At 73.1% G+C, this 54,896-nt stretch carries 48 protein-coding genes (1 of these 48 running past the window's edge); 21 read left to right on the forward strand and 27 right to left on the reverse strand.

The genetic code is table 11. The features are described 5' to 3' along the window. Positions 1 to 44 carry the 3' portion of a 50S ribosomal protein bL37 gene (locus tag NOCJ54_RS30705; RefSeq protein ID WP_370249596.1) on the forward strand. 31 nt of this gene lie to the left of the window's left edge, so only the last 44 of its 75 coding nucleotides appear in the window; the start codon falls outside the window, past its left edge; its stop codon occupies positions 42 to 44. A 317-nt stretch (positions 45 to 361) separates the two neighbouring features. Here the strand turns inward: NOCJ54_RS30705 and rsrA are convergent, their stop codons facing one another. The 4 genes from rsrA to NOCJ54_RS25345 are packed head-to-tail and all read right to left on the reverse strand — an operon-like array spanning position 362 to position 2,849. Further along, on the reverse strand, positions 362 to 646 hold the full coding sequence (rsrA, locus tag NOCJ54_RS0111700) for a mycothiol system anti-sigma-R factor (protein ID WP_028655654.1): 285 nt from the start codon (positions 644 to 646) through the stop codon (positions 362 to 364). Continuing rightward, positions 646 to 1,356: a sigma-70 family RNA polymerase sigma factor gene (locus NOCJ54_RS0111705; RefSeq protein WP_036517647.1), complete on the reverse strand. Its 711-nt coding sequence runs from the start codon at positions 1,354 to 1,356 to the stop codon at positions 646 to 648. Before NOCJ54_RS0111705 ends, rsrA begins: the two co-directional genes overlap by 1 nt. 15 nt (positions 1,357 to 1,371) lie before the next feature. Continuing rightward, positions 1,372 to 2,031: an alpha/beta hydrolase family protein gene (locus NOCJ54_RS0111710; protein ID WP_028655656.1), complete on the reverse strand. Its 660-nt coding sequence runs from the start codon at positions 2,029 to 2,031 to the stop codon at positions 1,372 to 1,374. After that, entirely contained in the window at positions 2,028 to 2,849 is an 822-nt protein-coding gene (locus tag NOCJ54_RS25345; protein WP_051485763.1) for an SOS response-associated peptidase, read from the reverse strand. Before NOCJ54_RS25345 ends, NOCJ54_RS0111710 begins: the two co-directional genes overlap by 4 nt. Positions 2,850 to 2,899: 50 nt before the next feature. Here NOCJ54_RS25345 and NOCJ54_RS25350 point away from each other — a divergent pair, with 50 nt between their 5' ends. Genes NOCJ54_RS25350 through rsgA form a run of 3 tightly spaced genes read left to right on the forward strand, consistent with a single transcriptional unit; the run spans position 2,900 to position 5,796 of the window. After that, positions 2,900 to 3,412 (forward strand): DoxX family membrane protein, encoded by a 513-nt coding sequence (locus NOCJ54_RS25350; protein WP_036517649.1) that lies wholly within the window; start codon positions 2,900 to 2,902, stop codon positions 3,410 to 3,412. Between the two features lie 25 nt (positions 3,413 to 3,437). Further along, positions 3,438 to 4,745, forward strand: a complete 1,308-nt coding sequence (gene aroA / locus NOCJ54_RS0111725) for a 3-phosphoshikimate 1-carboxyvinyltransferase (RefSeq protein ID WP_028655657.1) — start codon at positions 3,438 to 3,440, stop codon at positions 4,743 to 4,745. A gap of 28 nt (positions 4,746 to 4,773) precedes the next feature. After that, positions 4,774 to 5,796 (forward strand): ribosome small subunit-dependent GTPase A, encoded by a 1,023-nt coding sequence (gene rsgA, locus NOCJ54_RS0111730; protein ID WP_028655658.1) that lies wholly within the window; start codon positions 4,774 to 4,776, stop codon positions 5,794 to 5,796. 312 nt (positions 5,797 to 6,108) lie between these two features. Here the strand turns inward: rsgA and NOCJ54_RS0111735 are convergent, their stop codons facing one another. Beyond that, on the reverse strand, positions 6,109 to 6,564 hold the full coding sequence (locus tag NOCJ54_RS0111735) for a DUF2231 domain-containing protein (RefSeq protein ID WP_028655659.1): 456 nt from the start codon (positions 6,562 to 6,564) through the stop codon (positions 6,109 to 6,111). Positions 6,565 to 6,624: 60 nt separating this feature from the next. Here NOCJ54_RS0111735 and NOCJ54_RS25355 point away from each other — a divergent pair, with 60 nt between their 5' ends. Together NOCJ54_RS25355 and NOCJ54_RS0111745 are read left to right on the forward strand one after the other, a co-directional pair. Next, positions 6,625 to 7,533: an inositol monophosphatase family protein gene (locus tag NOCJ54_RS25355; RefSeq protein ID WP_051485764.1), complete on the forward strand. Its 909-nt coding sequence runs from the start codon at positions 6,625 to 6,627 to the stop codon at positions 7,531 to 7,533. A gap of 10 nt (positions 7,534 to 7,543) precedes the next feature. Then, positions 7,544 to 7,975, forward strand: coding sequence for a CBS domain-containing protein (locus tag NOCJ54_RS0111745; protein ID WP_028655660.1), 432 nt, complete (start codon positions 7,544 to 7,546; stop codon positions 7,973 to 7,975). On the opposite strand, the gene NOCJ54_RS0111750 is transcribed toward NOCJ54_RS0111745, so the two are convergent. From NOCJ54_RS0111750 to NOCJ54_RS25380, 13 genes are all read right to left on the reverse strand, one after another. Further along, positions 7,957 to 8,943 (reverse strand): alpha/beta fold hydrolase, encoded by a 987-nt coding sequence (locus NOCJ54_RS0111750; RefSeq protein ID WP_051485765.1) that lies wholly within the window; start codon positions 8,941 to 8,943, stop codon positions 7,957 to 7,959. The genes NOCJ54_RS0111745 and NOCJ54_RS0111750 overlap by 19 nt on opposite strands. Next, complete coding sequence (locus tag NOCJ54_RS25360; protein ID WP_051485766.1) at positions 8,940 to 10,424, reverse strand: WS/DGAT/MGAT family O-acyltransferase; 1,485 nt, start codon at positions 10,422 to 10,424, stop codon at positions 8,940 to 8,942. The genes NOCJ54_RS0111750 and NOCJ54_RS25360 overlap by 4 nt, the downstream gene beginning before the upstream one ends. Further along, entirely contained in the window at positions 10,421 to 12,100 is a 1,680-nt protein-coding gene (locus tag NOCJ54_RS0111760; protein ID WP_028655662.1) for an AMP-binding protein, read from the reverse strand. Before NOCJ54_RS0111760 ends, NOCJ54_RS25360 begins: the two co-directional genes overlap by 4 nt. A gap of 5 nt (positions 12,101 to 12,105) precedes the next feature. Continuing rightward, positions 12,106 to 12,888, reverse strand: coding sequence for a lysophospholipid acyltransferase family protein (locus tag NOCJ54_RS0111765; RefSeq protein WP_028655663.1), 783 nt, complete (start codon positions 12,886 to 12,888; stop codon positions 12,106 to 12,108). Next, positions 12,885 to 13,751 (reverse strand): esterase/lipase family protein, encoded by an 867-nt coding sequence (locus NOCJ54_RS25365; protein WP_051485767.1) that lies wholly within the window; start codon positions 13,749 to 13,751, stop codon positions 12,885 to 12,887. Before NOCJ54_RS25365 ends, NOCJ54_RS0111765 begins: the two co-directional genes overlap by 4 nt. 150 nt (positions 13,752 to 13,901) lie before the next feature. Then, the gene (locus tag NOCJ54_RS0111775; RefSeq protein WP_157514878.1) at positions 13,902 to 14,873 is read right to left on the reverse strand and encodes a hypothetical protein; all 972 of its coding nucleotides are present in this window, start codon (positions 14,871 to 14,873) and stop codon (positions 13,902 to 13,904) included. 52 nt (positions 14,874 to 14,925) lie between these two features. Then, the gene (locus NOCJ54_RS0111780; RefSeq protein ID WP_157514879.1) at positions 14,926 to 17,457 is read right to left on the reverse strand and encodes a transglutaminase domain-containing protein; all 2,532 of its coding nucleotides are present in this window, start codon (positions 17,455 to 17,457) and stop codon (positions 14,926 to 14,928) included. Next, positions 17,454 to 18,737: a DUF58 domain-containing protein gene (locus tag NOCJ54_RS25370; RefSeq protein ID WP_051485768.1), complete on the reverse strand. Its 1,284-nt coding sequence runs from the start codon at positions 18,735 to 18,737 to the stop codon at positions 17,454 to 17,456. Before NOCJ54_RS25370 ends, NOCJ54_RS0111780 begins: the two co-directional genes overlap by 4 nt. Positions 18,738 to 18,741: 4 nt before the next feature. After that, positions 18,742 to 19,713 (reverse strand): AAA family ATPase, encoded by a 972-nt coding sequence (locus tag NOCJ54_RS0111790; protein WP_028655666.1) that lies wholly within the window; start codon positions 19,711 to 19,713, stop codon positions 18,742 to 18,744. A 30-nt stretch (positions 19,714 to 19,743) separates the two neighbouring features. Further along, a complete protein-coding gene (locus NOCJ54_RS0111795; protein ID WP_157514880.1) occupies positions 19,744 to 25,878 on the reverse strand; it encodes an Ig-like domain-containing protein in 6,135 nt (2,044 codons plus the stop codon). Next, positions 25,875 to 27,353, reverse strand: coding sequence for a serine/threonine-protein kinase (locus NOCJ54_RS25375; RefSeq protein WP_051485769.1), 1,479 nt, complete (start codon positions 27,351 to 27,353; stop codon positions 25,875 to 25,877). The genes NOCJ54_RS0111795 and NOCJ54_RS25375 overlap by 4 nt, the downstream gene beginning before the upstream one ends. 4 nt (positions 27,354 to 27,357) lie before the next feature. Then, complete coding sequence (locus NOCJ54_RS0111805) at positions 27,358 to 28,752, reverse strand: FHA domain-containing protein (RefSeq protein WP_028655668.1); 1,395 nt, start codon at positions 28,750 to 28,752, stop codon at positions 27,358 to 27,360. Beyond that, on the reverse strand, positions 28,749 to 29,597 hold the full coding sequence (locus tag NOCJ54_RS25380; RefSeq protein ID WP_198020192.1) for a PP2C family protein-serine/threonine phosphatase: 849 nt from the start codon (positions 29,595 to 29,597) through the stop codon (positions 28,749 to 28,751). The genes NOCJ54_RS0111805 and NOCJ54_RS25380 overlap by 4 nt, the downstream gene beginning before the upstream one ends. 138 nt (positions 29,598 to 29,735) lie before the next feature. On the opposite strand from NOCJ54_RS25380, the gene NOCJ54_RS25385 reads away from it, so the two are divergent. Then, positions 29,736 to 30,107, forward strand: a complete 372-nt coding sequence (locus tag NOCJ54_RS25385) for an FKBP-type peptidyl-prolyl cis-trans isomerase (RefSeq protein WP_084255089.1) — start codon at positions 29,736 to 29,738, stop codon at positions 30,105 to 30,107. Between the two features lie 172 nt (positions 30,108 to 30,279). Here NOCJ54_RS25385 and NOCJ54_RS0111830 read toward each other — a convergent pair whose 3' ends face one another. The 3 genes from NOCJ54_RS0111830 to NOCJ54_RS25390 form a co-directional block, all read right to left on the reverse strand. Continuing rightward, positions 30,280 to 30,513 carry an RNA-binding S4 domain-containing protein gene (locus tag NOCJ54_RS0111830; RefSeq protein WP_036517690.1) on the reverse strand — a complete coding sequence of 78 codons (234 nt, stop codon included), beginning with the start codon at positions 30,511 to 30,513 and terminating at the stop codon, positions 30,280 to 30,282. A gap of 118 nt (positions 30,514 to 30,631) precedes the next feature. Then, entirely contained in the window at positions 30,632 to 31,891 is a 1,260-nt protein-coding gene (locus NOCJ54_RS0111835; RefSeq protein ID WP_028655670.1) for a DUF445 domain-containing protein, read from the reverse strand. A gap of 172 nt (positions 31,892 to 32,063) precedes the next feature. Continuing rightward, positions 32,064 to 33,488 carry an MFS transporter gene (locus NOCJ54_RS25390; RefSeq protein ID WP_232221758.1) on the reverse strand — a complete coding sequence of 475 codons (1,425 nt, stop codon included), beginning with the start codon at positions 33,486 to 33,488 and terminating at the stop codon, positions 32,064 to 32,066. A gap of 77 nt (positions 33,489 to 33,565) precedes the next feature. Here NOCJ54_RS25390 and NOCJ54_RS30520 point away from each other — a divergent pair, with 77 nt between their 5' ends. Continuing rightward, positions 33,566 to 34,165: a TetR/AcrR family transcriptional regulator gene (locus tag NOCJ54_RS30520; protein WP_051485771.1), complete on the forward strand. Its 600-nt coding sequence runs from the start codon at positions 33,566 to 33,568 to the stop codon at positions 34,163 to 34,165. A gap of 320 nt (positions 34,166 to 34,485) precedes the next feature. Here NOCJ54_RS30520 and NOCJ54_RS0111850 read toward each other — a convergent pair whose 3' ends face one another. After that, the gene (locus NOCJ54_RS0111850; protein WP_028655671.1) at positions 34,486 to 35,238 is read right to left on the reverse strand and encodes an SDR family oxidoreductase; all 753 of its coding nucleotides are present in this window, start codon (positions 35,236 to 35,238) and stop codon (positions 34,486 to 34,488) included. A gap of 71 nt (positions 35,239 to 35,309) precedes the next feature. After that, positions 35,310 to 37,322 (reverse strand): DEAD/DEAH box helicase, encoded by a 2,013-nt coding sequence (locus tag NOCJ54_RS0111855; RefSeq protein ID WP_232221759.1) that lies wholly within the window; start codon positions 37,320 to 37,322, stop codon positions 35,310 to 35,312. A 438-nt stretch (positions 37,323 to 37,760) separates the two neighbouring features. Between NOCJ54_RS0111855 and NOCJ54_RS0111860 the strand changes: the two genes are divergently transcribed. Continuing rightward, positions 37,761 to 38,345 carry a hypothetical protein gene (locus NOCJ54_RS0111860; RefSeq protein ID WP_028655673.1) on the forward strand — a complete coding sequence of 195 codons (585 nt, stop codon included), beginning with the start codon at positions 37,761 to 37,763 and terminating at the stop codon, positions 38,343 to 38,345. A gap of 172 nt (positions 38,346 to 38,517) precedes the next feature. On the opposite strand, the gene NOCJ54_RS0111865 is transcribed toward NOCJ54_RS0111860, so the two are convergent. Next, a complete protein-coding gene (locus NOCJ54_RS0111865; protein ID WP_036517653.1) occupies positions 38,518 to 39,663 on the reverse strand; it encodes an acyl-CoA dehydrogenase family protein in 1,146 nt (381 codons plus the stop codon). 156 nt (positions 39,664 to 39,819) lie between these two features. On the opposite strand from NOCJ54_RS0111865, the gene NOCJ54_RS0111870 reads away from it, so the two are divergent. From NOCJ54_RS0111870 to NOCJ54_RS0111890, 5 genes are all read left to right on the forward strand, one after another. Beyond that, positions 39,820 to 40,575: a winged helix-turn-helix transcriptional regulator gene (locus tag NOCJ54_RS0111870; protein WP_028655675.1), complete on the forward strand. Its 756-nt coding sequence runs from the start codon at positions 39,820 to 39,822 to the stop codon at positions 40,573 to 40,575. A 21-nt stretch (positions 40,576 to 40,596) separates the two neighbouring features. Further along, positions 40,597 to 41,469, forward strand: coding sequence for an SDR family oxidoreductase (locus NOCJ54_RS0111875; protein ID WP_028655676.1), 873 nt, complete (start codon positions 40,597 to 40,599; stop codon positions 41,467 to 41,469). A 471-nt stretch (positions 41,470 to 41,940) separates the two neighbouring features. Continuing rightward, positions 41,941 to 42,525 (forward strand): PadR family transcriptional regulator, encoded by a 585-nt coding sequence (locus tag NOCJ54_RS0111880; protein WP_028655677.1) that lies wholly within the window; start codon positions 41,941 to 41,943, stop codon positions 42,523 to 42,525. Beyond that, the gene (locus NOCJ54_RS0111885; RefSeq protein WP_028655678.1) at positions 42,525 to 44,531 is read left to right on the forward strand and encodes an NADPH-dependent 2,4-dienoyl-CoA reductase; all 2,007 of its coding nucleotides are present in this window, start codon (positions 42,525 to 42,527) and stop codon (positions 44,529 to 44,531) included. Before NOCJ54_RS0111880 ends, NOCJ54_RS0111885 begins: the two co-directional genes overlap by 1 nt. Next, positions 44,528 to 44,926 (forward strand): nuclear transport factor 2 family protein, encoded by a 399-nt coding sequence (locus NOCJ54_RS0111890; protein ID WP_232221760.1) that lies wholly within the window; start codon positions 44,528 to 44,530, stop codon positions 44,924 to 44,926. The genes NOCJ54_RS0111885 and NOCJ54_RS0111890 overlap by 4 nt, the downstream gene beginning before the upstream one ends. A 198-nt stretch (positions 44,927 to 45,124) precedes the next feature. Here the strand turns inward: NOCJ54_RS0111890 and NOCJ54_RS0111895 are convergent, their stop codons facing one another. Continuing rightward, positions 45,125 to 45,604: an SRPBCC family protein gene (locus tag NOCJ54_RS0111895; protein WP_028655680.1), complete on the reverse strand. Its 480-nt coding sequence runs from the start codon at positions 45,602 to 45,604 to the stop codon at positions 45,125 to 45,127. Positions 45,605 to 46,183: 579 nt separating this feature from the next. Between NOCJ54_RS0111895 and NOCJ54_RS0111900 the strand changes: the two genes are divergently transcribed. The 5 genes from NOCJ54_RS0111900 to NOCJ54_RS0111920 all read left to right on the forward strand — a co-directional run bounded on the left by NOCJ54_RS0111900 (position 46,184) and on the right by NOCJ54_RS0111920 (position 50,690). Then, positions 46,184 to 46,996 (forward strand): ABC transporter ATP-binding protein, encoded by an 813-nt coding sequence (locus tag NOCJ54_RS0111900; protein ID WP_036517654.1) that lies wholly within the window; start codon positions 46,184 to 46,186, stop codon positions 46,994 to 46,996. A gap of 10 nt (positions 46,997 to 47,006) precedes the next feature. Next, positions 47,007 to 47,762 (forward strand): ABC transporter permease, encoded by a 756-nt coding sequence (locus NOCJ54_RS25400; protein ID WP_084255093.1) that lies wholly within the window; start codon positions 47,007 to 47,009, stop codon positions 47,760 to 47,762. Further along, positions 47,759 to 48,466 (forward strand): ABC transporter permease, encoded by a 708-nt coding sequence (locus NOCJ54_RS25405; protein ID WP_051485772.1) that lies wholly within the window; start codon positions 47,759 to 47,761, stop codon positions 48,464 to 48,466. The genes NOCJ54_RS25400 and NOCJ54_RS25405 overlap by 4 nt, the downstream gene beginning before the upstream one ends. Before the next feature lie 2 nt (positions 48,467 to 48,468). After that, the gene (locus NOCJ54_RS0111915) at positions 48,469 to 49,383 is read left to right on the forward strand and encodes an ABC transporter substrate-binding protein (RefSeq protein WP_036517656.1); all 915 of its coding nucleotides are present in this window, start codon (positions 48,469 to 48,471) and stop codon (positions 49,381 to 49,383) included. A 686-nt stretch (positions 49,384 to 50,069) separates the two neighbouring features. After that, positions 50,070 to 50,690 (forward strand): flavodoxin family protein, encoded by a 621-nt coding sequence (locus NOCJ54_RS0111920; RefSeq protein WP_028655683.1) that lies wholly within the window; start codon positions 50,070 to 50,072, stop codon positions 50,688 to 50,690. A 17-nt stretch (positions 50,691 to 50,707) separates the two neighbouring features. On the opposite strand, the gene NOCJ54_RS0111925 is transcribed toward NOCJ54_RS0111920, so the two are convergent. Both NOCJ54_RS0111925 and NOCJ54_RS0111930 read right to left on the reverse strand, forming a co-directional pair. Further along, positions 50,708 to 51,250, reverse strand: coding sequence for a DUF4334 domain-containing protein (locus tag NOCJ54_RS0111925; RefSeq protein ID WP_028655684.1), 543 nt, complete (start codon positions 51,248 to 51,250; stop codon positions 50,708 to 50,710). Positions 51,251 to 51,274: 24 nt separating this feature from the next. Beyond that, positions 51,275 to 51,676, reverse strand: a complete 402-nt coding sequence (locus NOCJ54_RS0111930; RefSeq protein WP_028655685.1) for a homing endonuclease associated repeat-containing protein — start codon at positions 51,674 to 51,676, stop codon at positions 51,275 to 51,277. Between the two features lie 59 nt (positions 51,677 to 51,735). Between NOCJ54_RS0111930 and NOCJ54_RS0111935 the strand changes: the two genes are divergently transcribed. Both NOCJ54_RS0111935 and NOCJ54_RS0111940 read left to right on the forward strand, forming a co-directional pair. Further along, positions 51,736 to 53,061, forward strand: a complete 1,326-nt coding sequence (locus NOCJ54_RS0111935; protein ID WP_028655686.1) for a cryptochrome/photolyase family protein — start codon at positions 51,736 to 51,738, stop codon at positions 53,059 to 53,061. Between the two features lie 2 nt (positions 53,062 to 53,063). Next, complete coding sequence (locus tag NOCJ54_RS0111940; protein WP_028655687.1) at positions 53,064 to 54,473, forward strand: phytoene desaturase family protein; 1,410 nt, start codon at positions 53,064 to 53,066, stop codon at positions 54,471 to 54,473. Positions 54,474 to 54,896: the final 423 nt, after the last annotated feature.

Raw genomic sequence — 54,896 nt, forward strand, 5'->3', positions numbered from 1 at the left:
GCCGCAAGAAGGGCGCGAACCACGGCAAGCGCCCGAACAGCTGAGCCCGCTCAGCGCGTTCGCTCGAATCCCCCGGACCTCATGTCCGGGGGTTCGTCTTTTTTCGACGAGGTGCGGGTTATGGCGGCGCAAGGTGCGGATCCTGGCGGCGCGAAGTGCGGGTCGTGGCGGCGCGAAGTGCGGGTCGTGGCGGCGCGAAGTGTCAGCTGTGGCGGTACGACGTGTCAGTCGTGGCGGCGCACCTCGTACGACCACAAGGCGCACCTCGCACAACCACACGGCACACCTCGAACGACCACAACCCGCACCTCGCACAACCACAACCCGCACCTCGTCGTACGAGCGCAGGGCAGCGGGAGGGTCAGCCCTCGCTGATCTGGAGCTGGATCTGCTGGATCTGGACGCGGACCTTGGCGCGCAGCTCGGCGGGGGCGGTCTCGCCGCACGAGCGGGCGACGACGGCCTTGACCGTGCGCTGGAGGTCGTAGCGCTCCAGGCACGGGCTGCAGGACTCGATGTGGGCGCGGACGACCGCGCAGTCACCGGCCTCGAGCTCGTTGTCGATGAGCCGGACGATGCGCTCGAGGAAGTCCGCGCAGTCCGCGTTGCTCGGGTCGTCGTGGAGGTGCCCCTCGTGCGTGGACATCACTTGCCTCCCTGGAGGGGTGCGTCTCCCCCGGTCCGGACGTAGTCGGAGAGCATGTCGCGCAGCTGGCGACGACCGCGGTGCAGGCGGGACATGACGGTCCCGATCGGCGTGTCCATGATCTCGGCGATCTCCTTGTAGGCGAAGCCCTCGACGTCGGCGAGGTAGACCGCCAGCCGGAACTCCTCCGGGAGCCGCTGGAGCGCGTCCTTGACCTGGCTGTCGGGAAGGTGCTCGAGCGCCTCCATCTCGGCGGACTTCAGGCCGCTCGAGGTGTGCGCCTCCGCGCGCGCCAGCTGCCAGTCCTCGACGTCGCCGGTGTCGCCGGCGAGGGACTGCTGCGGCTGCCGCTGCTTCTTGCGGTAGTTGTTGATGAAGGTGTTGGTGAGGATCCGGTACAGCCAGGCCTTGAGGTTCGTGCCGGGCTTGAACTGGTGGAACGCCGAGAACGCCTTGGCGAAGGTCTCCTGGACGAGGTCCTCGGCGTCGGCGGGGTTGCGGGTCATCCGCATCGCGGCGCCGTAGAGCTGGTCGAGGAACGGCAGGGCGTCCCGCTCGAAGCGGGCGGCGCGCTCCTCGGGCGTCTCGTTGGCGACGTCGACCACCTCGGCGTCGTCGAGGGCGTCGAGGGGCGAGAGGTCGGAGGTCTCTGTCATCGCCCCCCAGCCTACGCGGCCGACGATCCGGGGCCTCTCGAGCGTGGCGGTCATGCAGGCAGGAACGCCTCAGCCCGCGACGTCATTCCCCACGACCTCGCGGACGATCCACTCCAGGGTCGACTCGACCACGATCGCCATCGCGTCGGCCTCCGTCAGCGCCGCCCGCTTGGGTACGGCGAGGCCGTGGTCGGCCTCCGGGACGACGGCCAGGTCCGTGCGCCCGGGCAGGGGGTCGGGGAACTCCTCGGGCCGGCCCATCGGGTCCCGCTCCCCCTGGACGACGAGGGTGGGGACGCCGGCGCCGGCGAGCTCGGCGAGGCGGGATTTCTCCGGCTTGCCGGGCGGGTGCAGCGGGAACGAGATGGCCAGGCACCCCTGGGCGCCGAGCTCCTTCGCAGTCCGTGCGGCCGACCGGGCCCCGGCGGACCGGCCGCCGACGACGAGCGGGGTGCGCACCCGCAGCGCGTCGGCGGCGGCGCGCAGGCCCACGTCCAGCGTCGCGGGCGCCGAGGCGACCTTCTTGCCCGCGCGGCGCCACGGCTGCTCGAACAGCGCGACGTTGATGCCCTGGCCGGGCAGCGCGGCGGCGAGCGCGGCGAGGTCGCGCGCCTCGATGCCGCCGCCGGCGCCGTGGCTGAGCAGCAGTGTCGCCACCGGGCGGCGGGCCCGGCGCATCACGAGCCGGCCCTCGCCGTACGCCGTCGGGACGGGGCGCTCCTCGCTCACAGCAGCGTCCCCTGCGCGTCGTCGTCGGGGCCCGCTCCGGCGGTGCCGTCTCCGGCAGCACCGTCGCTGGCGAGCGGGACCGGCTCCACCAGCTGCGGGCCGTTGTTGGCGACGTTGCCGACGGCGGTGGAGACGGGGTAGGCCGTCAGGCCGCCCTGCTGGGCCGGGGTGAGCAGCCCGGACAGGTCGTCGATGGTGTGCCGGGGGTCGAGCCAGGCCGCGCGGCTGTCGCGGTCGACGAGCAGCGGCATCCGGTCGTGGATGCGGCCGAGCTCGTCGGTGGCGGCGGTGGTCAACACCGTGCAGGTCCAGCGGAACGCGTCGGGCGCGTCGGGCGGCACGGCCTGGTTGCGCCAGATCTCGTAGAGGCCGGCCATGGCCAGGATCGAGCCGTCCTCGGGGGTGATGAAGAAGGGCTGCTTGCGCGGCTTGCCGCCGCGCACCTTGCCGTCCTCGAGCTCGTACCACTCGAAGTAGCCGTCGGCGGGGATGATGCAGCGGCGCGACGCGAACGCCTTGCGGAAGGCGGGCTTCTCGGCGACCGTCTCCATCCGGGCGTTGATCATCCGGCTGCCGATCTTCTCGTCCTTCGCCCACGACGGCACCAGGCCCCAGCGCAGGGTCCGCAGCTGCCGGACGGGGTCGCCCTCCTGCTCACCGGCCTCGTTGCGCGGGCGGCGCTCCAGCACGGCGTACACCTCGTCGGTCGGGGCGACGTTCCACGACGGCGGGAGCGCCTGCTCGAGGCGCGGGTCGAGGACCTCGAACTCCTCGACGATGTCCTCGGGGCTCCGGCTCGAGGCGTACCGACCGCACATGTCCGTCAATCTAGCGGTCTGGTCGGACAGGCCCCGGGTAACGCAGGGACATGGCTCTGAGCAGACTCCTCGCCCGTCCCCTCCTGGCGTCGTACTTCCTCGCCAACGGGGTGCAGGACCTCAAGGACGCCCCCGAGCGTGCCCAGCAGGTCGCCCCGTTGACCGACGCCCTCGCGCCCGCCGTCGAGAACGCCACCCCCGGCTCGGTGCACGTGCCGCAGGACGCCACCACGTGGGTCCGGATCAGCGGCGCCCTGCAGCTGGCCGCCGGTGCCGCGCTCGCGACCGGCAAGATGCCGCGGCTGTCCGCCGCGGTGCTCGCCGCGACCCTGGTGCCGTCGACGGCTGGCCACCACCGGTTCTGGGAGGCAAGCGACCCGGCGCAGCGCAAGGAGCAGATGGTGCACTTCGCCAAGAACGCGTCGCTGGCCGGCGGGCTGCTGATCGCGGCCCTCGACACGGCCGGCAAGCCGGGCCTCGCGTGGCGCGCCTCGCACGCCGTGCACGACGCCCGCCGCGAGGCCGCCCTGCTCGGCACGAAGGCGAAGGCAGCGGTGGGCTGACCGGCTCACTAGACTTCCGCGGGAGATGAGCACTCCTGCCCCTGCCGACCACTGGCCCGCACCCACGGCCTCCGCCCCCGTCGACGTCACGGTCGCACTGCCGGGCAGCAAGTCCCTCACCAACCGCGCGCTGGTGCTGGCGGCGATCGCGGACGGTCCTTCCGTCGTACGACGCGCGCTGCGCTCGCGCGACACCCTGCTCATGGCGCAGGCACTCACGGCGCTGGGCGCCACGGTCGACACCACCGGTGACGACTGGTCGGTGACCCCGTTGACCGGCGCCGTGCCGGGCGGACGGGCCGCGGTGGACTGCGGCCTCGCCGGCACCGTGATGCGCTTCGTGCCCCCGGTCGCCGGCCTGGTCGACGGCCAGGTGCACTTCGACGGCGACCCGCACATGCGCAAGCGCCCGGTGCGCGGCATCCTCGCCGCCCTCGCCGGGCTGGGCGTGCAGGTCGACGACACCGCCGAGGGTGAGCCCGGCGCACTGCCGTTCACGGTCGCCGGCTCCGGCTCGGTGCCGGGCGGCACGGTGGTCATCGACGCCTCCGCGTCGTCGCAGTTCGTCTCCGCCCTGCTCCTCGCCGGTGCGCGCTTCGACGGCGGTGTCGACGTGCGCCACGAGGGTGCGCCGATCCCGTCGCTGCCGCACATCGAGATGACCATCGCCATGCTGCGCGACCACGGCGTCACCGTCGACGACGGCCGGGCCGACCGGTGGACCGTCGCGCCCGGCCCGGTCAGCGCCCGCGACGAGGCGATCGAGCCCGACCTCTCCAACGCCGCTCCCTTCCTCGCCCTCGCGGCGGTCTCCGGCGGCTCGGTCACCGTCCGCGACTGGCCCGACGCGACCACCCAGGCCGGCGACGCGCTGCGCGACCTGCTCGCCCGGATGGGCTGCACCGTCGAGCGCACCGCCGACGGGCTCCGGGTCACCGGCCCCGAGGGCGGGCACCGCGGCCTGCAGGGGCTCGACGCCGACCTGCACGACGTCGGTGAGCTCGCCCCGGCCGTCGCCGCACTCTGCGCCCTCGCGCAGACCCCGTCGCGGCTCACCGGCATCGCGCACATCCGCGGCCACGAGACCGACCGCCTCGCCGCGCTCGCCACCGAGCTCGGCGCCCTCGGCGCCGACGTCGACGAGCACCCCGACGGGCTCACCATCCGCCCCGCTCCCCTGTCCGCCGGCGTCTTCCACACCTACGCCGACCACCGGATGGCCCACGCCGGCGTGATCATCGGCGCCGCCGTGCCCGGCGTCCTCGTCGAGGACGTCGCCACGACCAGCAAGACCTTCCCCGACTTCGCGACCTTCTGGTCCGGGCTGTTCTGAGACCGGGCCAGGGACGGAGCGAGGGCTGATGGGGCGCTACGACGAGCACGACGTCGAGCACTACGAGCGTCCCCGCCGTCGTACCCGCCCGCGGACGAAGGACCGGCCCACCCACGACGACGCGGTCGACGGCTTCGTCGTCACCGTGGACCGCGGGCGCTACACGCTGCTCGTCGGAGAGGGCGACGACGCACACGTGGTGACGGCGATGAAGGCCCGCCCGCTCGGCCGCAAGGGCGTCGTCGTCGGCGACCGCGTGCGCGTCGTCGGTGACGTCTCGGGCGCCGAGGGCTCGCTCGCGCGGATCGTCGAGGTCACGCCGCGCTCGACCGTGCTCCGCCGGACCGCGGACGACGACGACCCGGTCGAGCGCGTGCTGGTCGCGAACGCCACCCAGCTCGTCGTGGTCACCGCGCTCGCGGACCCCGAGCCGCGACCGCGGCTGATCGACCGCGCCCTGGTGGCGGCGTACGACGCCGGGCTGGCGCCGCTGCTCTGCCTCACCAAGTCCGACCTGGCCGACCCCGAGGTCCTGCTGTCGACGTACCGCTCCCTCGGCGTGCCCTGGGTGGTCACCCGCCGCGGGCCGGAGCGGGCGATCCTCGGCCTCGACGAGGTCAAGGAGCGCCTCGCGGGTCAGGTGAGCGTGCTGGTCGGGCACAGCGGCGTCGGGAAGTCGACCCTCGTCAACGCGCTCGTGCCGGACGCGCGGCGCGAGACCGGCGACGTCAACGCCGTGACCGGCCGCGGCCGCCACACCTCGACCTCCGCGGTGCTGCTGCCGCTGCCGGCCGGGTGGGGCGAGGGCGGCTGGATCATCGACACCCCGGGCATCCGCTCCTTCGGCCTCGCGCACGTGCAGCCCGAGCACCTGATCGAGGCCTTCCCGGACCTCGACGAGATGACCGAGGACTGCCCCCGCGGCTGCACCCACGGCGAGGACGAGCCCGAGTGCGGGCTCGACGAGGCGATCGCCAGCGGCGAGGCCGACCCCGAGCGCGTGGTCTCCTTCCGCCGCCTCCTCGCCGCCCGCTCCGTCACCGACTACTGACCCCTCGCCACCCCGTCGAGACGTCACTTCCGGCCTGTTGAGTGGTCACTTCCGGCGGGTTGAGTGGTCACTTCTGGCCTGTCGGGTGGTCGGTCGTGGCCGGTCGACTGGTCAGTTCTCGCGCACGCGCCGCGTCTGACCACTCAACCCGCCGTAGGTGACCACTCGACCCGCCGCAGATGACCACTCAACCCGCCACAAGTGACCACTCAACCCGCCACAAGTGACCACTCAACCCGCCACAAGTGACGCCTCGACCCGCCACAAGTGACGTCTCGACATCTTGTGGGAGTCGGGAGGGGGTGGGGAGGGCTACATGCCCCAGACGGCGTCGGCGCCGGAGTGGCCGGTGACGACGACGATGACGAGGACGGCGAGGGCGTCGATGGCGAGCAGGGCGCCGAGGACCCAGCGCAGCCAGGCGGTCGTGGACGCCGAGACGTGCAGCAGCGCGTTGACGAGCGCGATCACGGCGAAGGCGATGGTCCACCACAGCAGGTAGGTACCGAGGTCCTCGTGGGTGGTCAGCTTCTCGGCGAACTCCCCGGACGCGGTGTCGAAGCGCTCGGAGTCGCGGAAGTCGGAGCCGGAGAGGTAGGCGGTGACCACGGAGCCGACCGCGACGACGGCACCGACGGCCATCGGCCAGCGCAGCCGGTCGCGCCAGGACGGCACCAGGTAGGCCAGCGCGAGCAGTGCTGCGACCGGCGTGAGGATGACCGCAGCGTGCACGACGAGCGGGTGGAGCGGGATGCCGTCGATCTCCATGGTTGAATCCTGCACGACCGCGCGGGGCGCCGCCACACCCCACGCCGCTAGGGTGCCCCTGTGGCCGCACCCGACTACACCGACGACCTTCGCCTGGCGCACCTGCTCGCCGACGACGCGGACTCGCTGGCCCAGGCCCGTTTCCGCGCGCTCGACCTGCACGTGATGAGCAAGCCGGACCTGACCCCGGTGACCGACGCCGACCAGGCCGTGGAGGAGTCGATCCGGCGCACCCTGTCGAAGGCCCGCAGCCGCGACGCCGTCACCGGCGAGGAGCAGGGCACGTCCGGGCACTCGCAGCGCCGCTGGATCGTGGACCCGATCGACGGCACCAAGAACTTCGTGCGCGGCGTCCCGGTGTGGGCGACGCTGATCTCCCTCGTGGTCGACGACGAGGTCGTGCTCGGCGTGGTCTCCGCGCCGGCGCTGCAGCGTCGCTGGTGGGCGTCGAAGGACCAAGGCGCGTGGACCGGCAAGTCGCTGATGAAGGCGACCCAGTGCCAGGTCTCCGACGTACGACGCCTCGAGGACGCGTCGTTCTCGTACTCCTCCCTCAGCGGCTGGGAGGACCGCGGCATCGGCGAGGACGTGCTCGCGCTGATGCGGCGGGTGTGGCGCACCCGCGCCTACGGCGACTTCTGGTCCTACATGCTGCTCGCCGAGGGCGCCGTCGACCTGGCCGCCGAGCCGGAGCTCGAGGTCTACGACATGGCCGCGCTCGACATCATCGTGCGCGAGGCCGGCGGGCGGTTCACCTCCCTCGACGGCCGCGACGGCCCGTGGGGCGGCAACGCGCTGGCCAGCAACGGCCACCTGCACGAGGCGGCGCTGTCGTTCATCGGCAGCACCAGCGGGGGCGACGACGACCCGGACTGGCCGCGCACCGGCCCGGGCACGGTGTCCGACCTGCGTGCGCGCCGGCAGCGCGCCGCGGAAGAGACCGGTGACGGGGACCCCGCCGCCGAGTAACCTGCGTCACATGCGCATCAGTGACGTGCTCAAGGCCAAGGCCATCAAGGACGTGGTGACCATCCGCCCGGACGCCGGGGTGCGCGAGCTCCTCGCGACGCTGGCGGAGCACAACATCGGGGCGGTGCTCGTCAGCGCGGACGGTACGACGCTCGACGGGATCGTGTCCGAGCGCGACGTCGTCCGCACGCTGCACCACGACGGCACCGTCATCAACAACGTGGTGTCGGCGATCATGTCCACCGAGGTGCGCACCTGCTCCCCCGAGGACGACCTCGACCAGGTGATGCACGTGATGACCGAGGGGCGCTTCCGCCACATCCCCGTCAGCGAGGACGACCGCGTCATCGGCATCATCAGCATCGGCGACGTGGTCAAGCACAAGATCGACCAGCTGCAGTTCGAGCGGGACCAGCTCGACTCCTACGTGCACCAGGCCTGATCGCCGGCGCGCTCGACGACCTCGGCCACCGCGCGGAGGAAGACCGGGCGCCAGCGCTCCACGTCGAAGACGACCGAGGCGTGCCCGCCGGGCGCCTCGTGCACGACGGCCCCCGGGATCGCTGCGGCCATCGCCCGCTGGCGCGACGGGCTGATCGCGCGGTCGCGGGCGGTGACGACGACCGCCGTCGGGACGTCCACCTCCCCCAGCCACGGCCGGGCGTCGAAGGTGCCGAGCACGCCGAGCACCTCGGGCATCGCCCACACGCTGGTGCTGCGGAACTCCGCCCATGCCCACGTGGACAGCTCGGCGCCGGCGAGCGCGACGTCGGCGAGCCCGCTGCGCACCTCTGCGACCCGCGAGCGGTAGTGCGGCCGGAGCCGGTCGTTGGCCAGGCCGAGCGCCGGGTAGAACAGCGCGTCGCCGAGGTTGCCCCGCCAGCAGGCGGCCGTGGAGGCGAGCACCAGCCCCGCGGTGCGCTCGGGGTGGCGGCGCCAGAACGTCTGGGCCAGCGCCCCGCCGAGCGAGTAGCCGACGGCGACGGCCCGGTCGACGCCGAGCTGCTCGAGCACCGCCGCGGTGTCGTCGGCGCACTCCTCGAGCGAGAACCGGTCGGACACGATGCCGCGCCCGTGCCAGCGCTGGTCGAGCATGACGACGCGGTTCTCGGCGCGCAGCTCGTCGAGGGTGCTGAACCAGTTGAGGTACGCCGTGGTGGCGAGGCCGTGGAAGAGCAGCAGCGTCGGCGCGCCCTCGCGCGGGGCGCCGGTGTCGACGACGTACACCTCGCCACGACCGGGCAGGTCGACGTACCTCCCCTCGGGGAGCTCGGGCAGGTCCGGGAACTGCTGGGTGGCACGGATGCCGACGCGCAGGCCGGCGACGGCGACCCGGCCGCTGGTGCGGGCGGCGACGTACGACCCCTTGAGGACGTGGCGGCCCGCGGCGCGGGCCAGCTGGGTGGTCACGAGATGTTCCTCTGCTCGGGGGCGTCGGGCCGCGCGGGGGTGGCGGGCCGGTCGGCCGCCTCGAGGTCGAGCTCGGCCAGCGCGTCGGGGAAGTACGACGCCAGGACGTGCACGTCGGGCAGCAGGTCGGGGCAGGCGAGCAGCGAGAAGTTCATCCGGTCCACGTAGGACCACACCGTCACGTTGAGCCCGATGCCGTCGACCAGCGGGCCGACGCTGAACAGGTCCGCGAGCCGCGCTCCCCCGACGGCGACGGGCTCCCGCGGGCCGGGCACGTTGGAGACGATCGCCGAGAACGCCGGCGGGTGCCACGACGCGGCCCGTGCGCGGGAGTAGGCACGCACCGCGGCCGCGAACGGCCGGGGCGGGGTGAACTGCGACCAGTCGACGAGGATCGACGCGCCGAGCCGGGCGTGGATCTCCTTGGCGTGGGCGGTCGTCTCGGCGATCCGCCGCAGCCGCTCGGCCGGGTCGTCCACGTCGGTGGCGAGGGTGGTGAACAGGTTCGAGACCCGGTTGCCGCCGAGCCGCGGAACGCTGCCCCGCTCGTCGGTGCTGACCGGGACCCCCGCCAGCAGCGAGGACGCGGGGCGCTCGTCGTGCACGGCGAGCCAGCGGCGCAGCGCGCCGGAGGTGATCGCCAGGACGACGTCGTTGAGGGTGACCCCGGCGTGCTGGGCGCGCACCCGCTTCAGCTCGGCCAGCGGCAGGGTGACCGTCGCGAACGAGCGCATCGGGGTGAGCGAGCCGTTGAAGGAGACCCGTGGGGCGTGCAGCACCGGCAGCGGCGCGGCGGCTCCGGCCCGGCGGGCGCGGACCACGGCCCGGATGCCGCGCAGGGTGCGCCGCAGCAGGCCCGGCAGCTCGAACGCCTGGCGGGCGGCGTCGGCCCACGCGTGCTTGAGCAGGTTCTTGCGGCTCGGCATCCGGTCGCGGGTGGCGTACTCCTCCTGCACCGGCTCGGGCGTGGCCGCGGTGCGCACGTCGGTGACGTTCGCCAGCAGCGCGTTCGCGGCGGCGCCGTCGGCGAGCGCGTGGTGCATCTTGCCGACCACGGCGACACGGCCCCCTTCGAGGCCCTCGCAGTAGTGCAGCTCCCACAGCGGGCGGTCGCGGTGCAGCGGCGTGCTCGTGATGATCCCGACCAGCTTCTCGAGCTCGCGCATGCTGCCGTCGCCACCGATCCGGTGCCGGCGGACGTGGTGGGCGATGTCGACGCGTCGCTGGGTCACCCACACCGGGTGATTGATGCCGAAGGGCACCTCGACGACCCGCCGCCGCAGGGGTGGGAGCCGCTTGAGGCGGGCCAGGATGCCGGCCTGGAAGGCGTCGTACGACAGTGCCTCGTCGGCCTCGAGGATCGCGATCTTCAGGGTGTGCATGTGCACCGACGGGGTCTCCATGTAGAGGAAGCCCGCGTCGAAGCCGGTCATCCGCTCGATGGCCGGGCGCACCCGCCGCCCGCCGCCCGTCGCGGTCACGACGCCGCCACTCCCGGCAGGTCGCGCGCGACGACCTTGCCCGAGGCGTTGCGCGGCAGCTCGTCGAGGAAGACGACGTCGCGCGGCACCTTGTAGCCGGCGAGCTGGCTGCGCACGTGCGCCTTGAGGTCGTCGGCGTCCGGCTGGCCACCGGCAGCACCGGCAGCACCGGCAGCACCGGCAGCACCGGCAGCGCTGTCGAGGACGACGTACGCCGCCAGCCGCTGCCCGAACGCCTCGTCGTCGACGCCGACCACGACGACCTCGCGGACGGCCGGGTGCGCGCCGAGCACCTTCTCGACCTCGATCGGGTAGACGTTCTCGCCGCCCGACACGATCATGTCGTCGTCGCGGCCGACGACGTAGAGCCGGCCCTCGGCGTCGAGCCGCCCGACGTCGCCGCTGACCATGTAGCCGTCGATGAACTCCTTCTCCGCGCCGGCGGTGTAGCCGTCGAAGGGCGAGGCGCCGCGGACCAGGATCCGGCCGACCACGTCGGGGCCGACGTCGCGGCCGGCGTCGTCGACGACCCGCACCAGCGTGCCGCGCACCGGGCGGCCGGCGGTGTCCGCGGCGTGGCGCAGGTCGGTGGGCCGGGCGACGCTGATCTGGCCGGCCTCGGTGGCGTTGTAGCTGTTGTGGACCAGGTCCCCGAAGCGGTCCATGAAGGCCAGCACCGACTGCGGCCGCATCCGCGAGCCGCTGGCGCTGACGAAGCGCAGCGAGCGCAGGGAGTAGCGGTCGAGGACCTCTGCGGGGAGGTCCATGATCCGCTCCAGCATCACGGGTACGACGCTGAGGCCGGTCGCGCGGTGCTCGTCGACGAGCTGCAGCGTGGCCTCGGGGTCGAACTTCCGCCGCGTGACCACGGTGTTCGTCATCGTGGCTGCGACGACGAGCTGGCCGAAGCCCCAGGCGTGGAACATCGGGGCGACCACGACGGCGGTCTCCTCGCCACGCCACGGGATCTTCTCCAGCATGCCGGCGAGCTCGTCGGCGCCCCCGCCGCTGCGGCGGGCGCCCTTCGGGGTGCCGGTGGTGCCGGAGGTGAGCAGCACGACCCGGCCGCTGCCGGCCGGTCGTGGCGGGACCTGGCCGGCGTGCGCGGCGATGAGGCCCTCGGTGCTGAGCACGCCCTCGGCGACCGGCTCGTCGGTCCAGGAGAGCACCTCGACGAGCCCGCCGATGCGGGCACGGGCGTCCGCGACGACGCCGGCGAACTCCTCGTCGTAGACGATGACCCGGGCGCCCTCCCGCTCCATGACGTCGGCGAGCTGCGGGCCGGAGAAGCCGGTGTTCAGGAGCAGCGCGCTGCCGCCGAGGCGGGAGTTCGCCAGCAGGGAGTCGACGAACCCGCGGTGGTTGCGGCACAGCACGGCCAGGGTGTCGATGCCCCCCTCGGGGCCGGCGGCGACGGCCAGCAGGCCCGCGGCGAGCGCGTCGGCGCGGTCCTGCAGCTCCTGCCAGGTCAGCGACCCGCGCTCGTCGACGAGCGCGGTGCCGCGCGGGCGGCGCACGGCGGCGATGGAGAACGCGGTGGTGGCGTTGGTGCCCTGGCGGCGCAGCACCTGGACGAGGCGGACGTACTTCGCCGGACTCATCAGCACGAGCATCCGCGAGCTGACGAGCATCCTGAGGACCCACAGCTGGGTGCGCAGCTTCTGCAGGAGGCTCATCGCGATCACCCCAGCACCGGGAAGCGTCGCTCACCGGCCAGCTCGTTCAGCGCGTCCTGCATCCGCCAGCGGACGACCTCGTCGACCTCGGCGAGGTCGGGGTCGGGCCCGAACTCCGCCTCGACGTCGATCGGGTCGAGCACGCGGGTGGTGATCTTGGACGGCAGCGGGAAGTTCAGCGGCGCCGGGACCAGGCCGAACGGGAAGCCGAAGCCGATCGGGAACAGGTCGGTGCGCATCAGCCCGCGCAGCGGCGAGTGCCGCCCGATCCACTGCCCGCGGGAGAGGAAGAGCTGGGTCTCCTGGCCACCGATGGACACGACCGGCACCACCGGGACGCCTGCGCGCAGGGCCGTGCGCAGGTAGCCCGTGCGCCCGTTGAAGTCGACGACGTTGGCCCTGAGGGTGGGCCGGAAGGTGTCGTAGTCGCCACCGGGGAAGACGATGGTGACGCCGCCCGAGGTCAGGATCTCGTGGGCCGCCTCGCGGGTGGCGTTGACGAAGCCGAACTTGCGCATCACCGGGCCGGCCGCGGCAGTGAACAGCATGTCGTGCGCGAGGCAGAACAGCGGCCGCTCGGCGCCGAACTCCTCGGCGAAGGCGACGGCGATGATCGGCACGTCCATCGGCATCAGGCCGCCGGAGTGGTTGCCGACGAGGAGCGCGCCGCCCTCGGGGACCTTCTCCATGCCGGTGACGGTGGAGCGGAAGTAGCCGCGCATGGCCAGCTTGAGCGCCGGCAGCACGGCCGCGACGTACGACGGATCGCGCGCCTCGAGCGCGCTCACGACGCCGCTCCGGTCCGGTCGGCGGGGTGCTCGGCGGGCTGGTGGCCCGGCAGGAGGTTGCGCCAGGCGAAGGGCTCCCACGCCGCGGGGTCCTGGCGGAGCCGGTCGACGACGACGGAGAGGACCAGCGGGTTGGCGACCATGCCGACGTGGCTGCTGACCACCTCGACGTTCTCGGCCGGCGCGCGGCCGTCCGACCCGTCGTGCTCGTCGACGGTGCACCCGCGCCACGGCACGATTCCGTCGCTCTTCGACCACACCGCGGTCAGCGGCACCGGGACGGGGCCGCGCAGCTGGTCGACGATCTCGCGGGCGTTGTCGACGATGCCGTGCCGCACCCGCGAGCGTTCGAACATGGCGGTCGCGCGGGTGCGCTCCCCCTCGGCGCGCCACGGCGAGCCGAGGCAGACGACCTGGCGGACCTGGTCGGGGTGCTCGTGGGCGAGCCAGCGGGCCAGCAGGCCGCCGAAGCTCCAGCCCACGACGCTGACCGGCTCGTCGTAGCGGGCGGCGACCTCGGCGAAGCGCTGCGGCAGACCGGTCATGATCCGCTCGGTGAGCCCGTGGTTGCTGCCCAGGCCCCACCCGTGCACCTTCCACCCGCGCTGGCGCAGGTGGCCGCGGAGCCGGCCGGTGAGCCCGTCGTGCGCGGAGAAGCCGGGCAGCACCAGCACCGGGCGCCCGGCCCCGAGGTCGCGGTCGGCCAGGGAGACGGTCTGCGCGACGGACTGCGCGGCGTCGAGCACCCGCGAGGCGCCGTACTCCACGGTCCAGCGCGGCAGCTCCAGCAGCATCAGCGCCCGTGCCGGGCCGTGGCCGGTGTGGCCGGCGCCGTCCCCGGACGAGCCTTCGAAGTCGTACACCCGCAGTCCCCCATGTAGAACACGTTCTAGTTCTGCACGAGTATGGCGGCTGACCTGCGGCGACGGCAAGCCGTCGGGGTGCACGTCACACCGTGGCCGCCCCGGCGGCCGCGGGCTGGGCCTGACTCAGGCGCTGGCTCAGGCGCTGGCTCAGGCGCAGGGCCAGGAGGTCGACTTCGTCGTCTTCTTCGCACCCGACTTCAGCACGATGTTCGCCTTGATCGTGCCCGCGGTCTTCTTCGGGATCCGGCCGACGAAGACCGACGTCTGCTTCAGCTTCGCGCCCGTGAGCGTGAACCGCTTCTTGCCGTCGACGGTGAAGGTGATCTTGCGGGCCTTGGTCCGCGCGGCCGCCGTCAGCCCGACCTTGACCCGGTTCTTCGAGCAGTCGCGGTGGCCGGGCTTGACGAAGGACTTGCCGTTCCCGCTGCGCGCCCGCAGCGTGCCGATCGGGTAGAGCGCCACCGTGCCGACGATGGAGGCCGACGCCGTGCGGGTGCTGGTGGTCCGTGCCGGGACGCTCATGCTCGGCTTCACCCGGCTGCCCAGGGTGTACTCGCCCTTGGGCACCAGCCTGGTGACGGGCTTGCCGGGCGCCACCCACGCGCTGGTCGCCGTGGTCGGGCCCTGCACGCCGATGTTCGCCTCGGCACTGCCCTGCTTGGCACCGCGGCTGCGCACCACCATCCAGGACTTCTTGGGCGCGCTCATCCGCACCGTGTAGATCTCGGCCTTGCCGACGAACGAGTTGACCCAGCAGATCCGCGACGGGTTCGCGGTGGCCGAGAGCCGCACGGACAGGCTGACCTTCAGCTTGCGGGTGCCCCAGCCACTCGCGTTGTAGGTGCCCTCCGAGGACCGGTAGGCCTTGACGGTGCTGCCGGCGGCCTTGCCGCTCTGGGAGAGCCGGACCGCGCGGGTGCGCCCGTCGGCAGGCAGGTTCTTGGTCCTGGCCGCAGCGCGCCAGGCGGGCTCGCCGCAGCCGATGTCGTTGGCCCGGACCCAGGTGCCGATCACCAGGCTCGCGTCGCCCGCGGAGGCCTGGGCCGCCGTGGGCTGCAGCCCCAGCACGAGCCCCAGCACGACCGCCGAGCCAGCACCGATCCAGCGACGAAACCTCATGAAGTACTCCCCCGAGAGTCGCGGGCCCGGGCCCGCCACGGTCCTTGTCCGGTCAATTGCCGCGCTTGAGGCTAGCAGCCCGGCGCCGCTCGACCCGCTGGCGCAGGGCGGTGCGCGCCTTCGCCACGGGCGGCAGGCCGGCCACGGCCCGGCCCACGGCGCGACCCGCGCGGGACAGCCGGGAACGCAGGTGCTCGACGGCCGGTCGCCACGGCACCGAGGCCAGCGAGAAGCGGGCGACGACCCGGCGCCACCACGGCGTCTCCTTGCGGATCCGCTTCAGCGCGGTGTCCACGTCGGACCAGTACGCCTGCGCCTCCTCCGGCGTCGGCTCGTCGGTGCCGTAGACGTGGCGGTCGGCGGTGTGGGCCAGCGTCACGACCGGTACGACGTCGTACCGGTCCGCGGCGGCGTAGGCACTCTCGCGGCGGGTGGCCCCCGGCGCCGGTCGCACGCCGAGGTCGCGCATCCGGTCGGAGAGCTCGCGCCAGGCGCCGGTCAGCCGCACCGTCGCGTCCGGCGCGCGGCGACGTCGCCGGCGGCGCAGGAACTTGTAGAGCAGCACGCCCCACAGGGGCAGGGTCAGCAGCGCTAGCTTCGCGATGTCGAGGACGATCCCGAGGATCGTGCCGAGCACCTCGAGCAAGTCGATGTTGGACCGCTCGCCGTCGCCTTGCTGGAGGTTGTCGCTGGCCTCCTTGGGCTCGCCCGGGATTCGCGGCGGCTGCAGGACCTGCGGCTGCGGCTCCTCGTTGGGCTCGTCGTTGGGTTTGCGCAGCTTCTGGTCCTCGGGCGGGGTCGGGTCGAAGGGCACCCAGCCGACGTCCTCGAACTTCACCTCGGTCCACGCGGTGACGTGCTCGCCCCGCACGACGCCCTGGCCCGGCGGCACCTTGAACCCGATGACGACCCGGATGGGCAGGCCCATCTGCTGGCCGATCAGCGCCATCGCGGCGGCGTACTGCTCGGCGTTGCCGACGGGCGTGGCGGTGCGGGTGAGCACCGCGAGCCGGCTGAAGCCGTGCCCGGACGGCGTGAAGTCGTCGAGGCCGTCGGAGTAGTAGCCGCGCTCGCGGAAGGCGTCGCGCAGGAACATCGCGACCTCGCCGTCGGAGCCGCCGTCGAAGCCCATGGCGACCGCCCACCGCTCGACGCGCTCGACGAGCTCCTCGGGCACGACCTTCGGCGCCGGCATCGCCACGGAGCTGTCCGCCCGCAACAGCCGGATCTCCTCGTCGGAGAGCGCCGGCGGCAGCTCCGCGTCGATCTGGAAGGCGGTGCCCTCGCGCACGCCGCCGATCTGGGCGACGGTGCCGGTCTCCCGGTTGATCACCAGCTCGCCGGCCGCGTCACCGTCGACCTCGCCGCCCATCAGCGGCGTCATCGACAGGGTCTCGCCGACGCTGGGCACCCACACCCCGGTGTAGCCCCCGATGGTGATCGTGCCGCGGTGGGTCGCCCGGAGGTTGGCCTCCGGGTCGTTTCGCAGCCGTCGGAAGGTCCCGGAGTCATGGACCGCGCCGGGACCGCCCGACACGTTCCAGACGATGCCGTCGTAGTAGTCCATCGTCGCGAGCCGCACCAGCGTGCCGCTCTCGAGGCCGTCGACGGTGAACAGCGTCGTGCCGGAGCGCACCGGCGGCTTCTTGTAGTAGCGGAACTTGGCCAGCGGGCTCGGGTAGTCGCGCGGGTCGAACGGCGGGTCCACGTGGTCGCGCAGCACGACGCGCTGCTCGCCGGCGTCCGACATGGCGGTCAGCCCGACCGCCGCCCCACCGGCGACCGCGACGACGGCGAGGGTGCCCGCGATGCGTCGGCCCCAGCGCGCCTTGACGTGCCGCTGGGCCCGCCAGCGCAGCCAGACCACGCCGATCGCCGCGCCCGCCAGGCCGCGGGTGAGGCTGGCCTCGGCGGTGATGTCACCGAAGGCGCAGGCGACGACCAGCACGACCGCGAGCACGAGTCCGGCGAGGCCGGAGCGGCGCGTGCGCCAGAGCAGGATCGCAGCCACCAGCCCGCCGAGCAGGCCGAGCAGGAGCGGGGCGATGAGCACCGTGCCGGTCTCCGCGAGGGGCACCGGCAGGGTCAGCGACTCGCGCCAGGTGTGCACGGTGCCGACGACGAGGTCGCGCAGCGAGTCGGCCGTCGGCAGCACCCCGTTGCGCGCGCGGTCGGGCACCACCACGGCCGAACCGATCGCGAGGTAGGCCGCCGCCGTGGTGAGCAGGGTCAGCCAGGCGCCGAGCCGCAGCCGCGCGCTCAGCCACGCGATCGCGACGCCGACGGTGAGGCCGGCGACCACGGCGACCAGCCAGCGCTCGCCGACGTAGGCCGCACCCAGCGGCCAGGCGCAGAGCACCCCGAGGCCGATGAGCAGCACGGCGTCGACGAGCGCCAGCCACCACGACGGCAGGGTGCCGGGCCGGCCCTTGCGCTGCGGCACCACCACGACGGGTCCGCTGGCGCTCGCCTCGGCGGCGCGCACCGGCGGACCGGGCGGCGGGCTGCCGGGCGGAGGGCCCGGGGGCCGGGACGGCGGGGGCGGCGGCGGGGGCGGCGGGCCCGGCGGGTGCACGGCGCTCATGCCGAGACCCTCCGTACGGCGACGCCGAGCTCCTCGAGGCGCCCGACCGTGGCGACCGCGAGGTCGCCGAGCCAGCGCACCGACGGCTCCTCGCCGAGGATGCAGCGCACGGCGATGACCCGGGTGTCGACCGGGAGGTACTGCCGGGCGCGGCGCAGCTCGGTGATGCTCACCCCGGAGCCGATGCACAGCACCATCACGCTGGCGGCCAGCTCGTCGACGCTCAGGTAGCGGGCGACGTCGACGAGGTGCTTTGCCTTCCAGTCGTACGTCAGCCCCGACAGGCCGTCCAGGAAGCGCTGGGCCGAGGACGACGGCAGGGACCCGTGGGACGCGGCCGCGCTCAGCTGCTGGCCGTCGGCGAGGGCCTGCGTGCCGAGCGAGCCGGCGATGGAGATCGCGAGCTCGAACTCGTCGTCGGAGACGTAGTCCTCCAGCCGCGAGCTCACCATGGTCAGCAGGTGGGAGCGCCGGGTCTCCTCGAACTGGCGCACCATGAGGGTGCCCGTCTTGGCGCTCGACTTCCAGTGGATGTGGCGGCGGTCGTCGCCGGCGACGTAGCCGCGCAGGGCGTGGAAGGAGACGTCGTTGTCGGAGACCTTCGGGACCGTCCGGCCCTCCAGGTCACGGACCAGGCCGGCGGCCGAGCCCTCGACGCGCAGCGTCTTGGGGTGCACGTAGAGGGTGTCCATCTCGCTCAGCCGGCGCTCGCGCCGCAGCAGCCCGAGCGGATCGGCGCGCACGGCGGTGACCGGGCCGACGTCGAGGACGGCGCGGTGCGCGGTCGGGATGGCGAAGAGCTCCTCGTGGACGGCCCCGGGCGCGAGCGAGGGGAGCTCGAAGGCGGCGCGGCCCGCGCCGACCGGGAACTCCACGACCAGCTGCCGCGAGCGGCGGCCGGTCGGGTTGCTCAGGGTGAGGTAGCCGTTGGCCCGCTCCCCCACGATCACCCGGTCCCGGGCGAGGTCGAGGCGCGCCGCCAGCGGCTGGCGACCGATGACGAAGAGCACCGCGATGAGCAGCAGCAGGGCCAGGAAGGCCCCCGCCACGAGGAGCTCGCGCCAGTGCAGCATCGGCGCCGCGACCAGGAGCGCCACCGCGAGCACGCCAACCACCCAGCCGGCCTCGGTGACGGTCTCGGTGAGGGGGCGCACCGCCGTCCGGAGGCGCTGGGTCCGCCGCGCGAGGTCGTCGCGCAGCTGCCCGGTGACCGCCTGGCGGCGCCGGGAGAGGACGGCGGGCAGGCGCCGGAGCGCCGATGCCCTGCTGCGGAGGCTCATCGGGTCAACGTCCTGCGGGCTCCAGCGGCACCGACACGCGCTCGAGCACGCGGCGCACGACGTCCTCGGTCGTCGTGCCCCGGAAGTCCTCCTCCGGGTCGAGGACCATGCGGTGCGCGAGGACGGGGACGGCGAGGGTCTTGATGTCGTCGGGCACGACGTAGTTGCGGCCGTACGACGCCGCCCACGCCCGCGCGGCGCGGACCAGCGCCTGCGCGGCACGCACGCTGGTGCCGAGGACGACCTCGGGCGCCTCGCGGGTGCCCTCGGTGATCAGCGAGACGTACTCGAGGACGGCGGGCTCGACGTGCACCTGCTGCGCCAGCCGGATCAGGTGCAGCACGTTGTCGCCGCTGATGATCGGGTTGAGGACGGCCGCCTTCTTCCCCTTCGGCGCGTGGGTGAGGATCTGCACCGTGCTCTCGTGGTCGGGGTAGCCGAGCGAGGTCTTGATCAGGAACCGGTCGAGCTGCGCCTCGGGCAGCCTGTAGGTGCCGGCCTGCTCGATCGGGTTCTGCGTCGCGATGACGATGAACGGCTGGCCCACCTGGTGGGTGATGCCGTCGACCGTCACCTGGCTCTCCTCCATGACCTCCAGCAGCGCCGACTGGGTCTTCGGCGAGGCGCGGTTGATCTCGTCGGCCAGCACGACGTTGGAGAAGATCGGGCCCTTGTGGAACTCGAACTGCTGGGTGCGCTGGTCGAAGATCGTCACGCCGGTCACGTCGCTGGGCAGCAGGTCCGGGGTGAACTGGATGCGGTGGTGCTCGCCCTGGATCGTCTGCGCGATCGCCCTCGCCAGCGAGGTCTTGCCCGTGCCCGGGTAGTCCTCGAGGAGCAGGTGCCCCTCCGCCAGCAGGGTGACGAACGCGAGCCGGACGACCTCGGTCTTGCCGACGATCGCCTGCTCGACGTTGGCGACGAGCTGGGCGAAGGTCTGCGAGAACCACTCGGTCTGTTCGGAGCTGAGCGACATGGACTGCCTTTCGTGGACGTGCTGGGGGAGCTAGTTGCGGGAGATGGAGACGTTGGAAAGGCCGGGCGACCCGACGGTCAGCGTGCCGGGCGGGGTGAACGAGCAGCTGGACCCGCCGACCCGGAACGTCTTGTTGTGGCCGCTGACGACCTGGTTGAAGTCGCAGTTCTCGGCGGTGTAGCCCAGCGCCCCGGGGTCGACCGTGATCGGCGCGCCGGCGGCCGGGAACCCCTCGACCTTCACCTCGGCGCCGCAGGCCCCGATGATGCAAGGGGCCTTCCAGCGCAGCGTCATCTCCCGCATCTTCGAGGACGCCGTGAACGAGACCACGTCGCTGAACCTCCGGTCCTGGCTGGCGGACGAGACCGTCTGTGCCCAGACCGTCACGCTGTCCCCACCCTGGTTGACCTGGTCGTCGTAGTAGCGGTCGCCGTCGGTCCACGGACCGTCCGGTCCGGTGAGGCTGTAGCGCACTCCTTCCACGCTGCGCCCGTTCGCGCCACCTTCGTCGATGCGCAGGTCGATGGTGTAGTACCAGTTGCTCACGTTCCTCGCCGTCGGCGGGAACGGCTTGCCCCACGTCGCGATGCCGTTGACCGTGGCGTCCTGGCCCTGGACGTTGCGGTCGCCGTTGCGCGTCACCGCCCACACCCGCACCGAGTGCGAGGTGCTGTTCGCCGAGAACCGCACGTTCACGCCGCCGGCGCCGGGCGCCGACCCGACCGTCATCGTGGGTCCGCCGGACAGCGGCTCGACCACGTAGTGGGAGATCGGCAGGCCGCCGTCGTCGGCCGGGGCCTCCCACCCGATCTTCGCCGTGCGGTCCTCCGGCGACGACCCGATCTCACGCAGGTTCCGCACCGGCGCGGCCTTGGTCCACGGGCGCCCCGAGGCGCTCGGGCTGGGCTGGCTGGTGCCGGCGTCGTTCTTCGCCGCGACGGTGAACGTGACGGTGTGCCCCTTGCGGATGCCGTCCTTGCCGTCGAAGGTGCGCGACGTCGTGGAGCCGTCGACCTCGTAGGTCGACTGGCTGCAGCCCTGGCAGCGCAGGACGTACCTCGACACCGGGTTGCCGTTGCTCTGCGACTCCGACCACGCGCTCCACTCGATGCGCACCCACGGCTCGCTGTTGAAGGGCGAGTCCTCGCTGGCGGTCAGCTTGGGGGCCTGGCCCGAGCGCAGCGGGGCCCCGAAGGGCACGACCGGCTTCGACGGTGCCGAGAACTCACGCTTCGGCTCCACCGCGTTGACCGCGCGGATCTCGAAGGCGTACGGCGTGCCGTTGGTCAGCCCCGGGATGATGTAGGAGCTGGCGCTGCCGGACGCCGTCCAGGTGCGGGTGCTGCCCGCCTCCTTGATCTCGTACGACGTGATCGGGGAGCCCTCGTTCTTCGGCGGGGTCCAGGTCAGCTTGAGCTGGCGGTCCATCTTGTCGCCGGTCGGCGCTCGCTCGGTGACGATCGTCGGCGGCGTCATCAGCTCGGGCGCCTTGTTCGGCACGATCTCGTCGGACTCCGGGCTCGCCTTGCTCCAGCCCTCGCTGTTGCGGGCCTTGACGGTGAACCGGTACGCCTGGCCCGGCGTGAGGCCGTCGAGGCGGCAGGTGGTGACGGTGCAGGTCTTGCGGTAGCCGTTCGACCCGCTCACCTCGTACTCGGTGATGGCGGCGCCGTTGGCGTCGGGCTCGCGCCACGACAGGACCGCCGACGAGGCCTCGACCGAGGACAGCACCGGCCGGTCGGGGGCGTCCGGCTCGGAGATCACGGTGACGTTGATCCTGGCCACGACGTCGCGGGCCCGGTCGCCGGAGGCGTCGGAGACGGTGACGCTGATCTGCGAGGTGCCCGACGAGGTCGGGGTGAACCACACGGTCGACCCCTCGGTCCGCACGTCGGCCAGCCGGCCGTCACCCTCGACCCGCGGGTTGCTCGCCTCGATCGGCTTGTCCGGGTAGGGGTTCACGGCCGATGCCGAGAGGTCGACGGCGGTGGCCTCGCCCTCCTCGGCGTTGACCGAGATGTCCGGGATCTGCAGCGTCGGCAGGTTGCTGCCGACGATGCGCGCGGTGATCGTCGCGCTGACCTGCCCGCCGTTGCCGTCGTCGGCGGTGACCCCGATGTCGAGCGACTCGCCGTCCTCGGCGCCGCGACCGGCCTCGATCGACAGGATGCTGTCGTCGATGTCGGTCGAGAGGCCGTCGGGCGTGGAGGTGACCGACCAGGTCATCGACTCCAGGTCGTCCTCGTTGGCGTCGCGGGTGAGCCCCTCGAGGTCCACCTCGGCGGGGTCGCCCTCGGCGGTGACGTCGACCGCGGCGTCGCGCATCGTCGGCGCGACGTTGCCCGAGGGCTTCACGTCGATCGGCACGGTCAGCAACGACTCGAGGGCGGCGTCCTCGGCCGTCGTCCTTCCGTCGGTCACCTTGACGGTCACCGACGCGGGCCCGACGTGCCCCTTGGCCGGGCGGAAGGCGAGCGAGGTCTCCTCCCCCTCGACCGGCGTCACCGACCCGTTGACCGCCGTCGGGTTGCTGTCGGGCGTGATGTGCACCTCGCGTCCGGCGCGGGTGACGACGAGGTCGCGCAGGTCGAAGACGGTGCGCTGGTCGGCGGGCACCTCGACGGGCACGAGGTCCTCGTTGGTGGTCAGCTGCGGCGGCACGTTGTCGGTGCCGGTCACGAAGACCACGCCGTAGGTGGAGGTCGACTCGTCGTCGGCGTCGTCGAGCGTGTAGAGCACGATCTGGTCCTCGGCGGCGAGCTTCACGCGGACGACGCTCTCGTCGTCGACGTCGCAGTCGCCGCCGCTGCCGGCGTCGCAGTCGGTCACCCTCAGGTCGACCTTCGCACCGTCGAAGTCGAGGTCGTTGTCGGTCACCGACACCTCGACCCAGTCGCCCGGCTCCTTGCCGATGATGTCCCCCAGGTCGGCGACGTCGTCGTGCGCGATCGGCGGGTAGAACGGCGCCTGGGTGCTCGCGGAGACCTTGAGCACGGCGCTGTCGGTCGCGCCCGCGGCGTCCTCGATCGTGTAGCCGATGTTGGTCGGGACCGAGGCCCCGGAGTCCGGCGCCTTGCCGACCTCGACCTCGACGAAGCCGTTCTCGTGCTCGGCCGGGGTCGAGTCGTTGAGCTCGCGGATGCGCAGCGGGTCGTCGTCGGGGTCGACGTCGTTGGTCAGCACGTTGTAGGAGATCGTCCGGTTCGGCTGGACCAGGACGCTGTCGTCGAGGGCGACCGGCGGCTGGTTCTGCGGCTCCTCCGGCACGACGCCGACGCGGACCTCGGCGACGCCCGTGCCGCCGTACTTGTCCTGCACCTGGATCTGGAAGAAGTCGGTGCCGCGCTTGCCCTCGAAGGCCTCGTAGCGGATCCAGTCGACGCCGGTGTCGACCACGCGGCCCAGCGACGGCGCGGTGAGGATGCTGCGGAAGGAGACCGCGTCGCCGTCGGGGTCGGCACCGACCAGGTCGATCGGGATCACCTTGGGGCGCCCACCGATGACACGGTCGATGATCGGCTGCGGCACCGGCTTGTTGTTGTTCTTCGCCGAGTCCGGGACCACGTAGATGCTGACCTCGGCCGAGGCCTTGAGCCCGTCGTTGTCGCGCACGCCGTAGATGACCGAGTAGGTGCCCGGCTCCTCCGGGGCGCGCATCCGCAGCGCGTCGCCGGCCACCCAGACGTCGACGTCGCCCTTCTCGAGGTCGGACTGGAACAGCCGCGGCTTGCCACCGTCGGGGTCGGAGTCGTTGGCGAGCACGGGGATCGACGTCACCGCGCCGGCGCGGACCGTCACCTGGTCCTTGTTCGCGATCGGGTGGCGGTTGGCGTCGCTGGAGCTGCGCTGGGCGATCACGAGCGTGCCGGTCGCCGAGCTGCGCCCGTCGGAGACGACGTACTCGACCGTCACGGGCTTGCCGACCAGGTCGGTGACCGCGCTGACGACGGCGAGCCGCTTCTCGACGACGGACACCTTGACGCCGGGCACCGACGGTCGGCCGATCCGGGTGACGACGAGGACGTCGCCGTCCGGGTCGAGGTCGTTGAGCAGCAGGTCGACCTGCGCCGTGGCGCCGCCGGTGACGGTCACCTTGTCGCGCACGGCGACCGGGGGCCGGTTGTCCTTCGGCGGCGACTCGATGTCGAGGCGGATGAAGGCCGACTTCGTCGCGGTCGAGTTGTAGGCGGAGTACTCCAGGTAGTAGGTCTTCGCCGTCGCCGCCTGGAACGTGAAGGTGCCGGAGTCGAGGTCCTTGCTGATCTGGGTGCCGGCGTCGTCACCGACGACCTTGACGTCCTTGAGGGCCAGCTCGCCGCCCTCGGGGTTGCGGTCGTTGGCCAGCGGCTGGACGACCACCTGGGTGTCCGCGACGCCGGAGGCCAGGTCGGCGACCAGCTCCGGCGGGGCGCCCTCGGCCACCACCTTCACCGGCAGGCTGCCGCGGTAGACGTCGATGCCGTCCTCGATGACGTACTTGACCTCGCCGGTGGAGCCGGCAGCCCCGTCGTCGGTGTAGGTGAGCGTGCCATCGGGGCGGAACTCGACCTCGCCGCCGCGGGCGGTGGCCTCGGTGAGGGTGAGGTCGTCGCCGTCCATGTCGTAGAAGTCGGCGAGCAGGTACATGCTCGCGGTCGCGCCCCGGGCCACGGTGAGCTCCGGCTTGCGGTCCTCCATGAGGCCCGGCTTCTCGTTCTGGTTGGAGTCGCGGATCTGCAGGGTGACCCGCGCCCGCACCTGCTGGTTCACCCGGCCGTCGGTCACGTAGTAGTAGAACTGCGACTCGCCGCTCGCGTCGGAGGGTACGGCGACCTGCAGCTGCGTGCCGCCGCCGACGATCTTGACCTCCAGCTCGGGGCCGGCGAGGTGCTCGGTCTTGACGATCCGGATGATGTCGCCGTCGGGGTCGTGGTCGTTCATCGCGACGACCGGCAGCACCGTGGAGCGCCCGGGCCGGGCACCCAGCTCGTCGTCGACCGGCTCCGGCGGCCGGTTCTCCTGGTCGGGCGTCTCCTCGGTCGTCTTCTTGATCTTCGACCGGTTCTCGTTCTGCGGGTCGACCTGCGGCCAGTTGTCGATCTTGGCCTTGCCGGGCTGCTGGACCAGCCACGCGTCGCCGGTGCGCACGTCGTTGAGGACCACGACGTTGCGGTTGACGCGGAAGCGCAGCTCCGCGCCCTCCTGCATGTCGCTGATCGGGTCGGTGTCGTCGTCCTCGTCGTTCGGGCAGTCGCGCAGGTAGTTCGGCGGCGAGACCGACGACCAGGCGGCGTAGACGCACCCGGTGGAGGGCAGCACGACGGGCGCGGCCGGGGAGCCGGACGGCTGGAGGTCACCCACCCGGTCGAGGTCGCCCCCGTCGAGCGGGGTGCGGAACAGGCCCTCCCGCGTGGCGACGTAGACCTCGTCGCCCTCGGCCGAGGGCTCCTGCAGCTCGACCTCGGTCGGGTCTGCAGCCTCGACGGCGACGGCCTCCGCGCCCGGACGGGTGAGCTCGACGGTGGTGCGGTTGAACAGCACCGGGGTGTCGTCGACGACCGTCAGCTCGAGCATGAGCGGGTTCGTGCCGACGTCCTCGCCGAGGTCGATCGCCTCGCCCTTGCTGGCGTTGCCGTCGCTGCCGACGTCGAACGGGGTGGCCCTGCCCTCGCGGTCGAGCACCCAGGCCCGGCCGTCGGGCGAGACGGTGGCGGTGACCGCACCGGTCATGACCGGCTTCGCGGTCTTCTCGGAGAAGGCGTTGAAGCGGCTGGCGGACTGCACCCACGCCTTGCCCTTGACGTGGTCGACCACGGCGAAGGTCTTGCCGCCGTGCGCGACGACCGCGTCGGCCGGCAGCTCGGTGGGCTCGAGCGTGGTGGCCCGGGTGACGTCGACCGGCTTGACCGTGCGCTCACCGGCGGCGTCGTCGACGTAGACCGACGTGGCCCGCTGGAAGATGTCGAAGTCCGTGCTGGCCGCCTCGACGCCGAGGTCGAGCTCCTCGATCTGCGGGTTGAGGCGGGCGGTGAGGCCGAGCTGGTGGTTGGTGACCCACACCCCGCCGTCGTTCAGCTCGACCTCGGTGAACGGCTTGCCGTCGTACTTGAAGGCGAGCACGACCAGCGTGCCCACGACGAGCGCGAGCACCGTGCCGGAGGCCGTCCGGCGCCACCGGCGCCTCATCGGCCCACCGCGCAGACCGGTCGGGACAGCGGCGACCCGCTGGACTCGGGCCGGACGACCGACACCTGCAGGCACACGGTGGAGCCCGTCGGCACGGTCACGCTGTAGCTGGTGTCCTGGAAGATCTGGGCCTTCGAGTCCTCGTGGCCGTCACCCGAGAGCACCACCTTGTACTCGTCCTCCTCCTGGGGGTCCTGCGGCACCCAGCGGAAGGTCCAGCGGGTGCCCTTGCCGGTGACCGAGACCTGCGGCGTGGCCGGGGTCTCCGCGCCCTTGACCGGGTCGGCGGGCTTCTCCCCGCGCAGCGTGCCCGTGTCGGGCTCCTCCGGCTCGCCGCCGGCGAGCAGCGCGTAGCCCACCCCGCCGAGCACCGCGAGCGCGAGGACGCCGGCGACGACCTTGGCGAGCGGGCCCCGGCTCGGCTCGTCGGTACGGCGCGGGGGCGTGTCGCCATACGTGCTGCTGCCCGTGGCGGCGCGGGCGCCGGGGATCCGGGTCTGCTCGTCGACGGCCGGCTGCACCGGCGCGGGGCGGGCGCTCACGGCGGCCGGGATGATCACCGAGACCGGGCGGACCAGGGTGCGCGCGTCGTTGGGGTGCTCCTCGGCCAGCGCCGTCGGCGAGGCATCCATGACCTCGAGGCGGGTCGGCGACTGGCGCAGCTCGATCTGCACGTCCTGCAGCTGGCGGCCGAGCACCATCGCGGAGACGGGTCGCTTGTCGACCTCGACCGACATCGCGCGGCGCAGGATCGACACCAGCGAGGCGGGCACCTCCGGGCGGCGCAGCGGGCTGAGCTGGCCGCGCTCGATGCGGTGCATCAGGCTGGCGTTGTCGTTGGGGGCGTCGCGGCGCTCGACCGGCGGGTGGCCGATGAGCAGCGAGTAGAGCGTGGCGGCGAGGGAGTAGACGTCGCTGCGGACGTCGTGGCTGTCGGAGTAGAGCGCCTCCGGCGGCGACCACGGGATGGAGAGGCCCTGCCCGGAGGCACCGCCCTCCCCCACGACCGACGCGATGCCGAAGTCGGTCAGCAGCGGCACCCCGAAGGTGCTGGTGAGGATGTTGTGCGGCTTGATGTCGCGGTGCAGGATCCCGGCCCGGTGGGCGGTCTCGACCGCGCTCGAGATCTTCACGCCGATGTCGAGCACCTCGGCGACCCCGAGCGGCTGGGTGCGGTAGCGCTGGGCGACGTGCGGCGGCGGGCAGTACTCCATGACCAGGAACGGACGCCCGTCCGAGCTCACGCCGGCCTGGTAGATCGGCACGATCGAGGGGTGGTTGGACAGCTGGGCCATCACGTTGGCCTCGGCGTGGAAGAGGGCGAGCGCCGCCGCGTCACCGCCGCTGCGCAGCACCTTGATCGCCACCTGCCGCGTCGGCAGCTCCTGCTGGTAGCGGTACACGTCGGCGAAGCCGCCCGCACCGACGAGGTCGATGAACGAGAACCCGGGGATGTGTGGCGGCTGCATGCTCATCCCCTCACCTCTCCCGGGACGGGACGACGGTCGCGGTCAGCCCCTTGGACAGGGTCAGCACGTCGCCGACGGTCACCTCGGTGGCGACGCCGTGGTCGAGCGCGAACGGGGCGCGGCCCTTGCGCGCGAGCAGGGTGCCGTTGGTCGACAGGTCGGTCACCGTGATCCGGACGCCGTCCGAGGCGACCTCGAGGTGGGTGCCCGAGACGTAGGGGTCGTCGACGGTGACCAGCGCCGGCAGGTTCGCGCTGCCGCCGACCTGCTGCACGCGCGGGCTGCGCCCGATCAGCACGCGGCGGCGGATGCTCACCACCCGACCGGTCGAAAGCTCGAGCGCGAGCGCGGAGCGCGACGGCGCGGACTGGGTGCCGCCACCCGGCAGGCCACCCGGCAGGCCACCCGGCAGAGCGCCGGGGCCGGTCGGGACGGACGGCGTGCGGCCCTCCGGCGCGGCGTCGTCGGGGCCCGGGCCGGTGGCGGCCGGGGCCGGCGGGACGGGCACGCCGGGGACCGGGGGTACGCCGGGCACGCCGGCCTGGCCGGCGCGCAGGGCCTGCAGCTGGGCCGGGGTGATCGTGTGGCCGTCGTGGTCGGCGTCGCTGGCCGGCGCCATCGCGTCGGGAACCGGCCGGCTGGCGGGAGGCGGGGTGACGCCGGGCGGCGGCGGACCGGGCCGGGGCGGTCCCACCGGCGGGGCCATCGGCGACGGCGTCGGCGCGGCCGGGGTCGGCGGGGTCGTCGGGGTCGGCGGGGTCGGCGGGCCCGTCGGGCTCGGCGGCGGGGCGACCGGGCCCGGGGCGACCGGGCCCGGGGCGACGACGGGGGCCGGTGCGGGCTCCGGGGTGGCGGGGGTGGCCGGGGTGGCCGGGGTCGCCGGGGGCGTGCGCAGGACGGTGTGCTCGGGGGCGGGTGCGAACGCCGGCTCCGGCTCCGGCTGCTGCGGGGACGTCGAGCGGGGCGCGGACGCCAGCGCGGCTCCCGCCGTACCGGTCGGGTCCCAGCGCACGCCGGCGCTGAGCACGACGCCGCCGGTGAGCGGCAGCAGCGGCCCGGCCAGGGTCGACCCGACCGGCGCGACCTCCACGACGTCGCCGTCGGCGAGGGGCAGGGTGAGCTCGGTCCACCGGGTCGCGTCGCGGCCGTCGGCGGAGATGCTGCCGATCCGCACGGACAGGGCGCCGCGGACCAGGATCCGCGCGGCGTCGCCCGAGACCCGGACGACGGCGAAGTCGGAGGCGTGGTCGAGGGAGCCGTGCGAGATCGCCTCGACCACGCCGGCCGGGTCGAGGCCGGTGTCGACGAGGCCGGCGAGGTCGGCGAGCCGGTCCCGCCCGGCGACGACCACGCCGTCGGGGGTGACCAGCGTCGAGAGCTGCCCGACGACGTACGCCGCGCTCACTGCTCCACCGCCGGGAACGGCTGGGTGCGCTCGGTGGCGCGCTCGACCTCGCCCTGCACGTCGACGACCACGACGGTCACGTTGTCGTGCCCGCCGGCGGCGACCGCGGCGTCGACGAGCGCCATCACCGTCTCCTCGGGCGCCTGCTCGGTCGAGAGCAGGTGCACCAGCGCCGTGTCGGAGAGCTCGGAGGTGAGGCCGTCGGAGCAGAGCAGGAGGCGCGAGCCGGGCTCGGCCGGGACCAGCGCGAAGTCGGCCTCGGAGCTGGTCAGCGCGCCGATCGCGCGGGTGATCACGTGCCGCTCGGGGTGGCCGATCGCCTCGTCGCGGGTGATCTGGCCGGCGTCGATGAGCTCCTGCACGACCGAGTGGTCCGTCGAGATCTGCTCGAGCCGGCCCTGGTGGAAGGAGTAGGCGCGCGAGTCGCCGAGGTTGGCCACCAGCCAGTAGCCGAGGTCGTCCTGGAGCACGTAGGTCGCCGCGACCAGGGTCGAGCCGGGCGCGGAGGTGAACTCGGCGGCCAGCGCGGCGACGTGCACCTGCGCGGTCGCGATCGCCCGCTCGACGTCGTCGGCCTCGACCCGGTCGAGGCCGGCCAGCGGCTGGAAGGCCTCGACGACGAGGCGGCTGGCGACGTCGCCCCGGGCGTAGCCGCCCATGCCGTCGGCGACGAGGAAGACCGGGGGCGCAACCAGGGAGGAGTCCTCGTTGTGGGAGCGCAGGAGGCCGGGGTGGCTGGCCGCGGCGTGGACCAGGCGGGTCGCGCAGCCGGGGACCTGCCACGACTCGACGCCCGTCGTGTTGATCCGCACCTGTACCCCCGAGAGCATCCTTGTCGGCCCCACCCTCCCTTCTACCAAGTGGGACGCACCGGTCGGCAGCGTATCGCGGACCCCCTCACGCGCGGGCCTCGACGGCGCCACATCCGGGCACGGTGGGTGGCGGCGCCTGCCCCTCTGCCGGGCACGCCGTAGGCTGGCGTGATGAGCCAGAAGCCCGAGATCGACTTCGTCGACCCCACCCCGCCCACCGACCTCGTGGTCACCGACATCACCGTCGGCGACGGTGACGAGGCCACCGCCGGCAGCACCGTCTCGGTGCACTACGTGGGCGTCGCCCACTCCACCGGCGAGGAGTTCGACGCGTCGTACAACCGCGGCGCCCCGCTCGACTTCCGCCTCGGCGTCGGCCAGGTCATCCAGGGCTGGGACACCGGCGTGCAGGGCATGAAGGTCGGCGGCCGCCGCCAGCTCGTCATCCCGCCGCACCTGGGCTACGGCGACCGCGGCGCCGGCAACGTCATCAAGCCGGGCGAGACCCTGGTCTTCGTCGTCGACCTGCTCGCCGTCCGCTGACGCCCTCTCCCTGCTGACCGGGTCCTGCCGCCATGCGCAGGCAGGACCTACCGAAGACAACTGCGCGCGCGGCAGCGCGGCGCCCGCGCCGCAGGCGCGTCGACGGCAAGTGCGGGCCCGAGCGTGCGAGGGCCTGCGCGCCGCTGTCGACAGGCGACGCGCTCGCGCCTGCTCACCAGGGCAGGTTGTCCGGGGCGTCGGAGTCCGACACCCGGGCAGCCTGCCCAGCCAGCTCGACGACGTCCCCGAGCACGAGCTGGCGGCCCCGGCGGGTCTCGACCTCGCCGTTGACCCGCACCAGCCCGTCCGCGATGACCGGCTTGGCGTCGGCCCCGGACTCGACCAGGTTCGCCAGCTTCAGGAACTGGCCGAGCCGGATCGACTGGTCACGGATCGGGACGTCCATCGGCTCGGGCACGCTCCAACCCTAGGCGCTGGGGTAGTCCCTGACGAAAAGCACCGGACACGCCGTGCGGACGGTGCTTTTCGTCAGGGACTACCGCTGCCGGACCGCTGCCGGGCGACTAGACCAGCAGCGAGACGGCGTGGATCAGCACGCCGACCAGGCCGCCGACGATGGTGCCGTTGATCCGGATGAACTGCAGGTCGCGGCCGACGTGGAGCTCGATACGCCGCGCGGCCTCCTTGCCGTCCCACCGCTCGATCGTGTGGGTGATGACCGTGGTCAGCTCGGCGCCGTAACGGTCGACCGCCCACACGGCGGCGTCGGCGGCCATGTGGTCGAGGCGCTCGCGCAGCGCCGCGTCGGCGCGCAGCCGCGCGGAGGCGGCCTCGGCCTCGACGAGCAGCCGGCGTCGTACGGCGCCCTGCGGGTCGTCGAGCGAGGCGAGCAGCGCCTTGCGCAGCGCCTTCCAGAGCGTGACCGCCGTACCGATCACCGCGGGGTGGTCGAGCACCCGGTCCTTGAGCCGCTCGGCGCGCGCCTGCACCTCGGGGTTCTCGAGCAGGTCGACCGAGAGCCGCTCGAGCATCGAGTCCAGCGCCCGGCGGGCGCGGTGGTCGGGGGTGTCGCGGATCTCGGCGACCCAGCGCACCATCTCGAGGTGGGCGCGGTTGATGACGTAGGTGTTAACGCTCTCCGGCGCCCACCACGGGGCCCGCTCCCCCAGCACCTCGTGGACCGTGTCGGGGTTGGCGACCAGCCAGTCGTGCATCTCCTCCAGCATGAGGTCGACGACGCCGTGGTGGAGGTGGTCGTCGAGGACGCCGGTGAGCAGGCCGCCGAGCAGCGGCGCGATCGGCTCCTCGTGGAAGCGCGGCACGAGCGCCTCGGTGACCAGGGCCTCGATGTGGTCGTCGCGGACCTTCGACAACGCGACGGCGGCGACCTCGGAGACCTCGGTGACCAGCCGCTCCGCGTTGGCGGGCTCGGCGAGCCAGTCGGCGACCCGCTGCGCGATCTGCACGCCGAGCACGCGCTCGCGGATGATCGCCTCCTGCAGGAAGTTCTCCCCCACGAACTCCTCGAGCCCCTTGCCCAGGTCGTCCTTGCGCTTGGGGATCAGCGCGGTGTGCGGGATCGGCAGCCCGAGCGGGTGCTTGAACAGCGCGGTGACCGCGAACCAGTCGGCGATCGCGCCGACCATGGACGCCTCGGCCCCGGCGTTGACGAAGCCGAGGAAGCCGTCCTCGCCGTGGGTGAGGACGTAGACGGCGGCAGCCAGCAGCAGCAGCGAGACGGCGACCGTCCGCATCCGGCGCAGCGCCGCGCGCCGCACCTCGTCGGCGGCGGGGTCGGACGGGATCAGGGGACCTGCGGACACCCCGTCATCCTTGCGCACGCACCCACGGGGACGACGAAGGCGGCACCCCCCGGAGCCGGGTGCCGCCTTGCGTGTCGCGGAACCCCCCAGTCACCGCGACCTCGCACCCCGATCAACGACGGGGGCGGGCCGAGGTTCCGGTTGGCCGTGAACTGCTGTCGCGGACAGCTGTCTAGGCAGCGGTACGACGCCGCGGGACCGCCGCCGCGAGCAGCACGCCCACGAACGCGGCGATCGCGCCCACCACGAAGCAGGCCCGGAACGCGGTCTCGTCCGGCAGCTCGTAGGCACCGAAGGTGATCGTCGAGGACGTCAGGATCGCGGCCATCACCGCCGAGGAGATGCTGGTGCCGACCGAGCGCATGAGCGCGTTGATGCCCACGCCGGAGCCGGCCTCGGTGAGCGGGACCGACTCGAGGATGAGGGTCGGCATGGCGGCGTACCCGATGCCGATGCCGGCGGAGGTGATGCAGTTGAAGACCAGCAGCTGCCAGGGCGCGTCGGTCAGGAAGATCGCGAACACGTAACCGCCGCCGAGGACCGCGGCGCCGATCATCAGGGTCACCCGCGCGCCGAGGGCGCGGATCAGCCGGCCGGAGATCGGCGAGAACGCCATCATCACCAGGCCGCCGGGGGCCATCCAGAGGCCGGTCTCGAGCAGCGTCTGGCCCAGGCCGTAGCCGGTCTCCTCGGGCGCCTGCATGAGCCGCGGGACGACGATGGCCTGCGCCATCATGCCGAAGCCGATGGCGAGCGCGGCGGCGTTGGTCAGCAGCACCGGGCGGCGCACGGTGACCCGCAGGTCGCACAGCGGGTCGGTGACACGCAGCTCGTAGCTGCCCCACGCGACGAGGACGAGGACGCCGGCGAGGAGCAGGCCCAGGGTGCGGCCGCTGCCCCAGCCCCAGTCGTTGCCCTTCGACACCGCGACGAGCAGGCCGACCAGGCCCAGGCTCAGCCCGAGCGCGCCGACGGCGTCGAAGCGGCCGCCGACCGCGTCGCGCACGTGCGGGATGAGCAGCACGACGGCGGCGGTCATCAGCACGGCCAGCCCGGTCGAGACCCAGAAGAGCGTGTGCCAGCTGAAGTCCTGCACGATCCACGCGGACAGCGGCAGGCCGATGGCACCGCCGACGCCGAGGGTCGCGCTCATCGCGGCCATGCCCGTGCCGGCGTACTGCGGCGGGACGACCTCGCGCATCAGCGCGATGCCGACGGGGATGAAGCCCATCGCGAAGCCCTGGAGCATGCGCCCGGCCAGCATCGGGGCGAGCGTGTCGCTCAGCGCACAGATGAGGGAGCCGAGCACGAGCAGGGCCGCGCTGACGACCAGCACCCGCTGCTTGCCGAACAGGTCGCCCAGCCGGCCGGCGATCGGCATCGCGACCGCGCCCGCGACGAGGGTCGCGGTGACGACCCACGAGGCGTTGGCCTCGGTGGTCCGCAGCAGCACCCCGAGCTCGCCCTGGATCGGGATCACCATGGTCTGGGTCAGGGCCGCGGTGAGGCCGCCGAAGCAGAGGACGGCGACGGTGAGGAGGGGCGAGCCGATGCGCCCGGCAGCGGGCGGCGTGGTCGACGGGACGGTAGTTGTCACAGTCAACCAGTCAACGGCGTTGACCGTTACGCTGTCAACGTGACCGACCGGCCTGCACGACGCCCTACGGTGGCGGTGTGACGAAGACCTCTCCCCCGGCCCGCCCTGCGCCCGACGAGCGGCACCTCCGCCCCGCCGGCCGGGCGACCCGCGCGGCGATCGAGGAGGCCGCCCGCCGGCTCTTCGCCGAGCGCGGGTTCGACGCCTCGGTGCGTGCGATCGCCGGCGAGGCGGGCGTCGACCCGGCCCTGGTCATCCGCCACTTCGGCTCGAAGGAGGCCCTCTTCCTGCGCTGCGTCGACACCAGCAGCGGGCTCGGCGCCGTCCTCGACGGTCCGCTCGAGACGGTCGGGCGCCGCCTGGTGGCGTACTTCCTCGACCCCGACCGCCCCCTGCTCCGCCAGCGCTACCTCGCCCTCGCCCAGGCGGCCCACCTCGACGGCGTACGGGAGGAGATGAACCGCCACACCGCCGAGACCTACGTCGCTGCCCTCGCCCCGCGGATGACCGGCCCCGACCGCGAGCTGCGCGTCGCCCTCGCCGTCGCCCAGGTCAGCGGCCTGCTCTCGCTCGTCTACCGCCAGGAGGACCCCGTCCTCACCGCCGCCGACACCACCCGGCTCGTGGAGCTGTACGGCGACGCGATCCAGCAGCTCCTCACGCCGGCCGGGCTGTAACACGGTGATCGCCGGGGTGAGCGGCCGGTCGCGGATGTAACACGGTGATCGCCGGCCTGGGCGGCCGGTCGCGCATGTAACACGTCGTTCGCCGGCCTACCCGCCGCGAGACCGCGGAAATACCCCGCTGGGTGGGGCTGGAACAGACGTGAGCGGGCGGCAACAGCCGCGATCAACGTGTTACATGCGTGAGCGGGCGGCAACAGCCGCGATCGACGTGTTACATCCGCGAGCGGGCGCCGACAGCCCCGATCAACGTGTTACAGCCGCGAGCGGGCACCAACAGCCCCGATCAACGTGTGACAGCAGCGCCAGCCACCTCACCGGGCAGCGATCCAGTCCGCGAAGGCCTGCTGGCCGATGGTCGCGCCGGGGCCGGGGAGCAGGCCGCCCTCGCGGACCTGGCGGCCCATCTTCCCCACCATCGGCAGCGGTACGACGACCCGCCGCTCCCCGCGCTGGGCCAGCTCCTGCGTCATCAACCGGTCCAGCCGCTCCGGCTGGGGGCCGGCGACCTCGAGCGTGGTGCCCTGAGGCTCGCCGAGGGCGGTGGCGACGAGGTGCTCGGCGACCTCCGCGGCGGCGACCGGCTGGCAGGTCATCCGCAGGCCGGGGGCGATCGGGCGCGGGGCGCGGTCGATCATCTGGCCGGCGAACTCGTGGAACTGGGTGGCCCGCACGATCGTCCACGGCACCGGTCCGGCGGTGACCAGCTCCTCCTGGCGCCGCTTGCCGAGGTAGTAGGGCATGTCGACGCGGTCGCAGCCGACGATCGAGAGGGCGACGTGGTGGCGGACGCCGGCCCGCTCCCCCGCGGCCAGCAGGTGGCGGGTGGCGGCCTCGAAGAAGGCGACCGACTTCTTCCCGCTCATCGTCTCGATGTTGCTGGCGTCGATGACGGCGTCGGCGCCGTCGAGCGCGGCGTCGAGGCCCGCGCCGGTGGTGAGGTCGATCCCGGCGGAGCGGGCGATGACGACCGGCGTGGCGCCGGCGCGTCGTACCGCGTCGACGACCTTCGCACCGACCACGCCCGTGCCGCCGGCGACGGCGACCCTGGGTTCATGGGTGTCCATGACCCCGGGACGCTACCGCCGGCGCACGGGCGCTGCCGCGTGTCGCGTGTTGCGCGTCGCGGACGGCTTGCTCAGGCTGCGTCGCCGCGCGCCTCGAGGGCGGCGGTGAGCAGGGCGGCGAGGGCCTCGGTCTGCATGTCGATGACCGCGCCCTCGACCTCCTCGCCGGCACCGTCGAGGGCCCGGGCGGCGAGCCCGGCCTTCTTGTCGATGAGCTCGGCGATGCGGGTGTCGAGGGTCTGCGTCGCGATGACCCGCCACGCGGTGACCGGCTCGGACTGGCCGATGCGGTGCACGCGGTCGATGGCCTGGGTCTGCTCGGCGTCGGTCCACGACAGCTCGGCCAGCACCAGGTTGGACGCGACCTGCAGGTTGAGGCCGACGCCTGCGGCGGTCAGCGAGCAGACGGCGATCTGCACGTCGGGGTCGTTGACGAACGCGTCGATCGCCTTCTGGCGCGTGCTCGACGACTGGTCGCCGCGGATCGAGCTGTAGCGGATGCCGCGCTCGGAGAAGACCTTCTCGGCCTGGTCCATGACGTCGATGTGCTTGGCGAAGAACACGACCTTGCCGACGTTGCGGGCCAGCTGGGCGGTGTAGTCGGCCGCGAGGCCGGCCTTCGCCTGGCCGATGCGGCGCATCATCATGAAGACGTTCTCGCCGGTCTTCGACGAGTTGTCCTCGCGCTCCCAGCCGGCGACCTGGCGCACCAGGTGGTGGTCGATGCCCTCGACGACGGCGCCGGCGCGACGCGTGGACAGCGCGGCGTCGTACCGCTCCACCATGCGGCGCGCGAGCTCCTGCTCGGCCTTGCGGATCGAGCGCCCGGCCTCGCCCTCGAGCTCGACGGGCATGTCGGCCACGCGGCGGGCGGGGATGTCGGAGGCGACGTCGATCTTGCGGCGGCGCACGATGCCCTGCTCGATGACGGCGCGGCGCGCGGCCGGGTAGAAGCCGGGGTCGGCCGGCGTCAGGCCGGTCTCCTCGAGCGCCTCCATCAGGTCGCCCTGCGGTACGACGTCGTCGATCCAGCCGAGGAACTGCCAGATCGCCCGGAAGTCCTCGATGTCGTTGATCAGCGGGGTGCCGGTCAGCGCCATCATCAGCGGCCGGGCGACGCGGTCGCGGATCCGGTTGGAGATCTCCAGGACGTTCTGCGAGCGCTGGGAGGACTTGTTCTTGATGTAGTGCGCCTCGTCGACGATCATCCCGCGGAACCCGTGGGTGCCGAGCCAGCCGACGTGGCGGTCGAGGATCTCGTAGTTGACGACGAACACGTCGGCGAAGCCGTCGGCGTCGTCACCGTCGCCGTGCAGGACGGTCGCCTTGCGGTGCGGGGTCCAGATCTCGACCTCGCGCGCCCAGTTCGTCTTCACGACGTTGGGGACGACGGCCAGCAGCGGGAACGCGCCGGCGGCCTCGGCCGCGAGCAGCGCCTGGGCGGTCTTGCCGAGGCCGGGCTCGTCGGCGAGCAGGTACGTGCGGTGGCCGAGCGCGGCGGACGCGATCAGCTGCTTCTGGTGGTGCATCAGCTCGCGCCCGGCCGGGCCGCGCAGGCCGGTCAGGTTCGTGAGCTGGTCGGCGTCCGGCAGCGGCATGCAGGCCGGGGCGTCCGGCGCGGCGCGCTCGAAGGACCGGAACAGCGGCTCGAGCAGCTCCCAGCCGGCGAGGCGGCGCGGACGGACCTTGGCCCGGGCGTGCTCGAAGTCGGGCACGAGGAAGGGGTTGGCCAGCTGGCGCGCCTGCACCGACTGGGGGATGACGCGCTTCTCGAGGAGCGCGATGGTGCCGGGGTCCTGGACGACCGGCTCGGGCTCGGGCTCCGGCTCGTCGACGCCGGCCTTGCGGAGCAGCTCGCGGCGTACCGCCTTGGCGGTCTCGGACATCTCGGCGTTCTCGTCGAGCAGCGTGAAGAGCGTGCTGTCGCGGGCCGCGGTCTGGGCGAGGATCGTGGCGATGCCGTCGAGGCGCTTGAGCTCCTCGCCGCGGCGGCTGTCGGAGAGGTCCGGGTCGGCCTTGACCCGCGCCCGCTCCTCGCGGGCCAGGAGCGCGACGACCTGGAACTTCGCGCGCACCTCGGGCATCGCCGATCGGCGGGCGACCGCCGACTCCACCTCGCGCACGGCGCGCGCGAGCTGCGGGATGATCCCTTCCTCGTTCCGACGCGACCGCGCCGACTGGGAGCCTCGACGCTGCTGCGTCGCCCCCCGCTGGCCTCCTCGAGCCACAGGTGTCCTTCCATCGCGGCTGAGGCCGCAAGGTCGTTCGACGGCGGCTCGCGCTGCTGCGGGAGGGCGCCGTGCGGATGATCATCACCGGGTGCCCGTGCAGACACGGCGTCCGGTGGTGCTTCCAGAGTAGCGCACGCCTCGCTGCACGAGTGAGCGCAGGCACACCCTGTACGCCGGCCGGTGGACTCACAGGTTCCTGCCAGCCCCGGCGCAGGTGGTCCCCAGATCCGCCACCCACGCTCGCGGGCAGGCCTACCGTTGGGGTGGGCAGGAGCGAGGAGAGGAGCAACAGTGAGCAAGCACCGGATGAGGGCGGTCGCGCTGCTGGCCGCCGGAGCGGTGGCCGGCGGCGCCACCGCCGCCACCCTGACCGCCACCGCAGCGGACGACGACCGGCCGGCCACGGCGGCCGCCGGCGAACCCGGGTCCCCGCGGGACGACGACGGGCACGGCCCCCGCGGCTGGGGCCACGGCGGCCCCGGCGGCGCCCCCGGCTTCGGCCCGGGCGGCGACCAGGAGGCCTTCGCCGAGGCGCTCGGCGTCAGCGAGGACGAGCTGGCCGACGCCCTGGCCGCGGTCCGCGACGACCTCTGGTCCAACGGCCGCGCCCGCAAGCGCAGCGGCCCGCTGACCGAGCAGGACCGCGAGGAGCGCCGCGACGCCTTCGCCGAGGCGCTGGCCGACGAGCTCGGCATCGGCAAGGCGAAGGTCACCGACGCGATCGAGTCCCTGCGGTCGGACTGGCGCGCCGAGCGCCGCGCGGACCTCGAGAAGCGCCTCGACGAGGCCGTCGCCGACGGCGACCTCACCGACGCCGACAAGGCCTCGGTGCTCAAGGCGTACGACGCCGGCGTGCTCGGCCCCCACTCCCCCTGACCCGACACAACCCGCACCGCGAGGTGTGCCCCTCCGCACCGCGAGGTGTGAGGCTTCGCGCCACGAGGTGCGGGTTGTGGCTGCGCGAGGTGCTCCTCGTGGCTGCGCGAGGTGCGGGTTGTGGCTGCACGAGGTGCGGGTTGTGGCTGCACGAGGTGCGGGTTGTGGCGGCTCAGGCCTCCACGCCGAGCGCGTCCCGGCCCAGGGCGAGCAGCGTGTCCTCCGGTGTGAACGGGTGGAACTTCGCGGCCCGGATGTCGCGGTAGCACCGCTCGATCACCGAGCCCTTGAAGAACGCCGGTCCGCCGGCCACGTCCATCGCGATGTCGCAGACCTCGATGCCGGCGCGCGCCACCTCGGCCTTGGCGGACATCACCGCGAGCACGGTCTGGTACGACGGCGAGGGGTCCTCCCCCGCCGCCGCCAGCGCGCCGTCGAGGGCCCAGCCCGCGACCTGGAGCCGCTGGCGCATGACGCCGACCTGCCGCTGCACCGTGGGGTCGGCCGGGCGTCGCGAGGCGGCAGTCACCGCGGCGTCGTACGCCGCCTCGGCGACGCCGAGGTAGGCGCCGGTGATGATCGGGAAGGCGATGCTCGAGATCACCTGCAGCGGCGGGTCGAGCACGCCCCAGGGGCGGTTGGAGAGGACCTTCTCCTCGGGGACGAAGACGTCGACCAGGTCGATGTCGTTGCTGGCCGTGCCGCGCATGCCGAGGGTGTCCCAGTTGTCGGCGACGGTGACGCCCTCGGCGGCGAACGGGACGGCCATGTTGAGCACGCGCTTGCCCTGCTCGGGGTCGTCGAAGCAGAACATCGTGGACATCACGGCACCCTGCTCGGACTGGCTGGCGAAGCGCTTGCGGCCGGTGACGCGGTAGCCGCCCTCGACGCGGACGGCGTCGCCGTGCGGGTGGGTGTAGTCGCCGCCGCCGGTCGAGACGAGCAGGATCTGCTCCTCCGCGACGCGGCGCAACGTGGCCTCCGCGCCGGGCAGGCCGCGGCGGTAGCGCCAGGCGGTGAACGCGACGACGTGCTGGTGCATCGCGCTGGCCAGGGCGGTCGAGCCGCAGTGGTGGGCCAGCTCGCGCTGGAGTGCCGTGAGCTCGGCGATGCTCGCGCCGTCGCCGCCGAGCTCGGTGGGTACGGCGGCGCGGAGGATGCCGGCGGCCCGGAGCTCGTCGTACGCCTCGGTCACGAAGCTTCCCTCGGCGTCGTGGCGGGCCGCGTGGGCGGCGATGCGGGGGCCGATCTCGCGGGCCCGGTCGAGGATGGTCAGGTCGGTCGCCGCAGGTGCGGTCGTGTCGGTTGTCATCGTCATGCGTCCAATGTCCGACGGCGGCCGGGGCGCAACCAGTCCAGAAAAGTGACCCTGCCGGTTCGCAATCGGAACCGCAGCCGCGTCCTCGGTCGGAGCACCGGTTTTTCACCGATCCGGTGGTGGCGCCGCCGCGGCGGCGGAGAGGACCATGGGCGCATGCCCGACTACGGCAACTACTGCCCCGTCTCGATGGCGTCCGAGGTGGTGGCGGACCGGTGGACGCCGCTGATCATCCGCGAGCTGGTGCTCGGGAACACCCGGTTCAACGACATCGCGCGGGCGCTGCCCGGGATCTCGCGCTCGCTGCTGGTGCAGCGCCTGCGCCACCTGGAGCGGCGCGGGGTGCTCGAGACGTGGCCGGCGCCGAGCGGGCGCGGCAACGAGTACCACCTCACCCCGGCCGGGCGGGACCTGGAGCGGGTGATCGACAGCCTCGGGCGGTGGGCGATCGAGTGGCTCTTCGAGGAGCTGCGGCCGCACGACGTCGCGCCGACGACGCTGATGTGGTGGATGCACCGCCGCGTCGACCGCGACCGGCTGCCGCCGGGCCGCACGGTGGTGGCGTTCCGGCACACCGCGCCCGACCCGATCACGATCTGGCTGGTGATGGCACCCAGCGAGGTGTCGGTCTGCTTCCAGCACCCCGGCTTCGAGGTGGACGTGGAGGTGGCGGCGACGACGCCGACGCTGGCCGACGTCTTCCAGGGGTACGTCACCTGGCACGAGGCCGTCGAGGACGGCCGGATCGAGGTCGCCGGGCCGCCGCGGCTGGTCCGGGCACTGCCGCGGTGGTTCCTGTGGAGCCCCTGGGCCGACGTCACCCGCGAGCGCGCGGACCGGGCGGCGCGGGAGGCGCAGCGGGAGGCAGCGCAGCGGGAGGCCGGTGCGCCGACTCCCGCACCTGCCAACTAGAACCTGTTCTAGACTCGCTCCGTGGGTACCTACGCAGTCACCGGGTCCGCCTCCGGCATGGGCGCCGCCGTCGTCGAGCGGCTCGTCGCCGACGGCCACCGCGTCATCGGGGTCGACATCAAGGGCGCCGACGTCACGGCCGACCTGTCCACCGCGCACGGACGCCGCGAGGCAGCCGCCGCGGTGCTGGAGCTTGCGGGCGGCGTACTCGACGGGGCGGTGCTCGCCGCCGGCCTCGGCCCGGCGCCCGGCAAGGACCGCCCGCGGCTGATCGTCGAGGTGAACTACCGCGGCGTCGTCGAGCTCCTCGACGCGTGGCGCCCGGCGCTGGCGCGCGCCGAGCGGGCCAAGGTCGTGGTGTTCTCCAGCAACTCGACCACCACCGTGCCGGCCGTGCCGCGGGGTGTCGTGCGCTCGCTGCTCGCCGACGACACCGAGAAGGCGCTGCGCACGTTGCGTCGCCTGGGCCGGCTCGGCCCGACCTTCGCCTACGCGGCGAGCAAGGTCGCGGTGTCGCACTGGGTACGCCGCAACGCCGTCACCCTCGACTGGGCCGGCGCCGGCATCCGGCTCAACGCGCTGGCCCCCGGCGCGATCCTGACCCCGCTGCTCGAGCAGCAGCTCTCCACCCCCGCCGAGGCCAAGCGGATCCGCGCCTTCCCCGTGCCGATCGGCGGCTTCGGCGACCCCGCGCACCTCGCGGCGTGGGTCGTGTTCATGCTCTCCGACGCCGCGGACTTCCTCTGCGGCAGCGTGGTCTTCGTCGACGGCGGCTCGGACGCCTGGTTCCGCGCCTCCGACTGGCCGCGGCCGGTCCCGGCCCGACGGGTGCCGGGGTACGTGCGGCGGATGGCGCAGTTCCGGTCGTACAAGAAGGCGGTGCGGAAGGGCTGAGGGTGGCTCGACCAGCTCACCCCTGGCGCGGGGCCTGTGCCGGCGGCGGTGGTGCCGGTGCCGGCGGCGGTGGTGCCGGGGCCGGGTGCCGGCGGCGCCGGTGGGCGTCGTATGCCGCTCGGCGGCGGGGGTTGATGACGTTTTCTCGCGGTTGTCGGCCGTTGCAACCGTCGACAAGCGCAGGAATCCCCGCCTGAGCGGGGATTCCTGCAGCCGGCACCGGACTTGGTGGCCGCTTCTGGGAGTTGTTGGCCGCTGCAGCAGCCAACAAGTTCGGGAATCGCCGCCTAGGCGGTGATTCCCGGCCCGCCCGGCACCCCTCCCCCGCACTTCCTGACCGCGCCTCGCACTTCCTGACCGTTGCAACAGTCAGGAAGCACGGGAATCACCTCCGAAGCGGTGATTCCCGACCCATCACAACGAGTTGCGCAACTAGTTGCATAGCCGCCGGATCCGGGGCATGCTGTCGCCATGGCCCTGGAGCACGCGATCCTCGTGTCGCTGAGCGAGCGCGCGGCGTCGGGGGCGGACCTGGTCCGCCGCTTCGACGCCTCGATCGGCTTCTTCTGGTCGGCGACGCACCAGCAGATCTACCGGGTCCTCGGCCGCATGGAGGCCGACGGCTGGGTGAGCGCGCAGAGCGTGCCGCAGGCGGACCGGCCGACGAAGAAGGTCTACGCCGTCACCGACGCCGGCCGCGCCGAGCTGGCCCGCTGGATCGCCGAGCCGACCACGCCGGATGCCATGCGCAGCAGCGTGAGCGTGAAGATGCGCGGGGCGTCGTACGGCGACCGGACGGCCCTGCTCGACGACCTGCGCCGCCAGCTCGACGACCACACCAAGCGGCTCTCGCTCTACGAGTTCCTCGCCGCCCGCGACTTCCCCGACCCCGGCGCGCTGTCCGGCGCCGAGCTCGACATCTACCTCGTGCTGCGCGGCGGGCTGCTCATGGAGGAGTTCTGGGTCCGCTGGCTGACCGAGTACATCGACGCCCACACCCGCACGGCCGACGCCACCGCCGCCACCACCCCCGACGCCCCCACCGAGGAGTCCTGATGACCAGCTACCCCCTGCTCACCTCGCCGGCCGTGGTCGGCGGCCTGGAGCTGCAGTCCCGCACGGTGATGGGCTCGATGCACACCGGGCTGGAGGACCGGCCCTGGCACGTCGACGAGCTCGCGGCGTTCTTCGCCGAGCGCGCGGCCGGCGGGGCGGGGCTCATCGTCACCGGGGGCTACTCCCCCAACATCCGCGGCTGGCTGCTGCCGTTCGGCTCGCAGATGACCACCCGCCTCAACGCGGTGCGCCACCAGCGGGTCACCGACGCGGTGCACGAGAACGGCGGCAAGATCGCACTGCAGCTGCTGCACGCCGGCCGCTACGGCTACACCCCGTTCAGCGTCTCCGCCAGCGCGACCAAGTCGCCGATCACCCCGTTCAAGGCGTCCGCGCTCTCCACCCGCGCGGTCGAGAGGACGATCGACGACTTCGTCGCGAGCGCGAGGCTCGCCCGCAAGGCCGGGTACGACGGCGTCGAGGTCATGGGCTCCGAGGGCTACCTCATCAACCAGTTCCTCGCGGCGCGCACCAACCGTCGTACCGACAAGTGGGGCGGCTCCGCCGAGGCCCGGATGAGCTTCCCCGTGGAGGTCGTGCGCCGGATCCGACAGGAGCTGCCGGACTTCTTCGTCATGTACCGCATGTCGCTGCTCGACCTGGTCCCCGACGGGCAGACGTGGGAGGAGACCGCGGAGCTCGCGCGCCGCATCGAGGAGGCCGGCGCCAGCGTCATCAACACCGGCATCGGCTGGCATGAGGCGCGGGTGCCCACGATCGTGACCAGCGTCCCGCGCGCGGCGTTCGTCGACTGCACGCTGCGGCTCAAGCAGGTCGTGTCGATCCCGGTCTGCGCGAGCAACCGGATCAACACCCCCGACGTCGCCGAGTCCGTGCTGGCGCAGGGCGTCGACCTGGTCTCGATGGCCCGCCCGTTCCTTGCCGACCCCGACTTCGTCGCCAAGGCCCGCGACGGCCGTGCCGACGAGGTCAACACCTGCATCGGTTGCAACCAGGCGTGCCTCGACCACACCTTCAAGGCCAAGCGGGCTTCCTGCCTGGTCAACCCGCGGGCCTGCCACGAGACCTCGCTGGTCCTCGGCCCGACGCGCACGGCCAAGCGGGTCGCGGTCGTCGGCGGCGGCCCCGCCGGGCTGTCGACCGCGGTCAGCGCCGCCGAGCGCGGCCACGACGTGACGCTCTTCGAGGCCGACGACGAGATCGGCGGCCAGTTCCGCCTGGCGATGCAGATCCCCGGCAAGGAGGAGTTCGCCGAGACGCTGCGCTACTACCGCCGCCGCATGGAGGTCCTCGGCGTCAACCTCAAGCTCGGCACCCGCGCCACCCCCGAGCTGCTGGCCGGGTACGACGAGGTCGTGGTCGCCACCGGCGTCGAGCCGCGCACCCCCGCGATCCCCGGCATCGATCACCCGAAGGTCGTGTCCTACCCCGACGCCATCACCGGCCGCGTCGACGTCGGCCAGCGGGTCGCGGTCATCGGCGCCGGCGGCATCGGCTTCGACGTCACCGAGCTCCTCGCCCACGCGGACGGCGAGACCCTCGAGGAGTGGAAGGCGCACTGGGGCGTGGCCGACCCCGCCGTCGTACGCGGCGGCGTGACGGACAAGGCCCCCCGCGCCCCGAAGCGCGAGGTCTGGCTGCTGCAGCGCAAGGAGAGCGCGCAGGGCAAGGGCCTCGGCAAGACCACCGGCTGGGTGCACCGCGCCGTCGTCAAGGACCTCGGCGTCCACCAGCTCAGCGGCGTCAGCTACGACCGCGTCGACGACGCCGGCCTCCACATCACCGTCGACGGGCAGGCGCAGGTGCTCGACGTCGACCACGTCGTGGTGTGCGCCGGCCAGGAGTCGGTCCGCAGCCTGTACGACGACCTGCTGGCCTCCGGCTTCCCCGGTGCCGTGCACCTGATCGGCGGGGCCGACCTCGCCGCGGAGCTGGACGCGAAGCGCGCGATCAAGCAGGGCACCGAGCTGGCGGCTGCGCTGTGAGCGCCGTGCACAGCGACTTCCGCGCCGCCGTCGAGGCCCGCGACGTCGACGCGATGCGTGCCTGCCTCGCCGACGACGTGGTGTTCCGCAGCCCCGTCGCGCACAAGCCGTACCCGGGCAAGGCGATCACCGGCGCGATCCTCGCCAACGTGATCGAGGTCTTCGAGGACTTCCGCTACGTGCGCGAGCTCGGCGACGACGCCGGCCACGCACTCGTGTTCGAGGCGAAGGTCAGCAGCCTCGACCTCACCGGCTGCGACTTCCTCGTGCTCGACGACGACGGCCTGATCACCGACTTCATGGTGATGGTCCGCCCGCTCAAGGCCGCCCAGGCGCTGGCCGAGGCGATGGGCGCGCGGTTCGACGCGATCGTGGAGCAGGCTGGTCGGGGGTGAGGGGAGGTGGGGTTTCACCACCTAGGTGGTGAAACCCCGACTGGGCACACGTTTTCAGGCCCCTCCGGGCGTAGTTTCGCCACCTAGGTGGTGAATCCCCGCCCCCGCCGCTCCCCCACCCCGGCGCGCAAAAACCCACGCCGGACGAGGGGGCGCCCCGTCCGGCGTGGGTGCTCGGTGGCTCAGATCGACAGTGGGTCAGATCGTCGGGTTGTCGACGTCGGTCGGGCTGACCGACCCGCGCCAGCCGCCGGTCTCGGCGCCGCGCGCCTCGATGAACTCCTTGAAGCGCTCGAGGTCGCCCTCGGCCTTCTTGTCCACGATGTTCAGCGCGTCGCCGACCTTCTCGACGATGCCCTCGGGCTCGAACTCCATCTCCAGCGTCACGCGTGTGCCGGCGCCGGCGTCGTCCGCGGCGAAGGAGACGGTGCCGTGGTTCGTCGTACCGTCCAGGGCGCGCCACGTGATCCGCTCGTCCGGCTCCTGGTGGACGATCTCGGCGTCCCACTCGCGGTGGACGCCGGCGATGTCGGCGCGCCAGTGCAGGCGCTTGTCGTCGAGCTGGTCGACCTGCTCGACGCCCTGCATGAACTTCGGAAAGCTCTCGAACTGGGTCCACTGGTCGTAGGCCGTGCGCACGGGGACGTCGACGTGGATGGTCTTCTGGATCGTGCTCATCGGTCGTGCTCCAATCAGTCGGGTTCGCTCCCGCGGTACCCGTCCTCCGCACCTGAACCCGGTGACGCCGTCGTACGTCGGACACCTCACACCCTGCGCGCCCGTTCGTCTCGCCGCGCCCGCTGCAACACGGTGATCACCGACCTGGCAGCCCCGCCACCGCTGTACCCGCCCCACCCAGCACCCCGATGCCGCGGTCTCGGGGCTGCAAGAGCCGCGATCAACGTGTGACAGCGACGTCGTACGCCGTGCGGGCTGTCTGCCGGGAGCCGCACGCCATGTAACACGGTGATCACCGACCTGGCAGCCCCGCCACGGCTGTACCCGCCCCACCCAGCACCCCGATGCCGCGGTCTCGGGGCTGCCAGAGCCGCGATCAACGTGTTACAGCCGCCACCCGCACCCCAGAGCCGCGATCAACGTGTTACAGCCCGCCCGCACCCCGCCCACAGCCCGCCCGCACCCCGCCTACAGCCCGCCCGCACCCCGCCCCACCTCCCACCCAGCAAGATTCCCCCTGCCACGGCAGACGGCGAGATGCCCGCGCACTGTCCCCGGATCCCCGTACGCTGCTGCAGCATGGGCATCGAGTTCCGGGGCGTCAGCAAGACGTACCCCGACGGGACGGTCGCGGTCGCTGAGTTCAGCTGCGAGGTCCCGAGCCACCGGACCCTGGCGCTGGTCGGCACCTCGGGGTCCGGGAAGACCACGCTGATGCGGATGGTCAACCGGATGATCGACCCGACGACCGGCACGGTGCTGATCGACGGCAAGGACGTGCGCTCCCTCGAGAAGGTCGCGCTGCGGCGCTCGATCGGCTACGTCCCGCAGGCCGGCGGGCTGCTCCCCCACCGCCGCGTGATCGACAACGTCGCGACGGTGCCGGTGCTCAACGGCGTCGCGAAGGCGGCGGCGCGGGAGACGGCTGACGGGCTGCTCGCCAAGGTCGGGCTCGACCCGGCGCTGGGCAGGCGGTTCCCCGGCCAGCTCTCGGGCGGGCAGCAGCAGCGGGTGGCGGTGGCGCGGGCGCTCGCGGCCGACCCCAACATCTTGCTGATGGACGAGCCGTTCGGTGCGGTCGACCCGATCGTGCGGCGCGACCTGCAGGACGAGCTGCTCGCGCTGCAGTCCGAGCTGGGCAAGACGATCGTGCTGGTCACCCACGACATCGACGAGGCGTTCCGGCTCGGCGACGAGGTGGTGATCCTCAGGACCGGCGGCGTCATCGCGCAGGTCGGCACCCCGCAGCAGATCGTCGCCGACCCGGCCGACGACTTCGTGCGCGACTTCGTCGGCAGCGACCGCGCCGAGCGCACGCTGCGCACGGTCGAGATGGACGGGCGCCGCGTCGTCGTCGACGGCGACGACCGCCCGGTCGGCGTCCTGGCCTGAGGCGGCCGCGATGACCTGGCTGGAGGCCAACCGCTCCTGGGTGCTCGAGCTGCTCTGGCAGCACCTGCTCCTGTCCGTGCCCGCCGTCGCGATCAGCGTCGTGGTCGCCGTCGTGCTCGGCCGCGTCGCCTGGCGCTGGCCGCGGGTCGGCTCGGTCGTCCTCGGCGTCGCGAGCCTGCTCTACTCCGTGCCCGCGCTGCCGCTGCTCATCGTGGTCCCGGTCCTGCTGTCGATCCCGCTGCGCAGCGAGACCAACCTCGTCGTCGCGCTGGCCGTCTACGGCACCGCCCTCCTCGCCGGTACGGCGGCCGACGCGTTCCGCACCGTCGACGTGCGGGTCCGCGAGGCGGCCGAGGCGATGGGGTACTCCCGGCGCGGCCTGTTCTGGCGCATCGACCTCCCGCTGTCCCTGCCGGTGCTCATCTCCGGCATCCGTGTCGTCGCGGTCAGCACGGTCAGCCTGGTCACGATCGGCGCACTCGTGGGCATCTCCAGCCTCGGCAGCCTGCTGACCGACGGATTCCAGCGCGGCATCCGCGAGGAGGTCGCCACCGGCGTGATCGCCACCATGGTGCTCGCCGTGCTGCTCGACCTCGCCGTCGTGCTCGCCGGCCGCGCGCTCACCCCGTGGCAGCGCCGGGTGCGGGGCGACGCGCGGACCGCCCGCACCACGCCGGACCGGGACCACCCAGCCGGCACCGCCGGCACCACCAACCCCGCCGGCACCGCCGGCACGGCCGGCCCCGCCGCGGAGGTGTCGGCATGAACCTCTTCGGCGACGCCCTCGCCTGGATCCTCGACGGCAGTCACTGGGGCGGTCCGTCCGGCATCGACGCCCGGCTCCTGCAGCACCTGTGGGTCACCTTCGCCGCCGTCGGCATCGCCGGCGTGGTGGCGATCCCGCTCGGCGTGCTCATCGGCCACACCGGCCGCGGCCGCCTCGTCGTGGTCGCGCTCGCCGGCGCCGTGCGGGCCGTGCCGACCCTGGGCCTGCTCACCCTGCTCGGCCTGTGGCTCGGCATCGGCATCGAGGCCCCGCTGCTCGCGCTGGTCGCGCTCGGCTTCCCGTCCCTGCTCGCCGGCGCCTACGCCGGTATCGAGGCGGCCGACCCCGGCGCCGTCGACGCCGCCCGCGCCCTCGGCCACAGCGAGTGGCAGATCGTCACCCGCGTCGAGCTCCCCCTCGGCGCCGACGTGCTCATCGGCGGCATCCGCGCGGCCACGCTGCAGGTCGTCGCCACGGCCACCCTGGCGGCGTACATCTCCGACACCGGCCTGGGCCGCTACCTCTTCGCCGGCCTCAAGAGCCGCGACTACCCGCAGATGCTGGCCGGTGCGCTGCTCGTCGCCGCGCTCGCGCTCGTCCTCGACCTGCTCCTGGGCGCCGTCCAGCGCGCCTCCCGCGGCCGCACCCGCGACCGCGGCACCCTGACCCGTGGTCCCGCCGGGGCCGCACCCTCGAAAGGTTGATCATGACCCGCTTCCCCCTGGGCCGCCTCGGCCTCACCCTCGTCGCCGCCAGCGCGCTGACCCTCAGCGCCTGCGGCGACTCCGACGACCCGCTGTCCTCGGGCAACGACGGCGGCTCCTCCACGATCGTGATCGGATCGCAGGACTACTACTCCAACGAGATCATCGCCGAGATCTACGCCCAGGCCCTCGAGGCCGAGGACTACGAGGTCGACCGGCAGTTCCGCATCGGCCAGCGCGAGGTCTACCTCCCCGAGATCGAGAACGGCTCCATCGACCTGTTCCCGGAGTACACCGGCCCGCTGCTGCTCGCCCTCCAGCCCGACGCCACGGCCACCAAGCCCGACGAGGTGTACGACGCCCTGGCCGACGCGCTGCCCGACGGGCTGCGGCTGCTCGAGCAGTCCCCGGCCACCGACCAGGACTCCTACGTCGTGACCCGCGAGTTCGCCGAGAAGTGGGACATCACCACGATCGAGGACCTCGCCAAGGTGACCGACAAGCTCGTCTTCGGCGCGAACTCCGAGGCCGAGAGCCGCCCGAACGGCCCGAAGGGCCTGAAGAACACCTACGGCGTCGACGTCACCTTCACGCCCATCGAGGACAGCGGCGGCCCGCTGACCGTCAAGGCGCTCAAGGACGGCGACATCCAGATCGGCATCATCTACACCGCCGACCCGTCGATCCAGAAGAACGACCTGGTCACCCTCGAGGACACCAAGGGCCTCTTCCTCGCCTCCGCCGTCGTCCCCGTCGCCAGCGACGACGTCGACGACGACGCCGCCGAGGTGATCGACGAGATCAGCGCCGCGATGACCCCCGAGGACCTGATCGCGCTCAACGCCCGCAGCGTCGAGGAGAAGCTCTCCCCGCAGGTGATCGCCAAGGAGTGGCTCGCCGAGAAGGACCTCGACTGACATGATCCCGGCATGACCGGCGTCGCCCTCGTCGCCCGGTCGATGAGCACAGCCCCGGTGGTTGAGGTGTGACGAGCGCCAGCGAGGAGCCTCGAAACCACCGGGCCCGACAGGCGGACTGTGACCGCCACAGCCACGTAGGCAGGCCCGGAGGTTTCGAGGCTCGGCGCCGGGGCGCCTCGCACCTCAACCACCGGCAGAGGGCACGACACGCCGCCCCCCGGTGGTTGAGGTACGACGAACACAACCCCCGGTGGTTGGTCCTCGAAACCACCGGGCCCGACAGGCGGACTGTGACCGCCACAGCCACGTAGGCAGGCCCGGAGGTTTCGGGGCTCGGCGCCGGGGCGCCTCGCACCTCAACCACCGGCAGAGGGCACGACACGCCGCCCCCCGGTGGTTGAGGTAGGACGAACACAACCCCCGGTGGTTGGTCCTCGAAACCACCGGGCCCGTCAGGCGGACCGTGACCGCCACAGCCACGTAGGCAGGGCCGGAGGTTTCGAGGCTCGGCGCCGGGGCGCCTCGCACCTCAACCACCGGCAGAAGGCGCCTGTCACCCGGTGGATGAACGCACCCCCGGTGGTTGAGGTGCGACGAGCGCTAGCGAGGAGCCTCGAAACCACCGGGCCCACGCGGCGGACTGTGCCCGGGCTGGCCGGCCTCCCATCGGGTACAGCGCGCGCATGGCTGACTCTCCCACCCCGCTGCGCGCGCTCGTGCTCTGCTGCACGCTGCGCAAGTCCCCGTCCGACTCCAGCTCCGACCTGATCGGCCGCCGCGTTCTCGAGGCGCTGGCCGAGCACGACGTGGCCGGCGACATCGTCCGCGTCGTCGACCACCCGGTCGCGTTCGGCGTGAGCACCGACGAGGGCGACGGCGACGCGTGGCCGCAGATCCGCCAGCAGGTGATGGACGCCGACATCGTCGTCATCTCCACGCCGATCTGGCTGGGCCAGCCGTCGGCGGTCTGCAAGATGGTGCTCGAGCGCCTCGACGCCGAGATCAGCGAGACCGACGACGAGGGCCGGATGCTGACCTACGGCAAGGTCGGCGCGGTCGCGGTCGTCGGCAACGAGGACGGCGCGCACCACACCAGCGCCGAGGTCTACCAGGCGCTGTCCGACACCGGCTTCACCGTCCCCGCCAACGGCGTGACCTACTGGGTCGGCGAGGCGATGCAGGGCACGGACTACCAGGACCTCGACCCCGAGCCCGAGAAGACCGCGACGACCACGAAGACCCTGGCGGCCAACGCAGCCCACCTCGCGCGGCTGCTCAAGGCGTCGCCGTACCCGCCGGCGTGACCACCCCGGCGGACGGCTCAGGCCGCGTCGCGCTCCAGCACGAAGAAGTACGGCGGCGCGTCGCGCAGGTCCATGCAACCCAGCAGGGTCCGCTCGTCGACCCGCCGGAACAGGTCGATGATCGGCAGGTGGTCGTAGCTCATCCCGGCGGTGACGACGCCGCGGTACTCCACGTTGCGCAGCCGCGCCCGGTGCTTGCTGGTGCGCAGCGCTGGCAGCGCGGCGCCCATCACGGCGCGACCGCGGGCGACCACACCGTCCGGGATCTTGTCGACGATGCCGAACGGGATCCGGCGCGGGTCAGCGGCGATGATCTTGCCGCTGGGCGCGCGGAACAGCAGCGGGTGCACCTCGTCGACGGAGTCGAACTGCTTGCCGTACCAGCCCGATGCCTCGAGCAGGCCGTCCATCGGGTGGCCGGTCGCGAGCTCGCGGCCGTGCCAGCGACCGGTCAGCTCCTCGGCGCGCACCGCCGGGAGCGTGTCGAAGAACGCGAGGGCGTCCTCGAGGGCGCAGGCGGGCTCGAGCTCGGCGAGGCGGTCACTGGGAATGACAGTCATGCTGTCATTGTCACGCATCGCCGGTCAGCCGGGCTCCTGCGCCCGCTTCTTGACCTCGGCCCAGCTGAACCGCTGCCGCAGCGTCGGGCCGCTCGGGGCTCCCTCCTGCTGCTTGGCCCACTCCGAGTAGTCGGCGTAGGAGCCGGTCGCCCCCGGCGAGCGCAGGTACGACGCCACGATCGCCACGACGTCGTCGTCGGTCCAGCGCCGCGAGTACGAGCGGGTCTTGTTGGCCGCCACGCCCGCCCGTGCGCAGGCCTCGTTCCACGAGCCGATGCGCCGGATCAGCAGCGCCGGCGAGGCCGCGTCGTCGTGGGCGCGCTGCCAGGCGTCGTACGCCGCGGCGGTCAGCGGTTCGCCCAGCTCCGCCGCGGCTGCGGCGACGCCGGCGATGAGCTGGTCCTCGGAGAACTCGGGCGAACGCATCCCGCCACCGTAGCCGCGATCCGGGCAGTCGGCATGGCGCCGTCTGCCAGCATGGCCCGATGAGCCCGAGCATCCTGTGGTTCCGGCGCGACCTGCGCCTGGGCGACCACCCGGCGCTCCTGGCCGCGGCCGCCGACGGCCCGGTGCTGCCGGTGTTCGTGCTCGACGACGCGTTGCTCGGGCCTGCGGGCGCGGCCCGTCGCGCGTTCCTGGTCCGCTCCTTGCGCGCGCTCGACGCCGACCTGCGCGAGCACGGTCCGGGACTGGTCGTGCGCCACGGCCGGCCGGAGGGGGTGCTGCCCGAGCTCGTCGCCGAGGTGGGTGCGTCCGCGGTGCACGTCTCCGCCGACTTCGCGCCCTACGGCAGCGCCCGTGACGCCCGCGTCGAGGAGGCGCTGGGCGACGTGCCGCTGGTGCGCACCGGGTCGCCGTACGCCGTCGCCCCGGGGCGACTGCTCAACGGCTCCGGCCAGCCCTACAAGGTGTTCACGCCCTTCTTCAAGGCATGGGTCGACCACGGCTGGCGCGCGCCGGCGGAGTCCGACCCCGCGCAGGTGGACTGGGTGGGCTCGTCCGGTCGCGGCACGGACGCGGACCTGCCCGACGAGCCGGACCTCGGCGACATGGAGCTGCCCCCGGCCGGCGAGGCCGCGGCGCTCGAGCGGTGGGAGGAGTTCCGCGGCACGCCATACGACGACGTCCGCGACCGACCCGACCTCGACGAGACCTCCCGGATGTCGCCCTACCTGCGGTGGGGCGCGATCCACCCGCGCACCATGCTGGCCGACCTCGACGCCCGCAGCACGCACGAGGCGACCTTCCGCAAGGAGCTGGGCTGGCGCGAGTTCCACGCGCACGTGCTGCACTTCTGGCCGGAGTCCGCCCGCGACTACTACAAGCCCGACCTCAAGGGGCTGCCGTGGGCGGAGGGTCGCGAGCGCGACCGGCTGCTGGAGGCGTGGGCGCAGGGCCGCACCGGCTACCCGATCGTCGACGCCGGGATGCGCCAGCTGCTCGGCGAGGGCTGGGTGCACAACCGGGTGCGGATGATCGTCGCGTCCTTCCTGGTCAAGGACCTGCACGTCGAGTGGCAGCACGGCGCCCGGCACTTCATGCGCCACCTCGTCGACGGCGACCTCGCCAGCAACCAGCTCAACTGGCAGTGGGTGGCCGGCTCCGGCACCGACGCGTCGCCGTACTTCCGCATCTTCAACCCGACCACGCAGGGCAAGAAGTTCGACCCCGACGGGGAGTACATCCGCCGCTGGGTGCCCGAGCTGACCGACCCCACGCTGGGTGAGTACCCCGAGCCGATCGTCGACCACGCCGAGGAGCGGTCCTCGACGCTCGAGGCCTACCACCAGCTGCGCCAGGGGCAGGACTGAGCATGGCGACGGCGTTCGTGGTCGGCAGCGGGCCCAACGGGCTCGCCGCCGCCCTGACCCTCGCCCGCGCCGGCGTCGAGGTCACCGTGCTCGAGGCGAGCCAGCACGTCGGCGGCGGCGCCCGCACCCACCAGCCGTTCGGGGACGGCGTCCTCGTCGACCACTGCGCCGCCTTCCACCCGATGGCGGTCAGCTCCCCCGCCCTGGCCGGGCTCGAACGGCACGGCCTCGCGTGGGCGTGGCCGGAGGTCGACTGCGCGCACCCGTTCGACGACCAGCCGGCCGCGCTGCTGCACCGCTCGGTCGACACCACCGCCTTCGGGCTCGGCCCCGACGCGGGCCGCTGGCGCCGGCTCTTCGGCGCCACATCGCGCGCCTGGGACCGGCTGTCCGCCGACATCCTCGGCCCGGTGCTGCACGTGCCGCGGCACCCGCTGCTGATGGGCCGCTTCGGCGCGCCGACCCTGCTGCCCGCCGTACGCCTCGCCGGGGCGTTCCGCACCGACCAGGCCCGCGCGCTGCTGCTCGGGACGGCGTCGCACTCGATGCGCCCGCTGACCGAGGTGATGTCGTCCGCGATCGGGCTGGGCATCCTCACCGCCGGGCACAGCGACGGCTGGCCCGTCGTCGTCGGCGGCACGCAGGCGCTCACCGACGCGATGCTCGCCGAGCTCACCGCGCTCGGCGGCCACGTCGAGACGGGGATCGAGGTCACGTCCGCGCGCCAGCTCCCGCCCGCCGACGCCGTCGTGCTCAACCTCGCCCCCGACGCCGTGCTGCGCCTGTACGGCGACCGCCTCCCTGCCGCGACCCGCCGGTCCTACCGGCGCCACCGGTTCGGGCCGGCCGCCTTCAAGGTCGACTTCCTCGTCGAGGGCGGCGTGCCCTGGCGCGACCCGGACGTGGGTCGCGCCGGCACGGTGCACCTCGCCGGGTCTCCGGACGAGATCGTCGCCAACGAGCGCACGACGTCGGCCGGGCGGATGCCGGAGCGCCCGTTCGTGCTGCTGGGCCAGCAGTTCCTCGCCGACCCGTCGCGCTCCCGCGGCGACACCCACCCGGTCTACGCCTACGCCCACGTGCCGGCCGGTTTCGACGGCGACGCGACGGAGGCGATCACCGCCCAGGTCGAGCGCTTCGCCCCCGGCTTCCGCGACCGCGTCCTCGACGTGCACGTCACCCGCCCCGCCGACTTCGCCACCGGCAACGCCAACTGGGGCGGCGGCGACATCCTCACCGGCGCCAAGGCCCCCGCCGGCCTCGTGCTGGGTCCTCGTCCGGGCCGCAACCCCTACCGGACCGGCATCCCCGGGGTCTACCTCTGCTCCGCCGCCGCCCCACCCGGCCCCGGCGCCCACGGCATGGCCGGCCACCACGCCGCCCACCTCGCCCTCGCCGACCTCCGCCGCTGAACCCCACCACAGTCCGCCATGCAGGCCCGGAGGTTTCGAGGCTCCTCGCTGGCGCTCGTCGCACCTCAACCACCGGGAGTCAGGCGACGCGAACCCAAGGCTTGCCGCCACCCGGACCCAGCCACCTGCCGGAGCCAACCGCGCGCGCGGCAGCGTGGCGCCCGCGCCGAAGGCGCGTCGACGACAAGTGCGGGCCGAGCTCGCGAGTGCCCGCGCGCCGTCGTCGACAGGCGACACGCTCGGGCGAATGACACGTGAGGCGCCCCAGCGCCGAGCCTCGAAACCAGTGGCCCGATGCACCGGGCAGTGCCCGCCGCAGTCCGCCGGAAGGCCCGGAGGTTTCGAGGCTCCTCGCTGGCGCTCGTCGCACCTCAACCACCGGGAGTCAGGCGCGCAGCCGCCCGAACCGCCGCTGGTTGAGGT

Source organism: Nocardioides sp. J54, assembly GCF_000519005.1.
GTDB lineage: Bacteria > Actinomycetota > Actinomycetes > Propionibacteriales > Nocardioidaceae > Nocardioides.

Coding starts and splice junctions, on each gene's coding strand:
- rsrA (WP_028655654.1), bottom strand. CDS start 646: ATGTCCACGCACGAGGGGCACCTCCACGACGACCCGAGCAACGCGGAC.
- NOCJ54_RS0111705 (WP_036517647.1), bottom strand. CDS start 1,356: ATGACCGCCACGCTCGAGAGGCCCCGGATCGTCGGCCGCGTAGGCTGG.
- NOCJ54_RS25345 (WP_051485763.1), bottom strand. CDS start 2,849: ATGTGCGGTCGGTACGCCTCGAGCCGGAGCCCCGAGGACATCGTCGAG.
- NOCJ54_RS25350 (WP_036517649.1), top strand. CDS start 2,900: ATGGCTCTGAGCAGACTCCTCGCCCGTCCCCTCCTGGCGTCGTACTTC.
- aroA (WP_028655657.1), top strand. CDS start 3,438: ATGAGCACTCCTGCCCCTGCCGACCACTGGCCCGCACCCACGGCCTCC.
- rsgA (WP_028655658.1), top strand. CDS start 4,774: ATGGGGCGCTACGACGAGCACGACGTCGAGCACTACGAGCGTCCCCGC.
- NOCJ54_RS0111735 (WP_028655659.1), bottom strand. CDS start 6,564: ATGGAGATCGACGGCATCCCGCTCCACCCGCTCGTCGTGCACGCTGCG.
- NOCJ54_RS0111745 (WP_028655660.1), top strand. CDS start 7,544: ATGCGCATCAGTGACGTGCTCAAGGCCAAGGCCATCAAGGACGTGGTG.
- NOCJ54_RS0111760 (WP_028655662.1), bottom strand. CDS start 12,100: ATGAGCCTCCTGCAGAAGCTGCGCACCCAGCTGTGGGTCCTCAGGATG.
- NOCJ54_RS0111775 (WP_157514878.1), bottom strand. CDS start 14,873: ATGAGGTTTCGTCGCTGGATCGGTGCTGGCTCGGCGGTCGTGCTGGGG.
- NOCJ54_RS0111780 (WP_157514879.1), bottom strand. CDS start 17,457: ATGAGCGCCGTGCACCCGCCGGGCCCGCCGCCCCCGCCGCCGCCCCCG.
- NOCJ54_RS25370 (WP_051485768.1), bottom strand. CDS start 18,737: ATGAGCCTCCGCAGCAGGGCATCGGCGCTCCGGCGCCTGCCCGCCGTC.
- NOCJ54_RS0111790 (WP_028655666.1), bottom strand. CDS start 19,713: ATGTCGCTCAGCTCCGAACAGACCGAGTGGTTCTCGCAGACCTTCGCC.
- NOCJ54_RS0111795 (WP_157514880.1), bottom strand. CDS start 25,878: ATGAGGCGCCGGTGGCGCCGGACGGCCTCCGGCACGGTGCTCGCGCTC.
- NOCJ54_RS25375 (WP_051485769.1), bottom strand. CDS start 27,353: ATGAGCATGCAGCCGCCACACATCCCCGGGTTCTCGTTCATCGACCTC.
- NOCJ54_RS25385 (WP_084255089.1), top strand. CDS start 29,736: ATGAGCCAGAAGCCCGAGATCGACTTCGTCGACCCCACCCCGCCCACC.
- NOCJ54_RS0111830 (WP_036517690.1), bottom strand. CDS start 30,513: ATGGACGTCCCGATCCGTGACCAGTCGATCCGGCTCGGCCAGTTCCTG.
- NOCJ54_RS0111850 (WP_028655671.1), bottom strand. CDS start 35,238: ATGGACACCCATGAACCCAGGGTCGCCGTCGCCGGCGGCACGGGCGTG.
- NOCJ54_RS0111855 (WP_232221759.1), bottom strand. CDS start 37,322: ATGCCCGAGGTGCGCGCGAAGTTCCAGGTCGTCGCGCTCCTGGCCCGC.
- NOCJ54_RS0111865 (WP_036517653.1), bottom strand. CDS start 39,663: ATGACGATGACAACCGACACGACCGCACCTGCGGCGACCGACCTGACC.
- NOCJ54_RS0111870 (WP_028655675.1), top strand. CDS start 39,820: ATGCCCGACTACGGCAACTACTGCCCCGTCTCGATGGCGTCCGAGGTG.
- NOCJ54_RS0111880 (WP_028655677.1), top strand. CDS start 41,941: ATGGCCCTGGAGCACGCGATCCTCGTGTCGCTGAGCGAGCGCGCGGCG.
- NOCJ54_RS0111885 (WP_028655678.1), top strand. CDS start 42,525: ATGACCAGCTACCCCCTGCTCACCTCGCCGGCCGTGGTCGGCGGCCTG.
- NOCJ54_RS0111895 (WP_028655680.1), bottom strand. CDS start 45,604: ATGAGCACGATCCAGAAGACCATCCACGTCGACGTCCCCGTGCGCACG.
- NOCJ54_RS0111900 (WP_036517654.1), top strand. CDS start 46,184: ATGGGCATCGAGTTCCGGGGCGTCAGCAAGACGTACCCCGACGGGACG.
- NOCJ54_RS25400 (WP_084255093.1), top strand. CDS start 47,007: ATGACCTGGCTGGAGGCCAACCGCTCCTGGGTGCTCGAGCTGCTCTGG.
- NOCJ54_RS25405 (WP_051485772.1), top strand. CDS start 47,759: ATGAACCTCTTCGGCGACGCCCTCGCCTGGATCCTCGACGGCAGTCAC.
- NOCJ54_RS0111915 (WP_036517656.1), top strand. CDS start 48,469: ATGACCCGCTTCCCCCTGGGCCGCCTCGGCCTCACCCTCGTCGCCGCC.
- NOCJ54_RS0111920 (WP_028655683.1), top strand. CDS start 50,070: ATGGCTGACTCTCCCACCCCGCTGCGCGCGCTCGTGCTCTGCTGCACG.
- NOCJ54_RS0111925 (WP_028655684.1), bottom strand. CDS start 51,250: ATGACTGTCATTCCCAGTGACCGCCTCGCCGAGCTCGAGCCCGCCTGC.
- NOCJ54_RS0111930 (WP_028655685.1), bottom strand. CDS start 51,676: ATGCGTTCGCCCGAGTTCTCCGAGGACCAGCTCATCGCCGGCGTCGCC.
- NOCJ54_RS0111935 (WP_028655686.1), top strand. CDS start 51,736: ATGAGCCCGAGCATCCTGTGGTTCCGGCGCGACCTGCGCCTGGGCGAC.
- NOCJ54_RS0111940 (WP_028655687.1), top strand. CDS start 53,064: ATGGCGACGGCGTTCGTGGTCGGCAGCGGGCCCAACGGGCTCGCCGCC.